At 27.2% G+C, this 57,671-nt stretch carries 59 protein-coding genes and 1 riboswitch (2 of these 60 cut by a window edge); of the genes, 27 read left to right on the top strand and 32 right to left on the bottom strand.

Annotated elements, in window-relative coordinates:
• The 6 genes from KO488_RS01715 to KO488_RS01690 all read left to right on the top strand — a co-directional run.
• Positions 1-759: the 3' end of a dynamin family protein gene (locus KO488_RS01715; protein WP_216057057.1), read on the top strand. Its footprint begins 1,590 nt before the window's first position; the window shows 759 of its 2,349 coding nt (coding positions 1,591-2,349); the start codon falls outside the window, past its left edge; its stop codon occupies positions 757-759.
• A complete protein-coding gene (locus KO488_RS01710) occupies positions 759-2,792 on the top strand; it encodes a dynamin family protein (RefSeq protein ID WP_216057056.1) in 2,034 nt (677 codons plus the stop codon). Before KO488_RS01715 ends, KO488_RS01710 begins: the two co-directional genes overlap by 1 nt.
• A 3-nt stretch (positions 2,793-2,795) precedes the next feature.
• The gene (locus KO488_RS01705; RefSeq protein WP_216057055.1) at positions 2,796-3,977 is read left to right on the top strand and encodes a hypothetical protein; all 1,182 of its coding nucleotides are present in this window, start codon (positions 2,796-2,798) and stop codon (positions 3,975-3,977) included.
• 10 nt (positions 3,978-3,987) lie between these two features.
• Positions 3,988-4,380: a hypothetical protein gene (locus KO488_RS01700; protein WP_216057054.1), complete on the top strand. Its 393-nt coding sequence runs from the start codon at positions 3,988-3,990 to the stop codon at positions 4,378-4,380.
• 136 nt (positions 4,381-4,516) lie between these two features.
• The gene (locus tag KO488_RS01695) at positions 4,517-5,878 is read left to right on the top strand and encodes a sensor histidine kinase (RefSeq protein WP_216057053.1); all 1,362 of its coding nucleotides are present in this window, start codon (positions 4,517-4,519) and stop codon (positions 5,876-5,878) included.
• Positions 5,875-6,372 carry a YgjP-like metallopeptidase domain-containing protein gene (locus tag KO488_RS01690; protein WP_303571958.1) on the top strand — a complete coding sequence of 166 codons (498 nt, stop codon included), beginning with the start codon at positions 5,875-5,877 and terminating at the stop codon, positions 6,370-6,372. The genes KO488_RS01695 and KO488_RS01690 overlap by 4 nt, the downstream gene beginning before the upstream one ends.
• A gap of 27 nt (positions 6,373-6,399) precedes the next feature.
• Here the strand turns inward: KO488_RS01690 and KO488_RS01685 are convergent, their stop codons facing one another.
• From KO488_RS01685 to KO488_RS01675, 3 genes are all read right to left on the bottom strand, one after another.
• Entirely contained in the window at positions 6,400-7,974 is a 1,575-nt protein-coding gene (locus KO488_RS01685; RefSeq protein ID WP_216057052.1) for a nitrite/sulfite reductase, read from the bottom strand.
• 170 nt (positions 7,975-8,144) lie between these two features.
• Positions 8,145-8,570, bottom strand: a complete 426-nt coding sequence (locus tag KO488_RS01680) for a hypothetical protein (protein WP_216057051.1) — start codon at positions 8,568-8,570, stop codon at positions 8,145-8,147.
• Positions 8,571-8,729: 159 nt separating this feature from the next.
• Entirely contained in the window at positions 8,730-9,155 is a 426-nt protein-coding gene (locus tag KO488_RS01675; protein ID WP_216057050.1) for a hypothetical protein, read from the bottom strand.
• Between the two features lie 169 nt (positions 9,156-9,324).
• Between KO488_RS01675 and KO488_RS01670 the strand changes: the two genes are divergently transcribed.
• The 7 genes from KO488_RS01670 to KO488_RS01640 all read left to right on the top strand — a co-directional run bounded on the left by KO488_RS01670 (position 9,325) and on the right by KO488_RS01640 (position 15,242).
• Positions 9,325-10,059 (top strand): phytanoyl-CoA dioxygenase family protein, encoded by a 735-nt coding sequence (locus KO488_RS01670; RefSeq protein WP_216057049.1) that lies wholly within the window; start codon positions 9,325-9,327, stop codon positions 10,057-10,059.
• Positions 10,052-12,175, top strand: a complete 2,124-nt coding sequence (locus KO488_RS01665; protein ID WP_216057048.1) for a Tex-like N-terminal domain-containing protein — start codon at positions 10,052-10,054, stop codon at positions 12,173-12,175. Before KO488_RS01670 ends, KO488_RS01665 begins: the two co-directional genes overlap by 8 nt.
• Before the next feature lie 317 nt (positions 12,176-12,492).
• On the top strand, positions 12,493-12,867 hold the full coding sequence (locus tag KO488_RS01660; RefSeq protein WP_216057047.1) for a CC0125/CC1285 family lipoprotein: 375 nt from the start codon (positions 12,493-12,495) through the stop codon (positions 12,865-12,867).
• Between the two features lie 112 nt (positions 12,868-12,979).
• Complete coding sequence (locus KO488_RS01655; RefSeq protein ID WP_216057046.1) at positions 12,980-13,297, top strand: antibiotic biosynthesis monooxygenase family protein; 318 nt, start codon at positions 12,980-12,982, stop codon at positions 13,295-13,297.
• 104 nt (positions 13,298-13,401) lie between these two features.
• Positions 13,402-13,547, top strand: a riboswitch (FMN riboswitch).
• 93 nt (positions 13,548-13,640) lie between these two features.
• The gene (ribB, locus tag KO488_RS01650; protein ID WP_228318954.1) at positions 13,641-14,282 is read left to right on the top strand and encodes a 3,4-dihydroxy-2-butanone-4-phosphate synthase; all 642 of its coding nucleotides are present in this window, start codon (positions 13,641-13,643) and stop codon (positions 14,280-14,282) included.
• Between the two features lie 65 nt (positions 14,283-14,347).
• Positions 14,348-14,782, top strand: a complete 435-nt coding sequence (locus KO488_RS01645) for a hypothetical protein (RefSeq protein WP_216057045.1) — start codon at positions 14,348-14,350, stop codon at positions 14,780-14,782.
• Positions 14,783-14,807: 25 nt separating this feature from the next.
• Positions 14,808-15,242, top strand: coding sequence for a copper resistance protein CopD (locus tag KO488_RS01640; RefSeq protein WP_216057044.1), 435 nt, complete (start codon positions 14,808-14,810; stop codon positions 15,240-15,242).
• 40 nt (positions 15,243-15,282) lie between these two features.
• Here KO488_RS01640 and KO488_RS01635 read toward each other — a convergent pair whose 3' ends face one another.
• Genes KO488_RS01635 through KO488_RS01605 form a run of 7 tightly spaced genes read right to left on the bottom strand, consistent with a single transcriptional unit; the run spans position 15,283 to position 20,362 of the window.
• A complete protein-coding gene (locus KO488_RS01635; RefSeq protein ID WP_216057043.1) occupies positions 15,283-15,666 on the bottom strand; it encodes a RidA family protein in 384 nt (127 codons plus the stop codon).
• A gap of 53 nt (positions 15,667-15,719) precedes the next feature.
• Positions 15,720-16,496 (bottom strand): NUDIX hydrolase, encoded by a 777-nt coding sequence (locus tag KO488_RS01630; RefSeq protein ID WP_216057042.1) that lies wholly within the window; start codon positions 16,494-16,496, stop codon positions 15,720-15,722.
• A gap of 36 nt (positions 16,497-16,532) precedes the next feature.
• On the bottom strand, positions 16,533-17,150 hold the full coding sequence (locus KO488_RS01625; RefSeq protein WP_216057041.1) for a LysE/ArgO family amino acid transporter: 618 nt from the start codon (positions 17,148-17,150) through the stop codon (positions 16,533-16,535).
• 14 nt (positions 17,151-17,164) lie between these two features.
• Complete coding sequence (locus tag KO488_RS01620) at positions 17,165-17,803, bottom strand: MarC family protein (RefSeq protein WP_216057040.1); 639 nt, start codon at positions 17,801-17,803, stop codon at positions 17,165-17,167.
• Positions 17,804-18,769, bottom strand: a complete 966-nt coding sequence (locus tag KO488_RS01615) for an amino acid ABC transporter permease (protein ID WP_216057039.1) — start codon at positions 18,767-18,769, stop codon at positions 17,804-17,806. It abuts the gene before it with no gap.
• A 3-nt stretch (positions 18,770-18,772) separates the two neighbouring features.
• Positions 18,773-19,609: a transporter substrate-binding domain-containing protein gene (locus KO488_RS01610; protein WP_216057038.1), complete on the bottom strand. Its 837-nt coding sequence runs from the start codon at positions 19,607-19,609 to the stop codon at positions 18,773-18,775.
• A 24-nt stretch (positions 19,610-19,633) separates the two neighbouring features.
• Positions 19,634-20,362 (bottom strand): amino acid ABC transporter ATP-binding protein, encoded by a 729-nt coding sequence (locus tag KO488_RS01605; protein WP_216057085.1) that lies wholly within the window; start codon positions 20,360-20,362, stop codon positions 19,634-19,636.
• A 155-nt stretch (positions 20,363-20,517) separates the two neighbouring features.
• Between KO488_RS01605 and KO488_RS01600 the strand changes: the two genes are divergently transcribed.
• From KO488_RS01600 to KO488_RS01585, 4 genes are all read left to right on the top strand, one after another.
• On the top strand, positions 20,518-21,396 hold the full coding sequence (locus KO488_RS01600) for a DMT family transporter (protein ID WP_216057037.1): 879 nt from the start codon (positions 20,518-20,520) through the stop codon (positions 21,394-21,396).
• Between the two features lie 69 nt (positions 21,397-21,465).
• Positions 21,466-22,575, top strand: coding sequence for a glycosyltransferase (locus KO488_RS01595; protein WP_216057036.1), 1,110 nt, complete (start codon positions 21,466-21,468; stop codon positions 22,573-22,575).
• A 140-nt stretch (positions 22,576-22,715) separates the two neighbouring features.
• Complete coding sequence (locus KO488_RS01590) at positions 22,716-22,943, top strand: hypothetical protein (RefSeq protein ID WP_216057035.1); 228 nt, start codon at positions 22,716-22,718, stop codon at positions 22,941-22,943.
• Positions 22,944-23,063: 120 nt separating this feature from the next.
• Positions 23,064-23,627: an HPP family protein gene (locus KO488_RS01585; protein WP_216057034.1), complete on the top strand. Its 564-nt coding sequence runs from the start codon at positions 23,064-23,066 to the stop codon at positions 23,625-23,627.
• Here KO488_RS01585 and KO488_RS01580 read toward each other — a convergent pair.
• Genes KO488_RS01580 through recQ form a run of 4 tightly spaced genes read right to left on the bottom strand, consistent with a single transcriptional unit; the run spans position 23,624 to position 27,905 of the window.
• Positions 23,624-24,421, bottom strand: coding sequence for a methyltransferase domain-containing protein (locus KO488_RS01580; protein WP_216057033.1), 798 nt, complete (start codon positions 24,419-24,421; stop codon positions 23,624-23,626). The two genes, KO488_RS01585 and KO488_RS01580, sit on opposite strands and share 4 nt — an antisense overlap.
• A gap of 2 nt (positions 24,422-24,423) precedes the next feature.
• A complete protein-coding gene (locus KO488_RS01575; protein ID WP_216057032.1) occupies positions 24,424-24,927 on the bottom strand; it encodes a dihydrofolate reductase in 504 nt (167 codons plus the stop codon).
• 9 nt (positions 24,928-24,936) lie between these two features.
• The gene (locus KO488_RS01570; RefSeq protein ID WP_216057031.1) at positions 24,937-25,800 is read right to left on the bottom strand and encodes a thymidylate synthase; all 864 of its coding nucleotides are present in this window, start codon (positions 25,798-25,800) and stop codon (positions 24,937-24,939) included.
• Positions 25,797-27,905, bottom strand: a complete 2,109-nt coding sequence (gene recQ / locus KO488_RS01565) for a DNA helicase RecQ (protein WP_216057030.1) — start codon at positions 27,903-27,905, stop codon at positions 25,797-25,799. The genes KO488_RS01570 and recQ overlap by 4 nt, the downstream gene beginning before the upstream one ends.
• A 113-nt stretch (positions 27,906-28,018) precedes the next feature.
• Between recQ and KO488_RS01560 the strand changes: the two genes are divergently transcribed.
• The 5 genes from KO488_RS01560 to KO488_RS01540 all read left to right on the top strand — a co-directional run bounded on the left by KO488_RS01560 (position 28,019) and on the right by KO488_RS01540 (position 33,771).
• Positions 28,019-28,816 carry an AbiH family protein gene (locus tag KO488_RS01560; RefSeq protein ID WP_216057029.1) on the top strand — a complete coding sequence of 266 codons (798 nt, stop codon included), beginning with the start codon at positions 28,019-28,021 and terminating at the stop codon, positions 28,814-28,816.
• 207 nt (positions 28,817-29,023) lie between these two features.
• The gene (locus tag KO488_RS01555) at positions 29,024-30,244 is read left to right on the top strand and encodes a MotA/TolQ/ExbB proton channel family protein (RefSeq protein ID WP_216057028.1); all 1,221 of its coding nucleotides are present in this window, start codon (positions 29,024-29,026) and stop codon (positions 30,242-30,244) included.
• Positions 30,245-30,249: 5 nt separating this feature from the next.
• Entirely contained in the window at positions 30,250-31,509 is a 1,260-nt protein-coding gene (locus KO488_RS01550) for an OmpA family protein (RefSeq protein WP_216057027.1), read from the top strand.
• A gap of 109 nt (positions 31,510-31,618) precedes the next feature.
• Positions 31,619-32,113, top strand: a complete 495-nt coding sequence (locus KO488_RS01545; protein WP_216057026.1) for a hypothetical protein — start codon at positions 31,619-31,621, stop codon at positions 32,111-32,113.
• A complete protein-coding gene (locus tag KO488_RS01540) occupies positions 32,110-33,771 on the top strand; it encodes a GMC family oxidoreductase (RefSeq protein ID WP_216057025.1) in 1,662 nt (553 codons plus the stop codon). The genes KO488_RS01545 and KO488_RS01540 overlap by 4 nt, the downstream gene beginning before the upstream one ends.
• A 14-nt stretch (positions 33,772-33,785) precedes the next feature.
• On the opposite strand, the gene KO488_RS01535 is transcribed toward KO488_RS01540, so the two are convergent.
• The 8 genes from KO488_RS01535 to KO488_RS01500 form a co-directional block, all read right to left on the bottom strand.
• On the bottom strand, positions 33,786-35,111 hold the full coding sequence (locus KO488_RS01535) for a diguanylate cyclase (protein WP_216057024.1): 1,326 nt from the start codon (positions 35,109-35,111) through the stop codon (positions 33,786-33,788).
• On the bottom strand, positions 35,104-37,221 hold the full coding sequence (locus KO488_RS01530; RefSeq protein ID WP_216057023.1) for a CHASE domain-containing protein: 2,118 nt from the start codon (positions 37,219-37,221) through the stop codon (positions 35,104-35,106). Before KO488_RS01530 ends, KO488_RS01535 begins: the two co-directional genes overlap by 8 nt.
• 13 nt (positions 37,222-37,234) lie before the next feature.
• Complete coding sequence (locus KO488_RS01525) at positions 37,235-37,993, bottom strand: response regulator transcription factor (RefSeq protein ID WP_216057022.1); 759 nt, start codon at positions 37,991-37,993, stop codon at positions 37,235-37,237.
• 75 nt (positions 37,994-38,068) lie between these two features.
• Positions 38,069-38,995 (bottom strand): D-2-hydroxyacid dehydrogenase, encoded by a 927-nt coding sequence (locus tag KO488_RS01520; protein WP_216057021.1) that lies wholly within the window; start codon positions 38,993-38,995, stop codon positions 38,069-38,071.
• Positions 38,992-39,876, bottom strand: a complete 885-nt coding sequence (locus tag KO488_RS01515; RefSeq protein ID WP_216057020.1) for a DMT family transporter — start codon at positions 39,874-39,876, stop codon at positions 38,992-38,994. The genes KO488_RS01520 and KO488_RS01515 overlap by 4 nt, the downstream gene beginning before the upstream one ends.
• An 82-nt stretch (positions 39,877-39,958) precedes the next feature.
• Positions 39,959-40,534: a TetR/AcrR family transcriptional regulator gene (locus KO488_RS01510; RefSeq protein WP_216057019.1), complete on the bottom strand. Its 576-nt coding sequence runs from the start codon at positions 40,532-40,534 to the stop codon at positions 39,959-39,961.
• Between the two features lie 2 nt (positions 40,535-40,536).
• Complete coding sequence (locus tag KO488_RS01505) at positions 40,537-41,172, bottom strand: LysE family translocator (protein ID WP_216057018.1); 636 nt, start codon at positions 41,170-41,172, stop codon at positions 40,537-40,539.
• 2 nt (positions 41,173-41,174) lie between these two features.
• Complete coding sequence (locus tag KO488_RS01500) at positions 41,175-42,152, bottom strand: hypothetical protein (RefSeq protein ID WP_216057017.1); 978 nt, start codon at positions 42,150-42,152, stop codon at positions 41,175-41,177.
• 174 nt (positions 42,153-42,326) lie between these two features.
• Between KO488_RS01500 and prpB the strand changes: the two genes are divergently transcribed.
• The 4 genes from prpB to prpF all read left to right on the top strand — a co-directional run bounded on the left by prpB (position 42,327) and on the right by prpF (position 48,424).
• Complete coding sequence (prpB, locus tag KO488_RS01495; protein ID WP_216057016.1) at positions 42,327-43,211, top strand: methylisocitrate lyase; 885 nt, start codon at positions 42,327-42,329, stop codon at positions 43,209-43,211.
• Positions 43,212-43,270: 59 nt separating this feature from the next.
• On the top strand, positions 43,271-44,419 hold the full coding sequence (prpC, locus tag KO488_RS01490; protein ID WP_216057015.1) for a 2-methylcitrate synthase: 1,149 nt from the start codon (positions 43,271-43,273) through the stop codon (positions 44,417-44,419).
• A gap of 105 nt (positions 44,420-44,524) precedes the next feature.
• Entirely contained in the window at positions 44,525-47,125 is a 2,601-nt protein-coding gene (gene acnD / locus KO488_RS01485; RefSeq protein ID WP_216057014.1) for a Fe/S-dependent 2-methylisocitrate dehydratase AcnD, read from the top strand.
• 123 nt (positions 47,126-47,248) lie between these two features.
• Complete coding sequence (gene prpF / locus KO488_RS01480; RefSeq protein ID WP_216057013.1) at positions 47,249-48,424, top strand: 2-methylaconitate cis-trans isomerase PrpF; 1,176 nt, start codon at positions 47,249-47,251, stop codon at positions 48,422-48,424.
• A gap of 83 nt (positions 48,425-48,507) precedes the next feature.
• Here prpF and KO488_RS01475 read toward each other — a convergent pair whose 3' ends face one another.
• From KO488_RS01475 to KO488_RS01435, 9 genes are all read right to left on the bottom strand, one after another.
• The gene (locus KO488_RS01475) at positions 48,508-48,891 is read right to left on the bottom strand and encodes a glutaredoxin domain-containing protein (protein ID WP_216057012.1); all 384 of its coding nucleotides are present in this window, start codon (positions 48,889-48,891) and stop codon (positions 48,508-48,510) included.
• A gap of 14 nt (positions 48,892-48,905) precedes the next feature.
• Positions 48,906-49,448 carry a hydrolase gene (locus KO488_RS01470; protein ID WP_216057011.1) on the bottom strand — a complete coding sequence of 181 codons (543 nt, stop codon included), beginning with the start codon at positions 49,446-49,448 and terminating at the stop codon, positions 48,906-48,908.
• A 77-nt stretch (positions 49,449-49,525) separates the two neighbouring features.
• Positions 49,526-50,464, bottom strand: coding sequence for a hydroxymethylbilane synthase (hemC, locus tag KO488_RS01465; RefSeq protein WP_216057010.1), 939 nt, complete (start codon positions 50,462-50,464; stop codon positions 49,526-49,528).
• A 15-nt stretch (positions 50,465-50,479) separates the two neighbouring features.
• Positions 50,480-51,322 carry a thioredoxin domain-containing protein gene (locus KO488_RS01460; protein ID WP_216057009.1) on the bottom strand — a complete coding sequence of 281 codons (843 nt, stop codon included), beginning with the start codon at positions 51,320-51,322 and terminating at the stop codon, positions 50,480-50,482.
• A gap of 67 nt (positions 51,323-51,389) precedes the next feature.
• A complete protein-coding gene (locus KO488_RS01455; RefSeq protein WP_216057008.1) occupies positions 51,390-53,381 on the bottom strand; it encodes a DNA polymerase III subunit gamma/tau in 1,992 nt (663 codons plus the stop codon).
• Entirely contained in the window at positions 53,378-54,163 is a 786-nt protein-coding gene (gene murI / locus KO488_RS01450; RefSeq protein WP_216057007.1) for a glutamate racemase, read from the bottom strand. The genes KO488_RS01455 and murI overlap by 4 nt, the downstream gene beginning before the upstream one ends.
• 130 nt (positions 54,164-54,293) lie before the next feature.
• A complete protein-coding gene (locus KO488_RS01445; RefSeq protein WP_216057006.1) occupies positions 54,294-55,121 on the bottom strand; it encodes a MetQ/NlpA family ABC transporter substrate-binding protein in 828 nt (275 codons plus the stop codon).
• Positions 55,122-55,133: 12 nt separating this feature from the next.
• Positions 55,134-55,772 (bottom strand): methionine ABC transporter permease, encoded by a 639-nt coding sequence (locus KO488_RS01440; RefSeq protein ID WP_216057005.1) that lies wholly within the window; start codon positions 55,770-55,772, stop codon positions 55,134-55,136.
• Entirely contained in the window at positions 55,772-56,728 is a 957-nt protein-coding gene (locus KO488_RS01435) for a methionine ABC transporter ATP-binding protein (RefSeq protein ID WP_216057004.1), read from the bottom strand. Before KO488_RS01435 ends, KO488_RS01440 begins: the two co-directional genes overlap by 1 nt.
• Before the next feature lie 118 nt (positions 56,729-56,846).
• Between KO488_RS01435 and KO488_RS01430 the strand changes: the two genes are divergently transcribed.
• The gene (locus KO488_RS01430; RefSeq protein ID WP_216057003.1) at positions 56,847-57,515 is read left to right on the top strand and encodes a uracil-DNA glycosylase family protein; all 669 of its coding nucleotides are present in this window, start codon (positions 56,847-56,849) and stop codon (positions 57,513-57,515) included.
• Positions 57,516-57,594: 79 nt separating this feature from the next.
• Here the strand turns inward: KO488_RS01430 and KO488_RS01425 are convergent, their stop codons facing one another.
• Positions 57,595-57,671, bottom strand: partial view of a hypothetical protein gene (locus tag KO488_RS01425; protein WP_216057002.1) — the 3' portion only. Its footprint extends 184 nt past the window's final position; the window shows 77 of its 261 coding nt (coding positions 185-261); its start codon lies beyond the right edge, outside the window; it ends in the stop codon at positions 57,595-57,597.

Here is a 57,671-nt window from a genome sequence, read left to right as displayed (position 1 = left end):
AAAAGAATCTTTGATGCTATGAATGAAGATATTGTTTATTATAAAAAAGATGCAAAAAACTATATAGACTCACTAGAAACATTTTTGGAAAGTGAATTGGTTGATCTTCAAACTGTTATAAAACAAAGAGTAATTTCAGATGTAAGATATAGTTTTGAAAAAACAAAGAAAAAACCTGAAAGTTCAAGAATTAAAGTAATTGTTGAAACTGCAATCAAAGATGGAATTATTGATGTTATAAGAGATTATAGATATAAATTTATTGTAAAATCTCAAAGTATTGGTGAGCAATGTGAGCAAAAATATCAAGATTTTGGTTTTGTATTAGGTCATAAAAATGACAATTTTGATGCAAGAGGATTTTTTCAAGATGATTTTAAATCAGGATTTTTAACTTCTAATAATGAAATTCTAATTTCTCAAATTACAGGAGCTGTCTCTAAATCAAAAGCTTCTAAATTAAATGAACTAGATAGAGAAATAGAGAATTTTATAAAAGGTCAATTTGAAGCAATAGAAGAAAATATAAAAACAAAAGCAAATAAAATCTCAAACTATTTAGTTGAAACATTTTTTGAAACATTAAATGCTCCATTAAATAGAGTTAAACAAAAACTTCAAGATGAAGAAAATATTTTACAAAATCAAATAAAATCCTTTGAAGATAATGATAAAAATAGAGCAAATTTATCTATAGAAATACATAAAAAAATAAAGAATTTAGATCAAATTTCTTCTAATATTAAAGGACTAAAATAATGAGTGCAAATTTAAAAATATTAGATAGTTTTATTAATGAGTTTAAAGATACTTATAAAGAAATTGAAATAATTTATGATGAGGGATTAATAGGAGATATAAAGAAAATTCAAGATCAACTTTTATCACAAAAATTCTTTCCATCTAAACAATTAGAAAGTATTTTACAAAAGCAAATTAGACGTGCAAGATTTCCAATGGAAGTTGCAATTACAGGACAATTTTCAGCAGGTAAATCAACATTTTTAAATGCCCTACTTTCAAAAAATATTCTTCCAACTGGAATTACACCAGTTACTTCTAAAGTAAACTTTATTAGCTATGGAGAAGAGTATAAACTTAAAATTACTTACTATTCAGGGGCTCAAGAATATGCTCCAATAGAAGCAATATCAGACTTCACCGATCAAAGACAAGAAGATATGAAAGATATTAAATATCTAACTCTATATGCGCCTATGGATATTTTAAAAGAAATATCTTTTGTAGATACTCCAGGACTTAACTCACAATCACAAAGTGATACAGATACTACTAGAAGTGTTTTAAGAGATGTTGGTGGAATTATTTGGCTAACACTTATTGATAATGCAGGAAAGCAGTCAGAAGCAAAAGTTCTTGAAGAATATATGCAACTTTTTAAAGATAAATCTTTATGTGTTTTAAATCAAAAAGATAAGTTTTCTCAAGAACAAGTAGAAACAACTACAAAATATGTTTCAGATAAATTTGGTAAATATTTTGCACAAGTAACTCCAATATCAGCAAAAATGGCGCTTGATGCAAGAGCTTTACAAAAAAACGTACTTATTGAAGATTCAGTTGATGCAATTTTAAAAGATTTCAAAAAAGATTTAAATACAAATTTAAATGCAAATACTTTAAATTTCTTTGAAGAAAAATATGATAATTTCCAAAATAAATTAAAAGAAATACACAATTCAGATACCTCTTCAAATTTAAAATTATTAGAAGAATCAAATATTCAAGAAGTACTAGATTTTATTGAAAATGAAATGAGACCAAAAGCTGCAGAATCAAAAGAGTATGCAATTAAAAAAGATTTAAAAGGTATCTGTGATATTTTAATAAAAGAATATAAAACAATTATTGGAGTATATGATGCTTTAGCTAATGTTTTAAAATCTTGTGAAGAGAAAGTACTTAAACAATTTGATGAAATCCATAGTAAACACTCTAAAGAGTTATTTACTATTTATAATTCCCTTGAAAGTATTATGGAAAAAGTTGCAAATGAGACTTATAAAAATATACAAAGAAGACCTGCATTTAGATTTGAAGAGTCATCAGGAGGTTTTTTAAAATCTGAAAAAATTCAAAAAATTAAATTTGAAACATACTGGATAAATGCAGATAATATTTATAAAAACTTATTTTATGATGATCAAACTATTGATAAAATGTTTAAAAGATCAATCAAACTACTTAAAAATGTAGAGTTAAACACAGATGAAGCTTTTAGAGAAGTTTACCGACATATAAAAACAGAAGTGAGAAAATGGCAAGAGCCTTATGAACTTATTAAAAAAAATAGAGAAATTGCCTCTGATGCTGAGTTTTCAAACACAAGACACTTCGCAGCAAAAGTATATGAAAATGTACTAAGATCCTATCATAGAGCAATTTTAGAAAATATTTCAGCTTTAAGAAAAAAGTTTGCTTATTTTAATGGAGCATTATCTTATTCATATATTCAAACAACACAAGCAACTATTGCTTACTTTGAAGAACAAATTAAAGAATCTGAAGAGTTATACAAAAAAGAACCAACAAGATTTGCAATTCAACACCCAAGAGAAGATGAAATACTTGCAAAATTAAAAGCAAATTTTGGGTTTGATAAAATTGAGGATTTTTTAACTTCAAGAAGAAATTATTTATTTAAAATTGCAAAATACTCAAAAGATCAATATTTAGATATAAATGAAGATAGAATCAGTTTTGTTAAGTCAAAAGAAGCAGAATATATTCAAAAAATAAAAGACCTAGAAAAAATAAAAGAAGAAGTTTAAAATTTGAGGTATCTTCTTTTTTTATCGATATTTTTAAGCTTAAGCTTAAGCTTAAAGGCTCAAGAATCAAAACTTGATCTAAAGTTTTTTGGAACTTTAGGTGCAGTTTATAATGATAATAATAAGTATAAATTTACAAAAGGTCCTCATAGTAAAGATGGTTCCTCAAAAAAAATAAATGCTTATGTAGATAGTATACTTGGATCTCAACTAAGTTATAAATTTAATGATAATTTATCTTTAATAACTCAAGGGATAATAAGAAAAGATGATTTTGGAGATATTAAACCCTCTATAGATTGGAGTTATTTAAAATATGATTCTAATGAAAATTTTATCTTTAAAATAGGTCGAATTAAACTACCCTATTATAAAAATTCTAATAATAATAATATTGGCTATTCTAAACTAATGATTAGAGAAGCAATTGAAGTATATGGACAAATGCCATTTAATATATATAATGGTGTAGAATTTATTTATTCTAATTTAATTAATAAATATTTCTATACTCTGCAAGGAAGTTATGGTCAAGAAGATTTTAATATTCCAATACAAACTCTAAATCAAGAGTTTAAGAATAAAATAAAAGACTTAAAAGCAATAAACTTCACTTTTGGAAATGATATAATTGAAGCTAGAGCCTCATATTTACATGGAAAGATATCAACAAAAAACAAATTTATTGATAATATCTTTTCCTCATTAAAAGGTAAAAAAAATCTAATTACACTAGCAAATAAATATGAAATGAAAGATAAAAATGCTGAATATTTTGGATTAGGATTATTTATAGATTATCATAATTTCATTTTCTCTAGTGAATATGGAAAAAGAAAAGTTGATTCCTTTTATTTAGGTACTTCAGGCTTTTATACAACATTAGGATATAGATTTGGAGCTTTAATACCATATTTTACATATGCAAAAATCAAAATGGATGAGAATACAACTATAAATACTGAAGATCATAGATTAAATTATTTGATAGAAATTCAAAATGTTGCGCAAGATACAAAAACTTTAGGATTTAAATATCATATAAATCAAAATATTGATTTTAAATTTGAGTATCAAAGAATTAGACCTAAAGGTACAAATGGAGGTTTTAATCTAAATGCTACTGGTGATTATGAAAATTCAAACTCTAATATCTACTCATTTGCAATAGATTTTATTTTTTAAGAATTTAATTATGAAATTAATACTATTTTTATTTATTTTTACATCAATAATACAAGCAAAAATTGTAATAGTAACAAATAAAAATTCAGATATTAGTAGTTTATCTAAAGAATCCATCAAGTATTTATATTTAGCAAAAGTAAATAAAATCAATAACATTAAAATTAAACCTTTACTATCAAAAAATAAAGAGTTACATAAAAGATTTATTAATAATATTATTGATAAAGATATTCTTCAATATAGTAGTTATTGGGCTAGACTAGTTTTTACAGGAAGAGAACCAATACCTAGAAGATTAAGTAGTGAAGAAATAAAACAAAAACTTAATGAAAAAAATACAATAATTTATATTGACAAAAAAAATATTAATAAAAATTGGAAAATAATATATGAAAAATAAAACTATGAGCTTCTTGAAAAAATTTGCTAAGTATTATAATTCTTTATCCATACTTAAAAAATTTCTAATACCTTCAATGACTGGTTTTATGTTTTTTCTACTTTTTTATATATATATTTTATCCAATACAACATATATGAAAAAAACGATTTATCAAATCAACAAAGAATCTATTCCAATTTATGAAACTATTTATAATAATGAGTTTTTATTACAAAAGATTTCTTTTGAACTTCATAGTGCTGTTGTTGCGAAAGAATTAGATTGGGTAAAAAAAACGAATCCATATGCAAAAGAAATTCAAAGAAGTTTGCAAAACCTTAAACATACTACTTTTAAAAATAGAATAATAGAAATAGAAAAAGCATTTAATGAATATTATATTGAAGCTAGTGATTTATCTGATGATTTGATTGAAGATAATAATAATTATGACTATATACATATCAAAACGCTTTTAGTTGTAAGTAAATACAATAAAATTTTAGAACTTTTTCAAAGTACAAGAGAAATAATTAAAAATGATATCAAAAATGATATTTCATCAATCTCATCAACATCAAGTAGAGTTTTATTTGAGAGTAGTTATGCTTTTATTTTATGGCTATTATTATCATCCTTAGGTCTTTATTATATTTACAAAGATATGAGTTCAAGAATAAAACAAATTGTTGAAGAGGCTGAAAGTATTTCGCAAGGAAAAGCAAACTTCCACAAAAGATTATCTTCTATTTCCTCAGATGAACTAGGATTAATTGTAAATTCTATTAACACTTTTATTTCAAAGTTAGAAAAGAATCATGAAGAATTAGATATAGCAAAAAATGATATTAAACGTTTTATTGCAGATACTATACATCAAATAAGAACTCCTTTATCTAGTATTCTTATGAATGCAGAAATGATAAGGCACTTGCAAAAAGATGATTCCTTAACATCTTATATAGACTCAATTGATGCCTCTATAAACATGTTATCAAATTCATATGAAGATTTATCATATATAACTTCTTATGATTCTATCAAATATAATCCTAATCTTTTATCTTTAAGTGAAATGCTAGAAAAAAGAATTGAGTTTTTTCAAACTGTTTGTAAAATGAATTTAAAAGAAGTAGAAGCAAATATTGATACAAATATTTATGCTTATATAAATATTGTAGAATGTGAAAGAATAATTGATAATAATATAGCAAATGCTATTAAATATGCACAAATAGAAAAGCCTATTTATATTAATTTATTTAAATCAAGACATAGTGATAAAATCATTTTAGAATTTAAAAGTTTTGCAAAAGAAATAAAAGACAAAAATAAAATATTTGAAAAAAACTATAGAGAAGAAGAATCAAAAAGAGGTTTAGGCTTAGGTTTAAATATTGTAAAAAATATATGTGATAAATATGATATTTCATATAAAGCAACATATAAAGACAATCAAAATATTTTTACTTACACTTTTAATAAGATACAAAATGATAGGATTAATTTAAAGTGAAATTAAAGTACATACAACACTATCCACAAGAAATACAAAACCAAATACAAGCCTTAATAGACAAAGAAAAGCTAGGTGATTATTTAAGAAATAAATACCCAAAGAAACATGAGATTAAAACTGATAAAGCTTTATACTCATATGTAATGAATCTTAAAAATGAATATTTTAAAAAATCTCAAGTTTCAAAAGTTATGTATGATGGAAAAATAAACGTAATCAGCAACGCTCTTGGAATGCATACAATTATTTCAAGAGTTCAAGGAAATAAACTAAAATCTAAAAATGAAATAAGAGTTGCCTCTATGTTTAAAAATGCACCAGAAAAATTTTTAGAAATGATTATAGTTCATGAATTATCTCATTTTAAAGAAAAAGAGCATAATAAAGCTTTTTATAATTTATGTACATTTATTCAAGAAGATTATCATCAAGTAGAGTTTGATTTAAGAGTTTATTTAATTCACTTAGATTTATATGGAAAGTTATATTAACTTTCCATATTTTTTAGACTTTTAGTTTTACTTTTCTAATTCAACTATGTTTAAATAGTCTCTGAAAGAATCTTGACCTAAATTATCTGCTTTATAAGAAGATATTAAATCTCCTACAAAATCCACAAGTTTAGAAGCTTCAACTTTTACACCAGTTTTATGAGCAATTCTACTTCCCTTTTCACCTTGAAGTTGTCCACCTAATAAAACATCATAACCTTCAACTCTTTTCCCATCTTCATCTCTTACTTTAGTTCCAACAAAACCAATGTCAGAGATTTGTGGGTGTGAACATCCATTTCCACAACCTGAAATTGCAATCATTACCGTTTCAGTAAAATCAGGATTTTTTTCTTCTAATTCTATTACTACTTTTTTAGCATATTCTTTTGTTTCAGTTATACCAAACTTACAAAATTCTCTACCTGTACATGACTGTAATCTAGCTCTAAAAGGAGTTGGAGAATAAGGATATCCTAATGCATCAATTTCATCTGCAAGTGCTTGTGCATCTTCAGTTTTTACACCATAAATAATAAAGTTTTGAGTAGAAGTTAAAGCCATTCCACCTGCGTTATATTTATTACAAATATCACTTATTGTTTTAAAGTCTTCACCATCAACTCTTCCTGAATTTGTAGCAAATCCTATAAATGATTCACCCTCTTGTTTTGCTTTATGAATACCAAAATGATTTCTATTTTCTAAAGGAGTAATTTCTGGTTCTTCTAAACCATCTTGTAATTCATAGCCAATAACTTTTTCAATTTCATCTACAAATTTTTCTAATCCCCACTCATTTACTAAGTGTCTAACTCTTGCTTTATTTCTATTTGCTCTATTTCCATAATCTCTAAAGATTTCAGCACATGCAACTGCTACATCTTTTACTTGCTCAGGCTTAACATATTTATTAGCTCTTAATGCAATTTGCTTTGATTTTGAAAGTCCACCAGCAAGTGTTAAATCAAATAAAACTTCACCTTTTTCATCTTTAAATGCTGTAAATGCTACATCTTGGATTTCATGAGCCGCTGCATGTCTTGAACATCCTGAAATTCCTATTTTGTATTTTCTTGGGAAATTACAAAATCTGTCTTCATTTTCATCAAAATATGTATCAACTTCACGTGCAAGAATACTAGCATCAATAATTTCATCAGCATCAATTCCACCAACAGGTGAAGTCATGATAGGTCTAGGACCATCACCTGATGCCATTCTTGACGTTAAACCAACAGAATCTAAAAGTTTAAAAATTGCTGGAATATCTTTTATTTGAATAAAGTGAAATTGTATATTTTGTCTATCTGTAATATCAACTAAACCTTGAGCATATTCCAGTCCAATTTTTGCCATTACTGCTAATTGTTTTTGATTCATCTTAGTGTCAACTAATTTGATTCTTTTCATAAAATATTTTTTATCTTCAGTTTCATCTGCATTAATATGTGGATACATACCATACCATTTTAATAAGCCAATATATTCATCACTTAGAGGTATTCCCTCTTGCGCTTCTTTGAACATATCTTCAACAACATGTAAAGGATTTCTAGAAGCTTTTAGCTGTTCAACAGCTGATAATTCTTTTTCTGCCATAAAGGACTCCTAATATTTATATCTTTTTAAATTAATTTCTAAAATTATATCATATAAATTTAAATATACTATTAATTTAATCTTGATTATTTTACATAGGTATAAGTATTGAAGTAAAAAAAAGTAAGAGAAATGATTTTCTCTTACTTCTTAAATTAATATATTAGTTTTTAGTAACTTAAGTTTTGATATTCAGTATTTAATAAACTATTTGCAACATCCATAGGTTTCGCAACAGTAATTCCATCTAATAAAACAGATGCATCTTTTCCTGCATTTGGTAAGTATAAAGGACAAACAGTAACTTTTGCACCTTGCTTCATAATAGCTTGTAACATCATTTTTGGACTTTTATCTTGTGGTTTTAAAACAGTACTTTTCATACCCTTTACAGCTAAATCTCCTGCATTTGAACAAAGAGTCATATTAACTTCCTTCTTCTGTTTTAATGTCATCATTGATAAAACCATTGCCATTAGTTGTGTTTGTGCGTCAGCAGATGTAACTACAACATTAAGACCTTTTGCAGAGTTTGCACTTAGTAAATTTGGGATGAATAGCATAGCTGCTAATGAGATTGCGAATATTTTTTTCATATAATTCTTCCTTTTAATATATATTTTAGTCATTAACTAAAGTAAAGGATTATATTATTTGTATACTTACATTATAATTAATTCTAATATTTAATACATAAGTAAAACTTATTATATTAAATATTAAAAGAAAGAAATAAATTCCTTCTATCTATTATATTAGTAAGTTAAATTTTGAAAGTCTAAATCTAAAAGTTCTTTCGCTCCACCAGCTGGAGTTGCAAATGTAATTCCTTCCAATAATACTGATTTATCTTTATTCACATTTGGTAAATAAATAGGACAAATCATAACATTTCCACCTTTTTTTATAATAGCTTGAAGCATCATTTTAGGAGATTTATTCATAGGTTTTAGAACTTCACTTTCCATTCCTTTTACAGCTAAATCACCTGCACTTGAACAAAGAGTCATGTTAACTTTTTTATTTTGTTTTAATGTAGCCATTGATAAAACCATAGCCATCATCTGAGTTTGTGAATCTTTCGATGTTAGAATAACATTTAAACCTTTTGCAGAATCTGCACTTAATAAATTTGGTATAAATAACACTACTGCTAGTGTCATTGCAAAAATCTTTTTCATATAATAATTCCTTTTATAAAATGTCCTACTTTTATTTACGTAAAACTTATATATTATAAAGATTAGAAGCTTAGATAATAATTAATATTATCAGGAAAAATAATCCAGATAATCAAAGAAAAATAGAACTTCTACTATAATGTCACAAACTAATACACTAAGAGAAAATATGACACTATCAAATAAACAATTAGAAGAATTCAACTCAAATGGTTTTCTAATACTAAAAAACTTTGCAGATAAAGACTTATGTGATGCCATTCTAGAAAAAGCTAAAGAACACTTAAAAAGAAAAGAAGCTCCAATAGAGAGTGAACAAGAATATATGAATGTGGATGAAGAAAAGATTACAGTTAGAAGATTAAGACAAGTTTATGATAGAGAACAAGTCTTTCAAGATTGGATGACAAATAAAGAAATCAGACCAATTTTAAAACAAATATTAGATGATACACCCGTACTTACTTTAGCTCATCATAATTCAATTATGACTAAATTACCACATGAAAGTACAAGAACGTATTGGCATCAAGATAGAAGATATTGGCATTTTAAAAATGATGACTTGGTATCTGTGTGGCTTGCTTTAGGGGATGAGTATTTAGATAATGGGCTTTTAGAGTTTATTCCTGCATCTCATAAAATTCAATTCTCAAAAGATAGATTTGATGATAATTCAAACTTCTTAGATGAAAATAAAGAAAACCAAGAATTAATAAAAACTAGAACATCTCAAAATCTTAAAAAAGGTGATGTAGTTTTATTTCATTGTAAAACTTTACATCATGCAAGTAAAAACCAAAGTGACGATGCAAAAATTTCATTTGTTTATACAGTTCGCGCAAAATCAAATACACCAATAGAAAACACAAGAAGTGATTCAAAGGAAATAATACTTGACTAATGATTTACCTAAAGACTTAATTGTCCTATTAAAAGAGAAAACAAAATTATCAAATAAATCAATCGAAAATATAATCACTTTATTAGACGAAGGTTGTACAATTCCTTTTATTGCAAGATATAGAAAAGATCAAACTGGAAATGCTACAGATGAAGACCTTCGAGCTTTTGAGGAAGTTTATAATTATTCTCAAAAACTTTTAAAAAGAAAAGAAGATATTTTAAATTTACTTGAAGAAAAAAACTTTTTAAATGAAAAGATTAAACAAAGTATTCAAGAAGTAAATACATTACAAGCTTTAGAAGATATATATGCACCTTTTAAAGATAAAAAATCATCAAGAACTTCAAGTGCAATTGAAAATGGTCTTGAACCTTTTGCAAATATTATTCAAGCATTAAAATATACAAATGAAGAAATAAATCAAAAAGCAAAACAGTTTTTAAATAAAAATATTAAATCTACAGAGGAAGCAATACAAGGGGCTAAAGACATAATCGCCCAGAGATATGCCGATGATTTTAAATCAAAAGAAATTGTAAGAAACCTAATCGCAAATTGGGGAGAAATACAAATAAAAGAAGGAAAAGAGTTTGATAAAAATGGTGTTTATTCAAACTTTGCCAACAAGACTGAGAAAATAAAATATATAAAATCACATCGAACACTTGCAATTTTACGAGCTGTAAATGAAAAAGAATTATCAATAAAAATAGATATTGATGAAAAACATCTTTTAGAAAATATTAAAAAGTATAAAATCCCATCATGGGCTAGTTCTTCAAAAGATATAGTTTTTGATGCATATAAAGATGGTTTAAAAAGACTTCTTTTGCCAACTTTAAAACGTGAAGCTATTAATACTTTAAAAGAAAAAGCAAGTGCAGAGGCTATTGAACTTTTTGGAAAAAATTTAAAAGAACTACTTCAAACAGCACCTTTAGTAAATCAAGTAATTTTAGGAATGGATCCAGGATTTGTATCAGGATGTAAATTAGCAGTTATTGATGAAAATGGTATCTATTTAGACTCAAATGTAATCTATTGTACAAAACCAAAAGAAGATATAAAAACTTCAAGTAAAGTAGTACTAAACTTAATCAAAAAATACAATATCACTTCAATAGCAATTGGAAATGGAACAGCATCGAGAGAAACAGCCCAATTTATCACAAATCTAATAAATGAAAACAATCTAGATTTAAACTATGCAATTGTTAGTGAAATAGGTGCGAGCGTCTACTCAGCATCAAAAATAGCTGCACAGGAATACCCAAACCTAGATGTAACAATAAGAGGAGCTATCTCAATCGCAGGACGATTAAGAGACCCAATGGCAACACTTGTAAAAATTGACCCAAAATCCTTAGGAATTGGTCAATATCAACACGATGTAAATCAAAAAGAGTTATCTTCAAAACTAGAAAATACAACTGTGGATTTGGTAAATAAAGTAGGAGTTGATTTAAACTCAGCATCGTATAAACTATTGTCTTTTATCTCAGGAATCTCAGAAAAATTAGCAATAAATATTATAGAACATAGAGATAATATAAAAAAATTCAATAGTAAAAATGAGTTGCTTAAAGTAAAAGGCTTAGGAGCAAAAGCATACGAACAAGCAGTAGGTTTTTTAAGAATCAAAGATGGAAAATCTATCTTAGATAATACAGCAATTCATCCAGAAGATTATGAAGTAACAAAAAGCTTACAAAAAAAATATAAGATAGAAGATATTCAAAATAATCAAATAGAACAAATAGCAAAAGAGCTAAACACAACACCTCTAAAACTAACAGATATTATAGAAGAGCTAAAAAAACCAGGATATGATGTAAGAAATGAGTTTAATCAAGTAAAATTTTCTTCAGATATCACAAAACTAGAAGACCTAAAAGAGGGCTATATTTTAAGCGGAATTGTAAGAAATATTACAGATTTTGGAGCCTTTGTAGATATTGGTCTTAAAAATGACGCCCTACTTCATATATCACAAATATCAGCAAAAAGAATATCTCATCCTAGTGAAGTACTAAGTATCAATCAAAATTTAGAAAATATAAAAGTCGTAAGCGTTGATTTAGAAAAACAAAGAGTTGGATTGAGTTTAAAGTAAGATTTGATAAAAGTAGGGAAACGACCGATTCTGCCTAAAAACTGATCTTAGTAGGACATATTTAATAATATTTAAGATATTTATGAAGTTTTAAAATACATCAATTTCTAATATTTATATTCTAAAAAGTCTATAGTATAGGTTTTTCTATATTCTTTTATTGAATAGAATTGAAATGTTATTAAATAATTTTTTTAAGTCATATTGGACTATAATTGGTTACTAATAAGTAGTTATATCTAAGATTGACCATAAAATACAATTTTAAATATGCCTATTTATGAAAATAAATTGCAAATTTAGTTTTGGAGATTATAATGAAAAAGATTTTACTTGGAAGTAGTATTTTGTTAGTAGCTATTGGGTTTAATGGTTGTGCTATGGCATACAAAAAGTATGGAGAAGGTGTAGCTCATAAAGTTGGTTATAGTGATTTTGAAATAGGAAAAAATAAATACAAAGTTAGTTATACTGGTAGCGTATCAGATGAACCACAAAAAGTTATGGAATTTGCTTATAAAAGAGCTAAAGATTTATGTAAGGAAAAAGGTTTTGATAAATATAATATAACAAATACAGATATGAATAATAAGATAACAAGTTCAACAACAACTTCATATGGAAAATATCAACCAACTTTTACTGATACAAATAGTAAAAATATTTATAGTTTAGATGTGGAATGTAATTAAATATTAAATATAACAAAACACCGAAAGAGAACAAGTTACTCAGCAGATTTTTTAACCTTTACTAGCTATTCATTGGCAATCTTCAATCGATATATACAAAAGGAAACTAAATATGTCACAAATAATTGATACACCAAAACCACCATATTATGCAGTAATATTTACATCAAAAAAAATTGATGAAGATAAAGGTTATAGTAAAATGGCAGATAGAATGGTCGAATTAGCATCTCAACAAGATGGATTTTTGGGAGTTGAATCAGCAAGAGAAGACTTAGGTATTACAGTATCATATTGGAAAGATGAAAAATCAATTATAAATTGGAAAGCTAATTTAGAACATCAATCAGCACAAAAGACAGGAAAAGAACTTTGGTACAAACAATATAAAGTTAGAATAGCAAAAGTTGAAAGAGACTACGAATTTTAAATTATATATATAATAAATCCTAGAAAAGGATTACTATCCCTTCTTAAGTCAATCGTTACCTTTCTAATCTTCAAATAATAATAATTTAGATAAAATCACTCAAATTTATTTCTCAGGGCAAGGTGTAATTCCTTACTGGTGGTAACTATAGTGATATAGAAGTCCACGAGCGCTTTATTTTTTATAAAGGTCAGCAGATTTGGTGTAAATCCAAAACCAACAGTTAAAGTCTGGATGGAAGAGAAAATAATATGTCTTATAAATGTTAAATATTAGGATAATATTGCTTTAAGCATTAGCCCTGATTCAATAAGTTTTACTTAAAAATAAAGGTATTACTAAAATGAATCAAAAAATGAAAAATGACGATTTTCAATTGAAAATTGATCGTGCAATTAAAACTTTACAAGAAGGTAAAGGTGTAATTGTTGTAGATGATTACGATAGAGAAAATGAAGCAGATATGATTTTTTCTGCACAAAACTTAACAACAGAACAAATGGCACTTTTGATAAGAGAAGGTAGCGGTATAGTTTGTTTATGTTTAACTAAACAAAAAGTCGATGAACTTAAACTTCCAATGATGGTACAAAACAATAACTCAAAGTTTCAAACACCATTTACTATTTCAATAGAATCAAAAGATAATGTTACTACAGGTGTATCAGCACAAGATAGAGTTACTACAATAAAATCTGCAATTTCAAAAGATGGTATATCAAAGATTGTTTCGCCTGGACATATATTCCCACTAAGAGCAAATGAAAATGGTGTATTAGGACGAGCAGGACATACTGAATCAAGTATTGATTTAATGAAATTATCAAAACTAGAACCTTATGCTGTTTTATGTGAAATAACAAACGAAGATGGAACAATGGCAAAAGGTGAAGATATAGAAGTTTTTGCTAAAAAACACTCCATGCCTATTTTAAGTGTTCAAGATATTATTAGCTACAAAAAAGATAATATTGTATTCAATTGATTTTAATCAATTAAATATTCTATAATATTGATTATAATTATCATAAATAAATCAAAGGTCAATACATGGAATATACATTAATTCTAATCATCCACTTACTTTCAGCAATAATCTTTATAGGTTTCATCTTCGCAGATGTTATAGTTTTTCCAGCAGTGAAAAATAAGCTTGGAGTTGAGTTTCATAAAAATATGATTGAAGCTATTGTTGGTCGTGGTCTAAAAATCTATCCAACGATAGTTGTATTATTAATGGCTACGGGTGGATATATGTTTACAAAGTATTCAAATAGTGAGTTAGGATACTTTTCAAGTAATATGCAAATATTACTTATGATTAAAGTGTTTTTCGTACTTCTTATTGTTCTTGGAGTAGTTTATACTATGTATTGTAAGCTTACTAAAAAAGAACCCGTTGCTTTTATGAATTATTTTCATACTTATGCTTTAGTTTTAGGAATAGCTATTGTTGTTATTGCAAAATTAATGTTTGTAGTTTAAATTTAAAATATTAGAAGGATATAAAATGTCATATACTTTAGTAGTAATTTTACACTTATTCAGTGCAATAATTTTTTTAGGTTTTGTTTTTGCAGATGTTATAGTTTTACCAGCAATGAAAAAAGTTTTAACAGACAAAGAACATCAGAATGTTATGACTGTAATTTCAAATAGAGCAAGAAAGATATTTCCAATAACTGTTTTGATTTTAATTCTGACAGGTGGATATATGTTTTCAAAATACATAAATTCTGAACTTGGTATATTTAATAGCTCACTTCAAATTCTTTTGTTAATCAAACTTATTCTTGCAATGATTATTGCCTCTGGAATTGTTTATTCTTTATCTTGTAAGTTTTTAAAGAAAACTCCAAATCCTATAATGAAACATTTTCATAAGTTTGTATTGCTTGTTGGTATTATTATAATTATTCTAGCAAAAGTGATGTTTGTAGTTTAAAGAAGTAATTAAATTATAGTAAAACTAGAGAAAATATTCTCTAGTTTTTAAAAGCGATTGCATCTACTTCAACTAAAACATTTTTAGGTAAAGTTTTTACTGCAACTGTTGCACGAGATGGTGCTGTTTCAGCTTCGAAATATTGGGCATATACTTCATTGAAGCTTGCAAAGTTATCCATATCTGATAAATAACAAGTTGTTTTTAAAACATTCTCATAAGAACTTCCAGCTTCTTCTAATACTGCTTTTAAATTATCCATAACAACTTTTGATTGTTCTTTAATTCCGCCTTCTACTATTTCCATAGTTTCAGGAATTAGAGGTATTTGTCCTGATGTAAATATTAAATTTGCTAGTGCTGTAGCTTGATTATAAGGTCCAATTGCACCTGGAGCTTTATTAGTTGATATAATTTCTTTCATTTTATTCCTTTATTTTTTAAAATGTATTATATTTAATTTTTATAAAATTTAAACTATTTATTCTCTACAGGAAAAAATAATTCAAAATCTTTTTTTATATGACAAAGTGTTTCTTGATTTGCAAGTTTAAAGCCTTTGTATTCTATAGCAGAAATAACAACAGCTTTTGAATAAGCAAGAACGTCTTCATCTTCTATGTATTCATTTATATCCATCCACTTTGCTTCTAAAATTTCTTTTGTATCTTCAATATTTATTTCACTTGACTTTGCATTTGCAATACATAATATATATAAATTTGATTTATGAAATTGATGTGGATAAAAATGTCCCAAGCTAATAACTGAATCAAACTCTACATCTATTCCAGTTTCTTCTTTTACTTCTCGTACAACTGCAGTAGAAATCATTTCACCATTATCTATGTGTCCACCTGGAAGTTTAAAACCTATGTTTGATATTCGCTCTTTTATTACTAATAATTCATTTTTTTCATTTATTACAACTGCACCTACACCTAAAGTATGATTTGCTGCTGTTGGAATTATTGCATTTTCTATTAATCTTTTTACAATTAAGATATATTCTTCATCACAAGAATGAAAGAAAAAGCCTTTTTTTGTAGCAATAGGAATAAAATCTGAGCGTTTTATATCAATATATATCCAAATAACATTTCTTCTATCTTTTGTATTTTCAATAAGATAGTCCAAGTTTAGCTCAAACTCTTCTTTAGAATTTGGAAGAGAAGATTGTTCTATTGTAATTCCATTATAGGGGTCTAAAATAGTTTTAAAACACCCTATTTCTTCGATACTTGTATTATTCATTTATCTACCTTTACGCTTAATAATTGTAAATACTATCTAATATACAATTAAATCTATCAAAGAATATGCAATTATAAGCATAATAATACCTATAGAAATATCTAGAATTTTCCAAGTTATTGGTTTTTTAAATAAAGGTATTAAAAGTCTAGCTCCAAAACCTAAAAGAACAAACCATACAGTAGAAGCACTAATAGCACCTAATAAAAAGAATATTTTTAAATCATCTTGAATATTTGCACCAATTCCACCTATTAATAAAATTGTATCTAAATAAGTATGTGGATTTAAAAATGTGAAAACTAAAAGCATTCCAACAACTTGCTTTAAAGGATTTGTTTTATTTTTTCCATCAATTTCTAAACTTTCATTTTTAAATGCAGATTTAAAAGACATAAAAGCATAAAAACTTAAGAATAAAATTCCAATTACAGCAATAATATTAATTAATAACTGATTTCCTTGAATAAAAAATCCAAGACCAAAAACACCTGCAGAGATTAGTAAAGTATCAAATAAAATACACAAAATAACTGAGGTAAAGACGTATTGTTTTAAAAGTCCAAGTTTTAATATATAAGCATTTTGAGCTCCAATTGCAACAATCAAAGAAAAAGTTACAATGAAACCTTTTAGTAATATTTCACTTACCATTTGTAATATATCACTTATAAATACAATTTACTTAAGTTAATTATTCCTGAAACAATAAATTGAATAGATATTGCTCCAACAATTAGTCCCATTAACTTTGTAATTATATTTTGTCCAGTAATCCCTAAAAACTTTTTTATATAAATTGAGTTTTTTAAAACAAAATAGAAAATTGCCGCATTAACTAAAAAAGCTAAAGTAATTGATAAGATATCAGTATATACTTCTACTTGGTGTTTAAAAATTACAATAGTAGTAAAAAGCCCAGTTCCAAATGCAATTGGAATACCAATAGGAATTACAGATAAATCTTCATTATTTTGTAAATCTTCATCTTCTTCTTTTGTAGGTTTCTTATCACTTGAACTTCCATTAACCATTGATATAGCCATTAAAAGTAAAATGATTCCACCCATAACTTTAAGAGAATGTTCTCCAATTCCAAAAAGTTTTAGAATAAAATCACCAGTAATAAGTACAACAAAAAAGGCAATTATAATAGTAAGTGTTGATTTTTTTGCAACCTTATTTATTTGGTCCTTTGTGATATTTGTACTAAGTAAAGATAGTGCAATTGCACTAACTCCAATTGGATCCATAATTGCAAAGAAGGTAATCCCTTGTTGCAAGAAGGCAGAAAAGAAATTTTCCACTTAGGACATTCCACCTTTGGCTGCCATTCTTTTCTCTATTCTATGTCCAATATAACTTAATATTGACGTGATACATAAATACAATAATGCAATTACAATCCATGTTTCAAAAGGAGAGAATGTATTTGCAACAATCTCTTTACCAACTTTTGTTAAATCCGTAATTGAAATAACAGATACTAAAGATGAATCTTTTACAAGTGCAATAGTTTCACCTACAAGTGTTGGTAAAGCTCTTTTAAAAGCTTGAGGTAAGATAATATATCGCATAGCTTGGAAGTTAGAAATACCAAGTGATTTGGCAGCTTCTAACTGACCTTTATCAATTGACTGAATTGCACCTCTTAAAATCTCTGCCATATAAGCACCAAAGAAAATACCAAGTGATAAAATACCAGCAACAAATCTTTCAAGTTCAAATATATTTGCAACTATAAAATAAAATAAAAATATTTGTACAAGAAGAGGAGTTCCTCTTACAATTGTAATATAAACAGTTGCAATATCACGTAAAAAAATCATAGAAGATAACTTCATAAGTGCGACAATAATCCCAATGATTAAAGTTAAAATCATTGCAAAAAATGAGATTTTCAGAGTAACCCAAAGGCCAGATAAAACAGGACCTGCTTTCATCTCATCTTTAGAAGCGATTACATCACCTTCATAAACATCTTCACCAATTGTATAATCAAATAGAAAACTACTATCTAAATTCTTAACTTCTACTTTCTCATCACCTTCAATAAAGTACTTGTTATCTTCGAATACTAGTTTTCCATCTATTGGAGATTCTAAAGAAGTTGTTTCTTCATATGCAAAATACTTTGGAACACTATTCCATTTCCAAACATAATTCATATTTGCAGCTGCTGCATAAAAGAAGTAACCTACGGCTACGAAAAACATTACGGCAATAAAATGCCCTAATGTTTTATTTTCTGCTAATGATTGTCTCTTCGCCATATGTTACTGAACTCTTTTTAACCAAGAAGTATCTCTTAACCATTTTTCATTTAATTTTTCATGGAAGTCAACAACTTTATCACCCTTGATTTGTCTTAAGAAGTTATTTAACCAGTTAATAAAATCAGGATCACCTTTTCTAACAGCCCAACCTAAAGGTTCATAAGTTAAAGGTGCATCTAAGTGAACTAATTTATCTTTACCTTTATCACTCATAAATAAGATATTATAAGGTTGGTCATAAACCATACCATCAGCTTTACCATTTAATACTTCAGATGCTGCATCAGCTTCTGTTTCAAAAGTAATAATTTTTGCTTTTTTGAAGAATTTTTTAGTTGCAATTTCACCTGTTACACCAAGTTTTGTAACAACTGTATATTCTGGTTTATCTAAATCAGCAGCAGATTTAATTTTTCCAGCTAATTCTTTTCTAATCATAATTGTTTGACCAACAACTACATATGGATCTGCAAAGTTAATTTTTAAGTTTCTTTGTTGAGTAATAGTCATACCTGACATAATAATATCGTACTTATTTGTAAGTAAACCAGCAATAATTCCATCCCATGAAGTAGGAATAAGTTTTAATTTAACACCCATTTCTTTTGCCATTTTCTTAGCCATATCTACATCATAACCTATGATTCGACCTTTTTTATCTTTCATTTCAAAAGGCATATAACCTGGTTCCATACCAACTCTTAATTCACCTCTTTGTAAGATTTGATTTAATGTAGATTTCTTCCACAACTCAATATCATCTGCAAATGAGTTTGCAGTAAATAATGTACTAATAGCAAAAACTGCTACTAAAAACTTTTTAACTAAATTTTTCATGTGTTTCCTTTTTTTTAAGATTGATTAGTGTGTTAAAATTTCTTTTAAGAACTTTTGAGCTCTTTCGCTTTTTGGGTTATTGAAAAACTCTTCGGGAGTATTTTCTTCAACAATTACACCATGATCCATAAATACTATTCTATCACCTACTTCTTTTGCAAAACCCATCTCATGAGTAACACAAACAATAGTAAAGTTCTCTTGAGCTAAATCTTTCATTACAGATAATACATCACCAATAGTTTCAGGATCAAGAGCAGATGTTGGCTCATCAAAAAGAATAACCTTTGGTTTCATAGCTAAAGATCTTGCTATTGCAACTCTTTGTTTTTGCCCCCCTGATAAATCTGCAGGATAAGAATCTGCTTTATCTGAAAGTTTAACTTTTTCAAGTAATTCTCTTCCAATTTCAATAGCTTCAGCTTTTGATCTTTTCTTCACTAGATTTTGAGCAAGAGTAATATTTTCTAGAATTGTTAAATGAGGGAAAAGATTGAAGTGTTGAAAAACCATTCCAACTTCACTTCTAATTTCTTTTAAATTCTTTTTGCTAGCATGAATATCCATATTGTCAACTAATATAGTTCCACTATCAATATCTTCAAGTCCATTAATACATCTAATCAATGTAGATTTACCTGAACCTGATGGCCCACAGACAACAACAATCTCACCTTTTTTTACACTAAAGTCAATATTTTTAAGTACATGAAAGTCATCATAATACTTATCAATCTTACTCATAGAAATTATATTTTCACTCATTAAGTCTCTTTATTTAGTTTTTAAATTATCATCTTATTATAGATTTATTTAATATACCATTAATATGTTATTTCTCTATAATAAATATACAATTAATAGTTTATCAAATTTTTGGTACAATTCCAAGCTAAAATGGAGATAAAATGAACAAATACAAAATTTTTGAATATAGAGCAGATATTTTACTATTGACTGTAGCAATTGCATGGGGTGTTACTTTTTTAATGGTACAAGAAGCTATTGATTCAACACCTGTTTACTCATTTTTATTTTTTAGATTTGGTCTTGCTAGTATTTTAATGTTTTTTATAGCTTATAAATATCTAAAAGAAATTAATAAAAAAACTATTCTAGTGGGAATATTATTAGGTACTTTTTTGTTTTCAGCTTTTGCTACACAAACCTTTGGCTTAAGTTATACAAAAAGTTCTATTGTTGCTTTTATCACTGGACTTAATGTAATCTGTGTACCTTTTTTAGCCTATTTTATATTTAAAGATCATGTACGAAGAAATGTATTTATTGCTTCGCTTGTCGCTGTAGTTGGTTTATATTTACTTACTATGTCTGGCGAGCTTACTTTAGGTTATGGGGAGTTTTTAACACTTATTTGTGCTTTTCTTTTTGCATTACATATAATATTTACGGGTAAATATTCAAAAGAGGTTAATGTATATTTATTAGTTTTGTTTCAATTAACTACAGTAACAATTTTATCTCTTGTTTTTTCATTAAGTCTTGATAGCACAACTTTTGATTTAAATTATGATTATACTTTTTTTAAAGCAGTAATCGTAACAGCAGTATTTGCGACTGTCTATGCTTTTTTAATACAAACATATATGCAACAATTCACAACAGCAACTAAAACTGCCGTTATATTTACAATGGAACCTGTTAGTGCTGCAATATATGGATATGCAGCTGGAGGAGAGGTACTTACAAGTATTCAAATTATAGGAGCTCTTTTAATTATTTTTGCTACTTTAATAGCAGAGTTACAATTTAAGAAAAAAACATAGTTAAAACTTGCTTTTTTAATGCTACTTTTTATAGATAACATTACTATATATTTTATTTAGGAGCATTAAATGAGTAAATTTCTATATATTACAGACCAGATTGAGCATAAAGAACATAGTTTTATTGGCCCACTTTTTGAAAAATATCTAACTGCACATTATGAAATAAATATTATCTATTTTTCTAAAACTAAAACCAATTTTGAGAGTTATGACAATAAGTTTATTATTCCTCATGACAAAAAAACAAATACTCTAGCAATATTAGAAGAAAATAATGTAAATCTTGGAGATTATGATTTTGTAGCAGTAAGAAATGATACTGATATTCTAAAAGAAGTTATACAAAAAAGAGCAATATTTAACTATAAAGTTGCATTTAGATTGTCTTATCCAAAAAGAATTGCAAAACTTCAAAAAGATGAAGCAAATAACAAAAAAAGTTTCTTAGATGTTATTAACAACAAAATAAAATTATATGGGGAAACAAGCCTTATAAATGATTGTGATATCTTCTTGCCAACATCTAGAAAAATGAGAGATGATTATCTAAAAAAAGTTAAAACAAGAACTTTTGTTATTCCATCGGGAATTGATCCTGAAGTTATAACAAAAAACATTCAACATGAAGGTGTTGAAAAAAGATTTTTCTATGCAGGAACATTAGATAAACTAAGAGAATTTGAAACTATATTAGATGCCTTTAGTGAATTATCAGATGGGACATATAAAATTATGATTTCATCAAAAGACCCTGAATATACTAAAAGTTTAGTTGAAAAGTATTCAAATATTGAAGAACATATAGAAATATATAATGCTAAAACAAAAGATGAACTTTTAGATTTGATTGCAAAAGCGGATATTGGTCTTGCTTTATTGCCAGATATTGAGTTATTTAATTCTTCAACACCTATGAAAGTTCTAGATTATTATTCTTCAGCTGTTCCTTGTATCATGACAAAAAATGAAAATAATGAATCAATTTTCCAAAAAGATACAAGTGCATGGATGTGTAATTTCTCAAAAGAGGCTATTAAAGAAAAACTTGATTATATCTTAGGATTAACAAAAGATGAAGTTGCACAAGTTGGTCTTGAAGGACAAGCTAGACTTCTTGCAGTTAGAAACTATAAACGAATAGCTGATGATTTAGCACATCAATTAAATATTTTATAAGAGGATTTTTCCTCTTATAACTATCCTATTTTAGTGTTTTTCTTTAAATAGGACAATTTCTATCTTGTATTGATTTAAATCAAGACACTTTTTATCCTATTTAATTATACTTCCAATACAAATTAAAAAAAGGATGAAAAATGAAAAGAACTTTCAAATCTATTTTGTTTATGTTATTAATATTAACTTCAGCACAAGCTGGAGACAAGTTTGCCAATTTAACAGAAGACTATCTAACTAATAATGCTTCATTAAATGTAAGAACGGTTATTGCTAAAGATTCTAAAACTTCATTAAAAGTTTTAAAAATCTTATCACACGACAGTAATAAACAAGTAAGACAACACGCAAAAAATAATTTAAAATAATTAATATATTACAGTAGGTTAAGTTCTCCCTTCCTACTGTATTTACTATGACTTGACCTAAATCATAATTTCAATTTAAATTTTTCGATACTATTTTCTAATCCCAAAAGAAAGTAATTTATGAAAACATTCTTTAAACAATTTAAAAAAATAAATTCAGAACCTATAGAAAAAGCCAATATCACGTGGACATGGATTGCCTCTTTTTTAGGAATATTAGCTGTTTCTTACTTCCATCAAGACGTATTAAATGATAAAGATTTAACTTTAGTAATTGCATCGTTTGGTGCTAGTGCTGTTTTAATTTATGGAGCAGTTAACTCACCACTTGCACAACCCAGAAACTTAGTAGGAGGACATATTTTATCTGCAATTATTGGCGTGGCTTCGTTTAGAATATTTGATGGTAATATATTATTTTGCTCAGCTTTTGCAGTTGCAACTGCTATTTTAGTTATGCAATTAACTCTTACTTTACATCCTCCAGGAGGTGCAACTGCATTAATAGCTGTAATTGGAAGTGACCAAATTCATGATTTAGGTTTTTTATATGTATTAGTTCCCGTTGCTTCTGGATCCTTGATATTATTATTAATTGCACTACTTGTAAATAATATACCTAAACATAGATCATATCCATTATCCTTAAAAGAATTTAGAGAAAAATATTTAAGTGATGATTAAAAAGTTTTCTTATCCCAAGAAATCACAGCCCAATAAGCAAAATCTTTTTCTTCTTTCTTCGTTTTATCTAAAGACTCATAATATTTTTCTAATCGATTAATCTCATCAGGACTTAAACCATCTATACTCCAAGAAACACTTTGAATAAATTTTTCTTTTGATGTATAAATAGTGCTTCTACCTTCACTTTGTATAAAATTAACACTTGCATTTATTCCAAGAGAATATAAAATATTTACAAGATAAATATAATCAGGTTTTCTAATAATCTCTCTTTGTAAGACTTCTAAAATTTCTTCACTTACAAAAGAGCCACCTTTTTTATATGTTATAGCTACTTTTTTATTAGCTTTATTATTTAGTTTTAATAAGGCTTCTTTCATATCTTTTACTTCCATAGAACGAGATGCTATTACTAAATCACAATTAGCTACCTCATCCCATGAATCGTACCAAGATTTATTTATAATATTGATATTTGTTATATTTTTTTGTTTTGCATTTTCTTGAAGTATTTCTAACATTACGGACGAGTAATCTAAACTATTTACTTCCTTTACACTTTTTGCAAGTCTAAGTGATAAATTTCCAACTCCACAACCAACATCTAAAACGCTATTTATATTACTTAAGTCTAAAAGACTCAAAAACTGCTCATTATAAATTGACTTATGAACTTTTTTATTCATAAAAGGTGCTTTTTCATCCCACGCATCTTTTCCTTTTGCTTTAAAAGAAGTAAGTTTTTTTTGTTCTACATAAAGTTTATTGAAATCTATATCTTCATATTTCATAACTAATCTTTTTTAACCCAAACTTTAAATTTCCAAGCTGGAGATTTTACTTTTCCATGTTCAATTATCTCATCATATGATTTCTCTTTTTCTAAATCCCAAGTTGAAAAATCAATAGGTTTTAAAAAGGCATCAGCAACACCTTCAAAATCCACTTCTGATAAATACATTTTATCAACAAATGGAAATAGTGTTTCATATATATTAGCACCACCTATTATAAATAACTCTTCTTCAGCGGACTCTCTTGCAAAATTAAATGCCTCGTGAACATCAGAAAAAGTATGTACACCTTCATGTTCAAATCCAGAGTTTGACAATACTAAAGATGTTCTATTTGGAAGTGGTTTTCCTATACTTTCAAATGTTTTTCTTCCCATTAAAATATGATGACCACTTGTAATATTTTTAAAGTTTTTAAAATCTTCACTTATATGCCATAACATTTCATTGTTTAAACCAATTTCCCAATTATTACCATATGCTACTATCATTGAAATTTTCATATCTTATCCTTATACTGCCATTACAGCTTTAATAGATTCATGTGATTCATATCCAACTAATTCAAAATCACTCATTTTAAAATCTTCAATGTTTTTAACATCTGGATTTATTTTCATAGTAGGTTTAGAAAAAGGTTCTCTAGAAAGTTGTAGGTTTACTTGCTCATAATGGTTTGAGTATATATGTGCATCACCAAATGTATGTACAAAATCTCCCACTTCTAAATCACAAACTTGTGCAATCATCATAGTAAGTAACGCATATGAAGCAATATTAAATGGCACTCCTAAAAATGTATCTGCACTTCTTTGGTATAACTGACAAGAAAGTTTTCCCTCAGCCACATAAAATTGAAAGAATGTATGACAAGGTGGTAATGCCATTTTTTCTAATTCACCTACATTCCAAGCTGATAATATTAAACGTCTTGAATCTGGGTTTGTTTTGATTTGATTAATTAGTTCTGCTAATTGGTCAACTGATTTACCATCAGTACCTTTCCATGATCTCCATTGAGCTCCATAAACAGGTCCAAGTTCTTTTATAGTATCAGTATTAACATAACCTAAGTCTTTTCCTTGAGCATCAGCATTTGCAGTCCATACTGTTTTTTTACCTATTAGGTTTTCTCTTTTATCACCAAAGTTAATTTCAGCAAGTCTTCTCTCATCTGTACTACCTTCAATAAACCATAACAGTTCAGAAATAATAGCTTTTAAATGAGTTTTCTTTGTAGTTACTAAAGGAAAGCCCTCATTTAAATCAAACCTCATTTGATATCCAAATACTGAAGTTGTACCAGTACCTGTTCTATCCTCTTTTTTAACACCTTTTGTTAAGATGTGGTTTAATAAATCTAAATATTGTTTCAATTGCTTTCCTTCTTCATGTAATCATATAAATACAAGTATTGTCTTAATTCTTTTAAACTCTCTAACTTTAAACCTGATTCAATCCATTGTTTTATTTCTTCTGGAACTTGAAGTGATTTTAGGAGCTCTTCTTTTTTTTCTTTTGATATTTTACCATGTTCAAATAAAAGTGAGATATGACTTAAAACTGAGCTTATTCCTAAGTCTCTTTTTTGTGCGATATCTTCTAAAGGAAGTCCTTCTAGAACTAGTTCATATGTATCAGTATATGTTTTAGTTAGTTTCTTTAAAGGAGCCCTAGTTTCTATTTTTTCTTTAAACTCTTCTTTTATGTCTTTACATAAATTAATAAACTCTTCACCATACTTTTCAAACTTTACAAGTCCTACACCATTTACTTCTAACATTTCTTCTTTTGTAGTTGGTAGTTTTGAGCTAAACTCTTTTAAACTTTTATCTCCAAAAATTACATATGCTGGTACTTCATGTGTAGATGCCATTTCTCTTCGTAAGGTTCTAAACTTCTCATATAATTCTTCATCAAAAGAAAGTACTTCTTCTGATGCCTCTTGTTTTACAGCTATTCCTAATTTATCTGAATCTATTAAAAGTTTTTCATCACCTTTTAATATCCTCATTCCAAGATTGTTTATTTTAAGAACTCTAAATTCACCTAAGTTAAGTGCTTGTATATCTATTAGTTTATCTGCTATTGCTACCCATTCATTCTTACTCTTATCATGTCCTAATCCATATACTTTTAGCTTATCATGACCAAACTCTAAAAGCTTTTGATTTTTTGAACCTCTTAAAATATCTATAATATGATTAGTTCCAAATCTCTGTTCACTTCTGTATACAGCGGATAAGAACTTTTGAGCATCAATACTTACATCAACTTGGTTCACCTCACCTTTAGTACAGTTATCACATAAAGTATTACATTCATCTATCTCATCTTCAAAATACGAAGCTATGATTTGATGTCTACAGTTATTTGAAACGCAATACCTATACATAAATTCTAATTTATCAAGTCCAGTTTGTTTATATGAATCATCTATAGAGTCTTCTATTTGTATCTTTCTTTTTACCTCATCACCTTTTGAATAAAGTAAATATACATAAGACATAAGACCATCTCTTCCCGCTCGACCTATTTCTTGATAATAATTCTCTAGTGTTTTTGGTAAACTTGTATGTATAACAAATCTAATATTTGATTTATCAATCCCCATACCAAAAGCAATAGTTGCAACCACAATATCTACATTTTCATATACAAAGTCATTAAATACCTCATCTTTAGTACTAGCATTTAATCCTGCATGATAGGCTTTTGATTTATAGCCATTATCACATAAAAACTTAGCTGTTGATTCTGCTTCTTTTCTTGTAAAGGTATATATAATTCCACATAACCCCTTATGTGATTTTAAAAAGTTTAATATTTGTGATTTTCCATTTGAAATACGTGGTTCTACTTTTATTTCAAGATTATCTCTTTGTGTTTTTGCTCTGTAATGTTTTGCATTTACAAGATTAAGTGAAGATGCAATATCTGCTTCAACTCTTTTTGTAGCAGTTGCAGTAAATGCAGCAATGCTAACTTCAGAGAAAAACTGTTTTAACCTATTTAGATTTCTATACTCAGCTCTAAATTCATGTCCCCATCCAGATACACAATGCGCTTCATCTATTACAAAATAGTTGATATTTATTCTTTGAAGTACTCCAACAAACTCATTTGATGTAAATCTTTCAGGTGCAACATATACAAATTTTAACTCACCTTTTAACAAAGCTTTCATTGTAAATGTATTCTCATCATTAGTCTGAGATGAACTAATCATAGATGCCTTTATATCTAAGTCTTTTAAAGCTTTTACTTGATCTTGCATAAGCGCAATAAGAGGAGAAATCACAACAGTAACTCCATCCATAAGTAATGCAGGTAATTGGTAACAAAGTGATTTTCCACCACCTGTTGGAAGAATTGTAAGCACATCTTGGCCATTTAATATACTATCTACTACTTCTTCTTGGAAAGAACGAAAGTTGTCATGTCCAAATATGTCTTTTAGGATTTGTTGTTTTTTATTCATTTTTGATTTTAGCATATCGTGGGTTAGGTGTGTATTTATTAATTTAGTATTTTATTAACTATTTTATTTTAAATTTGTATATAATATTCTATCACTTAAATATTAGGATGAAAATGAAAATATTAATTATAGGTAATGGATTTGATTTGAATTTAGGTCTTAAGACAAGTTACAAAGATTTTATTCAAAGTGAACATTTTAAAGATTTAGTTGCAAAGAGAAATAATATGGCTGAATATTTTAATGAAAAAAATGAATTAAATAATTGGGTTGATATTGAAAATGAATTAAATAACTATTCAATAAAAGTTAAAAATAAAAACTTAGATATAGAAGATAATTTTAATGAAATAAGATTATCTTTAATGAATTATTTAAAAGAAGCACAAGAAAAAGATATAAATCAAGATTCAAAAGCATTTGAAATATTAAAAGAAGAAATTGATAAGGTAGATACTATTTTTAACTTTAACTATACAAATTCAGTATTTAAAGTTGCAGAGATTTTAAATATTCAAAATATAGAAAATAAACATTACTATGTTCATGGGTCAATAGAAGATAAAGATATTATTTTTGGTGTAGAAGATAAGGCGAGATTAGGTGATGAAGAACATATTTTTTTAAAAAAAGCTTATAATAAGAACTATGGAAAACATAATATAAAAAAAGAATTTAATAAAAAAAATGAGATTATAATTTTTGGTCACTCAATTGGAATAACAGACAGTTCATATTTTGAAGACTATATTAATCAAAGATCAAATGATATCATTCAATCAAAATTTAAATTCTATTATTATGGCAAATCTGGATGGAAAGAAATGATGAAAATAGTTGATAAATATACATTTCGTAGCTTAACTGAATTTAGAGCAAATAATTTTATACATATTGATTCATCAATATAATTATGGGAGTCACAATTTGTGATTTCCAATATTCAAATTTATCTTTAGAAAGTTAAAACATAAAATCATCTAGAAATCTTTTTATATTTCTTTATACGGCTTTGTTTTACAAAATATATCATCATTTATCATTATATTTCATTTACCATTTACATAACTATGCTAAAATATTATCTAAAAAAGCTAACTACCATAAGGGACACTTTTATGTTAACAAACGAAGACTTTATTGACTTAAATACAAAAGTCAACACATCATGCAAAGCAATAGCTAGAATTTTCACTCTACTTACAGTACCAACTATATTATTCGCTATTATAATATTAGGATATTTGGGACATTTTCCATTAAAAGTTGAAATACATAGTGTAATTTTAATAGGCTTTATTTACTTTATTTATTTATTTTTTATTAGACATAACGCTTATTATGTTTCTTGTAAATTTAGAACTTCTTATGAAGAATTAGTTTTCTATTTAAAAGAATATATAAATAACAACCTTTTAACAATTGGAGATACTACAAAAGCGAATGGTAGTGCAGATGATTTTTTAAAAGATTTTACAAGCAATATTAGAAATACAAACTTTTCATCAATTGCATCAGGGATATTTCCAACTCTTGGTATTTTAGGAACTTTTATATCTATTGCTTTTTCTATGCCTGATTTTTCATCTGGAACTTCTAGTGCTTTAGAAGAAGAGATTACTTTACTTTTAGGTGGAGTTGGAACTGCCTTTTATGTATCAATTTATGGAATATTTTTATCAATTTGGTGGACTTTTTTTGAAAAGTTTGGAATGAGTAGATTTGAGCATGACTGCTTTGTAATTACTGAAAATACTAAATCTTTCTTTTGGACAAAAATAGATATTGAATCAATTAATATAAAAAGTAATATAGAAAACTTCGCAAAAATGACTCATATTTTTGAGCAACTTACATCAAAAGATATCTTAGATAATATTAATACTTCAATAGAAAAAAGAGTAGATTTACTTGAAAATATTTTAGAAAAAGAGTTAACTTTATCTTCAAAAGTTAGTGATAATATTGCAAACAGTGAAAAACTAGCTTCTATGATTGACACACTAAATACAAACATACATACAAAAATAGAAAACTTTCGAGAAGAAAAAGAAATTCATACTGAATACACAAAACTTTTAAATAATAATGTAAAAGAATTAAATCAAGCCTTAGAAAATATAAGTACAAAAAATCTAGAACTTATTTACACAAATATCGTAAAAAGTATTGAAACTATGAAAAATGAAATGGATAGAATTGGTTGGCGATTTAATAAAGAATTAGATGAATATGATACTAAATTCTCCCAAAAACTTGAAAATTCTTTAGAATCAATAGATGAAGAAACAGCTAAAATAATAGAAGATTTAAAAGAATTTAAAGAGATGCAAAAGTAGTCACTATGTATGATAAAAAACAAAGCAATGAAGAAAATTTTTGGATATCTTATGCTGATTTAATGGCGGGATTACTTTTTGTATTTATTTTAGTAATTGGTGCAATTATTATAAAATATCTTTATGCTCAAACAGATTTAAAAGTAATTAAAACTAATTTACAAGAACAAAAAGATGCTTTAAATTTAAGTGAAGAAGAACTTTTAAATAAAAAGAAAAAACTTAATATTGTAAATACACAACTTCAAAAAATTCAAGAAGAGAAGATTCATTTATCATTTGAATTAGCTAAATCTAAAAATATGTTTAATGAAACAAAACTACAATTAGAAGAAGAAAAGATATTAGCTAATAAGTTAAATCAAGAGTTAGAAACAAAAAATAAGAACTTAGCAATATCAACTGAACAAATTGAAAAGATAACTGCCATTTTAGAAGATAAAGAAAACAATATAAAACTTCTAAATAAAAATCTTGAAGATGAAAGAAATATACTTTTAGAAAAAACATCACAAATACATTTAAATAATGAAGAAATAGATAAATTAAAAGCTTTATTATTTGATTATGAACTTCAAGTTAAAGAACAAAAAGATACAAATACAGAACTTTCAACAAAATTTGAAAATCAAAAAAATATGATTTCATTAAAAGATGAAGAACTTTTAATGCTTGAAAATAAAATACTAATTCAAAGTAAACTTCATCAAAAACTTGTAGAAGAGTTTGATATAACAAAAGTAAAAATCAAACATCTAACAGGTATTAAAATTACAGTAATATCAAAACTAAAAGATAAGCTAGGGAAATCAATAAATATAGATGAAAAAAGTGGTGCTATTACATTTTCTTCAAATATTCTTTTTGATCAGGGTGAATATACATTAAAAGAAGAATCAAAAAAAGAACTTAGTTTAGTTTTAAAAAAATACTTACAAGCCTTACTTGATGATGAAAGTATAAGAAAATATATTCATAGTATTACAATTGAAGGACATACAAACTCTGATGGATCTTACTTAGATAACCTTGCTCTTTCTCAACAAAGAGCCTTAGAAGTTATGCAGTTTTTATATACTTCACAAATTGTAGATAAGGCACTTTTAGAGAAGTATGTAAATGCAAGTGGTAGGTCTTACTCTGATATTATTTATAAAAATGGTGTAGAAGATAAAGATAATTCAAGAAGAATTGAAATAAAATTTAGAATTAAAAATGAAACTGCAATAAAAGAACTTCAAAACTTTTTAGGCAACAAAAAATGAAAGAGCAGTTATTTGAACCTAAAAGATTAAAAGAATTATCAAATAAAATAAGGGCTAAAAAGAAAGAGAAGAAAACATTTTTTCAAAAAATATTAAATAAGATAGGTTTATGAAAAGAAGAAACTTTATAAAGTTTTCTATTCTTGGACTTGTATTATTTCAAAAAGAGACACTTATTGCTAAAACTATATCAAAAAACAATGCCTTAGTTTTAGAAGAAGTTTATGAAATACTATTTCCAAAGACTTTAAATATGCCAAGTTCAAAAGAGTTTAATGCATTAGGATTTTTATTTTCTACAATAAACCATAAAACTTTTTTAGATTATGATAAAGATTTAATCATTAATGGCACAACTAGTTTTATAAGAAGCTTTCCAAAGTTTTTGAATTTAACTAATGAAGAAAAAAAAGAATTAATTTACTCAATTGTAAATGACAATGATTATGCTAATACTTGGCTTTCAAAACTAGTATATTTTGGAATTGAAGCAATGCTATCAGACCCTATTTACAATGGAAATACAAATCAAATTGGATGGAAAAGCATAAATCATAAAATAGGCTACCCAAAACCTAAAAGAAGATATGGAAAAAAATTATGATGTATGATATTTGTGTAATAGGAAGTGGAGCAGGAGCTGGTCCTATTATTTATGAGTTATCAAAACAAGGACATAAGGTTTGTGTTTTAGAAAAAGGTGACTTCTATAAAAGAGATGATTTTTCAAAAGATGAATTAGCTGTTAATAGAAGAAGTGTTTATAATCCAAAATTAAAAGATGAATACCATACTATTGAAGAGTTTGTTGATAATAAATGGACTAAATTTCCTACATATGATACGGGTTGGGATTTTAATAATGGAAACTTAGTAGGTGGTTCTTCAAATTTTATGAGTGGATTTTTCTATAGATTAAAACCTGATGATTTCAAATTAGCTTCTAAATATGGAAAAATAAAAGATTCAAATATCACTGATTGGCCAATAACGTATGATGATATGGAAATATATTATGATAAAGTTGAAAAACTTATTGGAGTATCTGGTGAAGTTTCAACTTATGTACATCAAGAGCCTAGAAGCTCAAAAGCTTTTCCTTTTAAAGCTTTAGATGAACATCCAATTACAAAACTAATAGATAAAGCATCAAAAGAATTAAACTTTAGTATTGTAAAAACACCACGAGCAATTATAAGTGAAGATTTCAAGCATAGAAGTGCTTGTTATTATTCAAATTATTGTGGTTCTTACGGATGTTCTAGTGGAGCAAAAGGAAGTTCAAGAGAAGCTTTAATACTTCCTGCTATAAAAACGAATAATCTTACAATTATTACAAATGCAAATGTGATTAAACTACATACAAATACAGATAAAAAAATTACCCAAGCTACATACTTAACAAAAGATGGAAATAAAAAAGAGTTAAAAGCAAAGCTTTTTATTCTAGCAGCTCAAGCTGTTGAGTCTTCAAGATTATTGTTAAATTCAAAAGATGAAAACTTCCCAAATGGAGTTGCTAACAATTCTTTAAATGTAGGAAAAAATCTACTCTCTTCAAGTGGAGGAATAGTTACAGGAACATTTGATCAAAGCGCTATACCTTTAAAAGAGTTAATGACTCCGGGACTTTTTGTAAATAGAGCAATAAAAGATTTTTATTTTACAAAGGATTTTAAAGGTGGAATGGTTGAAATGGTTTTTGAACATGCAAATCCAATAAGACGAGCAAACTTTTTTAAATGGGATGAAAAGGATTTAAATAAACTTTTAATTGGCAAAGAGTTACAAGACAAACTTTATACTTCTTTTACAAAAACAAAAACTTTAAACATGGAAATATTTGCAGATTGGACTCCAAATGATAATTCTTTTGTAAGTGTAGATGAAAAGTACAAAGATAAATACGGAACACCAGTTGCAAATATAAGAATAGGAACTTTAAAACATGATTTAGAAGTATCAAACTTTTTAGCAAAAAAAGCAGTTAGTATTTTAAAACAAATGGGTGCAAAAAATATCCAAAGTAATATAAATGCACTTCCTTCTTCAAACTTACAAGCAGGTGGTTGTAGATTTGGAGATGACCCTAAAACTTCAGTTTTAAATAAATATTGCCAAGCACATGAAGTTAAAAATCTTTTTGTAACAGATGGAAGTTTTATGCCAAGTGGAGGTTCTGTTCCTTTTACCTTTACAATTTATGCCAACTCTTTTAGAGTGGCATCTTATATCAAAGAAAATTATGAAAATTTAGTGTAGAATTTTAAGTTTAATTAAGAAAATTCTACTCTATTTCTACCTTTTTCTTTTGCACTATATAGAGCTTTATCACATCTTGCAAACAAACTTTCAAGAGTATCATTATCTTTATATTCAGAGACACCAAAACTAACAGTTACTTTAGTATCTAAATCATTTTCTAAATTTTCTATATTTTTTCTAATATTATTTGAACACTGTATAGCATTTTCTAATTTTGTTTCTATAAATAAGATAACAAACTCTTCTCCACCCCATCTTGCAAAAATATCTGTTATTCTTAACTGTGGATTTAAACTATTTCCTATCTTAATTAAAATTTCATCACCTTTTAAATGGCCATATGTATCATTGAATATCTTAAAATTGTCAATATCTAATACTGCCATTGATAAAGGATGTTTATATCTTTTTACTCTTGCTAATTCTATTTCAAATAATTCATTAAATTTATGTCTGTTATATAGATTTGTTAATCCATCATGATACGCTTTTTGTTCAATTGAATATCGTTCATTTTTTATACTTGTAATATCCGTTAGGTTTATTAAATACAACTCTTTATCATTATCAATTATTGATATTGTCAAATAAAATGACTTTTTATCATTATTTTTATCAAAAAGTAAAACAACTCTTTTTTCAGCATTTAGATTATTTATAACTTCAAAAAAGTCTTTTCCAAAAGATTGATTGTCTATTTCTGAATAGTTATTAATTAGCTTTTTATGAACATAATCAATATTTTCAATAAATATATCTTCAATATTTTCAAACTTTTCTCCAAACTTTTCCTTACTTTCAATATCAAAAAAGTTTAAGAATGCATTATTTACAAAGGATAAGCTTTTAAAATCAGTTACAAAAGATATATTTTGTTCAACATTTATAATATTTTGAAGAATACTTTGTTGTTCTTCAATCTTTTTTTGCTGCAAAATATTTATTTTATCTAAGTAAACATTTTTTGCATTTACTTCTAATAAATCTAAAAGTTTATTTTTATTTATTGGTTTAAGTAAATAGCTTGTTATTCCACAATCAATTGCATCTATTAAAAAGTTAGAATCAGAATGGGCTGAGATGATAATAATAGGTATAGTTTTATTATCTTCTCTAATTTTTTTTGACATTTCTATACCATTTAATTTTGGCATAGTAATATCAGTTAAAATAATATCAGGTTTAAGTTCTAAATATTTTGAATATCCATCTTCTCCATCTTTTGCAACATATAATTCTTTAACAAATCTTTCTAACTTTTTAGACAATATTTCTCTAACAGACTCTTCATCCTCAACATATAAAAGATTTATTTTCTTTATATATTTACTATCCATTTTTAATTCTGAATTTAATCATAAATTCTGCCCCGTCTTTATTATTCTTAGCACTAAGCTCACCTTGCATATTGTCTTCAATAATCATTTTAGACATATATAAACCAAGTCCTGTCCCTTTACCTTGTTCTTTAGTTGTAAAATATGGTTCAAAAATACGCTCATAAACAGATGATTCAATTCCACCTGCATTATCAGAGATAATAATATATCCATACTCTTTATCTGATTTTATATCAACTTTAATAACTCCATTTACAATTTCTTCTTCAACTAATGCATCTTTTGCATTATTTACAATATTCAATATCACTTGTTGGAATTCACTTGCATGACCATAAAAATCAAAAGTATTTCCTAAAACTTCAACTTTTATATCATATTTTGATAGCTGTGAAGATAAAATATTTGTTGTTTCTAAAACCTTTGTTTTAATATCAAATGTAGTTTTAGCTTTCTCAATATTGAAAAAATTTCTAAAGTCATCAATAGTTTTTGACATAAAATTAACTAGATTCATACCCTCCCTAGAATGATTATCTAAATATTTTTTATCTACTAGTCCATCTTCATAATCATCAACAACAAATTGTAATTTAATAGCTAAAGTATTTAAAGGCTGTCTCCATTGATGAGCTATTGCTCCGATCATTTCACCCATTGCTGCTAATTTTGATTGTTGTAATAAAAGCTTATCTTTTTTTAAATTTTTTTCTACTTCTTGTTCTACTTTTAAAGAAAGAGTGTCATTAAATAATTCTACTTCTTTTTTAGCACTTATATCTTCTCTTATTGCAAAATAACCAGTTATTTCTGATTCATCATTTTTTTCTGGGAAAATAGTACTATTAACATAATAAAAAGTTCCATCTTTTCTTTTATTTTTAATCTCGCCTGTATATATTTCACCTTTTGAAATAGTTTCTAATACTTTTTCATATGTACCATCAAACATATCTTCATGTATCACAATTCTTTGATCTTGTCCTAATAGTTCTTCTTTTGAATATCCACTTATCTCACAAAATGCTTTAGTAGCATAAGTAATAATACCTTCTTTATCAGTATGTGAAGCTATAACCTTTTTATCAAACATAAAAAGCAATTCTTCAAGCTTTTTTCTTGAAAGTTGACTATCTTTATTTTTTATAATTAAAATATAAGTAACTAAAAATGTAATAAATAAACAAAGTGCCAATAAGATATTTGATAAATAAAAATTATTTGTGCTTAGAAGTTTTTCGCTTGGTTGCGAGTATAAAGTCCATGTTCTACCTAATATATTAAGATCAATAGCTTTTTTAGAAACAAAATCCTTATCACTATTTGTATATAAAAGCTTTGAAATACCATTTGTTGTATCAACTAATCGTATATTTAACATTAAAGAATCATTTTTCCTAAATTTTATAGCATTTTCTACCAAAGGTTTGATTCTAAATACTCCTGTATAAAAGCCTTCTAAAGATGAAGTGTTTTTTTCAAAAACTGGTAAAAGAACTAAAAAAGCAAATTTATTTTCTATATCTTGCACTAGTTGTATTCTTCCTGTTGCTAACATTGTATTTGTTTCTCTAGCTAAAGTTAATGCATCAAGTCTTGTTTTATTAGAAGATATATCAAAGCCATATGCAATTTTATTTCCAGCTAAAGGTTCTACGAAATCAACAGGAAAATACTCTTTCTTTCTTTTTACTCTTACTATCTTTCCATCATCAGTTTTTTCTTTTATAAAAATATCTAAGCCTAATTCTTTAGTTCTATTTGATTCAAACTCTTTTCTATCCTTATCTACTACACGTGGAATCCAAGATACACCTTGAATACTCCTTTTCTCTTTTATTAACCTTGATGTAAAAAGATTGTATTCTTCTCTTGTTAACTTACCTACTGTTTTATGATAACTTTTTAATGCATACAATACATTTACATTTAATTCGAGTTCTTTTTCAATTGATAGAAGTTCTCGTTCAACTAAATTATCAAACTTTATTTTACTTGATTTAGTTTCCATATCTACAATATACATATAAACAAAAATAGAAAATATTAAACCTAAAAGGAATGTAGTTAATATTAAAGGAGATAAGATTGCTTTTTTATTATTCATTTTAGTACCTTTTTTAAATTTTTAACTCTACTAATGTAATAACAAATATATTTTTTCCATCATCTTGAACTATTTTTTTTGTTTTAACTATGAAGTTTATATCAATATTGTCTTTATTAATTTTAATACGAAAATCTTGTTCTGGGTGTAAAAACATATAATCAAGCCAAGATATCTCTTCATTAACATCAGTTAAAGTAACATTTTTATTATTTCTTAATTCTTCGTATAATAATTTACCATCAAGTATGTTATCTTTATTAAAGAAATCTAAAAAAAGCTTATTTGCAAATAAAGTTTTCTTTGATTCATCATATGAGAATATTATACTAGCCTGTAGGTCTATAACCGTTTGTAGTAACTTTTGATGCCTCTCTTTTTCTTTATTAAATAAAATTATTTTCATATTTGATGAGAACATCTCTAAAAGTTTATCTCTTTGAATAGGTTTTAACAAGTAATCATCTATTCCAATATCTATACATTCTAATAAAAGTGCAGATTCACTATGTGCAGATGCCATGATTATAGGGATATTAGGATTAATCTCTTTAATTTTTCTCGACATTTCAATACCATCCATTATTGGCATTTTTATATCTGTAAGTATTATATCAGGAGAAAATTCTAAGAACTTTTCATATCCTTCTTGCCCATTCTCTCCTACATATAAGTTTTTAACTTTTCGTTCTAGTACTCTTTGTAAAGCAAAACGTATCTCATCATCATCTTCAACGTATAATAAATTAATCTGAGATAATAATTCTTTCATTTCTACTCCCTAAACAAAGATACTAATAATTAGTTATTTTAACTAAACTTAGTTTAATTAACTATTTTTATTAAATTATTTAATAAACTCTTTTATATTATCTGCTACCATTTTTATAAGTCTAGTTCTAGCTTCTATAGTTGCCCATCCAATATGAGGAGTTAAAAGTAATCTATCTTTATTTTTTATTTTAAGCAAAGGATTTGATTTTTCAATTGGTTCTTTATTTACTACATCTATTCCACAATAAATTTCTTTTTCATCTATTAATACACTCAAATCTTCTTCATTTATAATTCCACCACGACCAAGGTTTAATAAAATTGCGCCGTCTTTCATTGTTTTCATATTTTCATAATTTAACAAATTTTCTGTTTGTTTATTTAAAGGACAATGAATTGAAATAATATCGCTTGTTTTAAGTAACTCATCAAGTTCAACTCTTTTAAATTCACTGTTATTATTTCTTCCACTTGTAGAATAATATACAATATCACAATCAAATGCTTTTACTCTTTTTGCAAATGATGAACCAATATCACCAAGACCAATAACACCTACTCTTTTCCCATCAAGTTCAAAGAATGGTTTATCTATATGAGTAAATATTTTTGATTTCTGCCAATTACCCTCATCAACATAAGCTTTATAATAATTTAACTTTTGTACAAAATGGAATATCATTCCAAAAGCAACTTGAGAAACAGAAGAGCTTGAATATCCAGCTACATTTTTCACTTCTATATTATTTTGTTTAGCATATTCTAAATCTACATTATTAGTTCCTGTTGCTGTTATTGCAACTAATTTTATTGAAGAGTTATCCATATCCTCTTTAGAAATTACAACTTTATTTGTAATTACAATATCTGCATCTTTTACTCTCTGTTTAGTTTCATCTTTACTTGTTATATCATAAGATGTAACTTCACCTAAACTATTAAAAATTGATACATCCATATCAAAACCTAATGTTGCTCTATCTAAAATTACTATTTTCATATTTTTCCTTTTTTTGTTTTTTTATGTATAAATAACATTCCAATTAATACAGTGATTATACCAATTAAAATACTTAATTTAAATGCCTCATCAAATAATACATATGAAACAATTGAGGCACTAACAGGTACCAAATAAAATATTGATGATACCTTAGAAACATCCCCTTTTTCAATCATTATATATAAAAGAGATAAGGCTCCAATACTAACTGCTACTACCATATAAAATAAAGCTACAATAAACTCTAAATTCCAAGAAACTCTAATATCTTCATATAATAAAAAAGGTAATACCAAAATTGTTGAACTAAGAGTTTGAATTGCACCTCCTGAAAATAAATTCATCTTTTTACAGTATTTTTTTTGATATAAATTACCAAAACTCAACCCAAAAAGTGCAATAAAGGACCATGTAACTCCAGTAATTGCTCCTATATTTGTATCAATATTTGAGATTACTACAATATTAACACCAATAAAACCTATAAACAAACCAAGCCAAATTTTTCCATCTGATGTTTCATTCAAAAATTTAAAAGCTAAAAAAGAAACAAGTATTGGTTGTAAAGCGATAATCAAAGAATTCAAGGAACCAGATATACCATATGATATGGACATATATACTCCTACTGAAAATGTTCCAACAGTTAACATCCCGGCAATACTTATATGAATAAACTCTTTTATAGTCTTTGGCCATTTAGCTTTTACTAAGCTTGTAATTATTAATAAAATACAAAACGCAATAAAAAATCTAATCGCTAGGAATGCCATAGGACTTGTATTTACCAATCCGTATTGAGTAAATATAAATCCACTGCCATATAAAAAAACAAAACTTATTGGTAATAAAAAATCTTTAATATTAATGTTAAACATTTAATTTTCCTTCACTTGACTAATTAGTCAAGTGAAGAAGTATATCAAAATATTAACTAATTAGTTAATATTCGTAAGATATTTATTTTGAAGTTTTTAAACTGTTAAGAAAAAATTCTAGTTGAGAGATACAAGTTTCAAATATTTTTTCATCTTGTGATTTTTTAGCTGTGCCTAAACAGCCTTCAATTGAAGCAACTATATAGATAGATAAAGCTTTAAGATCATCATGTTTTATTTCATTCTTACTTACAGCTTTTATTAAAACTTCTTCGATAATCTCTTCAAATCTAAAATAAACTTTTTCAAGAGATAACTTAAAATCATTATCACTTGAGGATAATTCTTGAACAAAGTTATTAAGTTTACAACCAGAAATAAAATTAAAATTATCTCTTTTTTTAATAAGTTTTATTAACTCATCAATAATGTTTTCTTCATATTTAAATAAAACGGTATATTTATCTTCTATATATATACTTATTCTTTCATTTATAATTGCAAGAGTAAGCTCTTTTTTTGACTTGAAAAAATGATAAATAGAACCTTTATTCATTGATGCTTTTTTAAGAATTTTATCTATTGATGTACCATGATAACCATTTTGATAAATCTCTTCAAGTGCTATATCTAATAATTTATCTCGTGAACTACTCATAATTATCCTTTACTCAATGCAACTTTTATACCTAAAGCAATAAGTACAACACCAACTGATCTATCAAACCATATGCCAAAAGAATTAAAGAATTTTCTAACACTTTTTTTACTTAAAATTAAAGATATACCAATAAACCACAACATCGTTGCAAAAATACAAAATATTCCATAAATTGCTTGAATATACATAGGAGTATCAATATTTACAACAACTGTAAAAATTGATACAAAGAATAAAGTTGCCTTTGGATTTAAAGCATTACATAAAAAACCAATAGAAAAAGATTTTAAATCACTTATATCATTTGTAAAAGACCCCTCCTCAACATTAAGTTTCATTCCCTTTGATTTTAAACTGTTATATCCAAGATAAATCAAATAAGCTGCACCTAAATATTTGATTATATTAAATAAAATGATTGATTTTGAAATAATTAAACCAATCCCCAAGACAGTATATATAACATGCACAGAAATTCCTAAACCTATACCAATACTAGAGATAATTGATGCACGCTTTCCATATGTAATACTTTGCTTTAAAATCATTGCAAAATCTGGTCCAGGAGATAATAGGGCTAAGAGTAAAGCAGCAACAATAATTGAAAATTCATTTATATAACTTGAATAATCCATAATTAATTTCTTCGCTGACCTGGTTTTGGAGCACTTACTTCTTTTTGTAAATCAATAGATAAGTTATGATAGAAAAGTTCACCATAATCTGTAGTTCTATTAATGATCTCATAAGCTTGAACTAAAGTATTATTATATTTTAAAGCATCTTGTAATATTTTTATAATCTTTACAGATTCTAAAAAGTTAACATGAGAAGGTGCTTCTATTGGTGAACTATAATACTTATGCATTCTTTCAACTAAATTTTTATTTCTTATTTCAATAAATACAGATTCAATTGGGGATTTAAAGAAAAGTATTTTTTGCTTTACATTTATTGAAATATATGTAGTTTCCATTCCATATATTTTTCTTGAGAAGGAATCAAAAAGAAAAAGTTTTTTATTATAGTTATTGTTGAATAACTCATATATAAGTTCTAATATTTTAATCTTCTCTTCTTTAGAATAAAAGTTACCAATACTTGCAAAACAAAAAGATAAAACTGATTTAATAGAGTACCACTCTGTAGTATCATAGTCATATCTAAGCATTTGGTCAATTCTTGCTAATTTCAGTTCTTCTATGTCTTTACTGCTCTTAGTTCTGTACACTTCTTGTACAGCCGTATCTCTATACATAGGTCCAGGGAACTGTGCTTGAATAACAAATCTTCTGTTTTGTTCTAGCTCCATTATGTATTTTAAACGCCCATAATAGTCTTCATCAATAATTCTAACTTCTTTTTGAGGGATTTGTGTTATTGATTTTAAGAACTCATCACTATTACAACCCTCTTCCCATATATAATCTGGGTATCTAAAAATCGTACAGATTTTATCTTTTATTTCATTACTAGGCTCAATATCTGTAACATTGTCAATCCACGAGGTAACCGTTCTTCTATCCTTATTTATTAATGATGCAAATTTAGAAATACTTAGGTTTGATCTTTTAAATATTTCTATGAATTTATCAATTGAACTTTTGTAATTCATTCTTATACCTTTATAAACTTTATTGATGATTGTACCATTTTAAAGCATAAAAACAAATATTGTACATATTAGCTCAATAGTAGAAAAAGTTGTATTTTGCAATACAGAAATAATACATTACTACTATGTAGAAATGATGTATAATAAATCACAAATAAATATTGAAGGATATATATGAGCGCAGGAAAAAAATTTAGAAAAGCTTTAAGTGAAGAGACTCCTTTACAAATCGTAGGGACAATTAATGCATACCAAGCATTACAAGCTACAAAAGTTGGTTATAAAGCAATTTACCTTTCAGGTGGAGGAATTGCAAATGCATCATATGGTTTACCAGATTTAGGTATGACAATGATTGAAGATGTTTGTATTGATATTAGAAGAATTACTTCTATATGTGATACACCAGTAATTGTTGATGCTGATACAGGTTGGGGACATGCATTCAATGTTGCAAGAACTGTTAAAGAATTTATCAGATCTGGTGCTGCTGGACTTCATATTGAAGATCAAGTTGCTGCTAAAAGATGTGGACACAGACCTAATAAAGAGTTAGTAACTACTGAAGAAATGTGTGACAGAATTAGAGCTGCGGTTGATGCAAAAATGCAATTAGACCCAGATTTCTATATTATTGCAAGAACTGATGCACACGCATCTGAAGGTCAAGCTTCAGCAGTTGCTCGTGCAAAAGCTTATGTTGAAGCTGGTGCAGATGCAATTTTTGCAGAAGCTGTTCATACATTAAAAGAATATAAAGAATTTTGTGATCAAATGACAGTTCCAGTATTAGCAAATATTACTGAATTCGGTGCAACTCCAATGTTTACTACTGAAGAATTAGGTTCAGTTGGTATTGAAATGGTACTTTACCCATTATCAGCATTTAGAGCAATGAATAAAGCTGCTTTAACTGTATACCAAGACTTAAGAGAAAAAGGTACACAAGAAGGTACTTTAGACTTAATGCAAACAAGAATGGAGCTTTACGATATGTTAGGTTACCACGAATATGAGCAAAAAATGGATGCATTATTTGCACAAAGTAAAGCGAAGTAATTCGCTTTATTAAATTAAAGAAAACATATTAATTAATAACTATAAAAAGGAAAAAGATTATGAGTACACCTACAGGATTTAAACCAAAGAAATCAGTTGCACTTTCTGGAACTTCAGCAGGAAATACAGCTCTTTGTTCAGTTGGAAAAAGTGGAAATGATTTACATTATAGAGGATATGATATTTTAGAATTTGCTGATAAAGCAGAATTCGAAGAAATTGCATATTTAATTGTACATGAAAAATTACCTAATCAAGCAGAATTAGATGCTTATAAACAAAAGCTTAGATCTTATAGAGATATTCCAAATGGTGTTAAAGTTGCATTAGAACAATTACCAAAAACTTGTCATCCAATGGATGTTATGAGAACTGGTTGTTCAGTACTTGGTGCTCTTGATCAAGAAAAAGAAGATCATCCTAAAAATGAAGCTCAAGATATCATTGATAGATTAATGGGATCATTTTCTTCTATTCTTTTATACTGGTACCACTATGCTTATAATGGTAAAAGAATTGATGTAGTTACAGATGATGATACTGTTGGTGGTCACTTCTTACATTTATTACATGGTGAAAAACCAAGAGAATCTTGGGTTAAAGCTATGCACGTATCTTTAATTCTTTATGCTGAACACGAATTTAATGCTTCAACATTTACTTCAAGAGTAATTGCTGGAACAAATTCTGATATGTTCTCATGTATTACTGGTTCAATTGGAGCTTTAAGAGGTCCTAAACACGGTGGAGCTAATGAAGTTGCATTTAGAATTCAAGAAAGATACTCTTCAGCAGATGAAGCTGAAAAAGATATCTTAGAAAGAATGGCTAAAAAAGAAATTATTATCGGATTTGGACACCCAGTTTATACTACTTGTGATCCAAGAAACGTTGTAATTAAAAAAGTTGCTGAAGATTTATCTAAAGAAAACAACGACATGTTAATGTATGACGTTGCTGAAAGAATTGAATCTATTATGTGGGATAAAAAGAAAATGTTCCCTAACTTAGATTGGTTCTCAGCAGTTTCTTATAACCAAATGGGAATTCCAACAGATATGTTTACTCCAATTTTCATTATCTCAAGAGTTACTGGATGGGGTGCACACGTAATTGAGCAAAGAGAAGATGGAAAAATCATTAGACCTTCTGCTACATATACAGGACCTGAAGGTTTAAAATTCGTTCCTTTAGCGGATAGAGCATAATACTTAAATATTCTAGTGTCACATAGTAAAAACTAAATGACAAACACTAAAAGGATGAGTTTATATGCTCATCCTTTTTTTTAATTATATAAAGGGATATAAAATATGACAAATGATAAATATCTAAAAAAATTAGAAGGTTTTGACACAAGCTTTTATGATGTAAAAGCTGCTGTTGAAGACATTACTCCTGGTTCTTTTGAAAAACTAAACTACATTTCAAGAGTATTGGCAGAGAACTTACTTAGAAAATGTCCTAGTGAAGATTTAAAAGATTCATTAATTCAATTAATTGAAAAAAGAACTGATAAAGATTTCCCTTGGTACCCATCAAGAGTTGTAACTCATGATATTTTAGGACTTACTGCATTAGTTGATTTAGCTGGTTTAAGAGAAGCAGTTGAAGCTGGTGGAGGAGATCCTAGACAAGTTAATCCTGTTGTTCCTACTCAATTAATCGTTGATCACTCACTTGCAGTTGAATGTGGTGGATTTGATGCAGAAGCATTCCAAAAAAATAGAGATATTGAAGATAGAAGAAATGCAGATAGATTCCACTTTATTAACTGGACAAAAGAAGCATTTAATAATGTAGATGTTATTCCTCCAGGGAATGGTATTATGCATCAAATTAACTTAGAAAAAATGTCTCCTGTAATTCATAATATTGATGGTATTGCATCTCCTGATACATTAGTTGGTACTGATTCACATACTCCACATGTTGATGCTCTTGGTGTTTATGCACTTGGTGTTGGTGGATTAGAAGCAGAAAATGTTATGCTTGGAAACCCTTCATTTATGAGAGTTCCTGAAGTTATTGGTGTAAAAGTTATTGGTGTTCGAGCTGAAGGAATTACTGCAACTGATATTGCATTAACATTAACATCATTCTTAAGAGAAAACAATGTAATCTCTGCATTCTTAGAATTCTTTGGTCCAGGTTTAAAATACTTAAACTTAGGTGATAGAGCTACTATTTCAAATATGACTCCTGAATATGGTGCAAGTGCTGCTATGTTTGGTATTGATGAGCAAACTTTAGATTACTTAACTTTAACAGGTAGAGAATCAGAACAAGTTAAATTAGTTGAAGCATATGCTAAAGCAAATGGTTTATGGGCTACTTCTTTAAGTAAAGCAACATATGCAAGAGAAATTACATTTGATTTATCAGAAGTTTCAAGATCATTAGCAGGTCCATCAAAACCTCACCATTTAGTACCTACAAATACTTTAGTTAAAGAAGGTTTAATTAAAGACTTTAAAGAAGAAGATGAAAATAAAATCCCAGATGGTGGAATTTTAATTGCAGCTATTACTTCATGTACTAATACTTCTAATCCTAGAAATGTTATTGCAGCAGGTTTACTTGCTAAAAAAGCAAATGAATTAGGTCTTAAAAGAAAACCATGGGTTAAATCTTCATTAGCACCAGGATCAAAAGTAGTTGAAACATATTTAAATGATGCGAAACTTCTTCCTGAATTAGAAAAATTAGGATTTGGTATTGTTGGATTTGCATGTACTACTTGTAATGGTATGTCAGGTGCACTTGATCCAAAAATTCAAAAAGAAGTTGTTGATAATGATATTTATTCAACTGCTGTATTATCTGGAAACAGAAACTTTGATGGTAGAATTCACCCTTACGTAAAAGAAGCTTTCTTAGCATCTCCTGCACTTGTTGTTGCTTATGCATTAGCAGGTTCAATTAGATTTGATATTGAAAAAGATTCATTAGGTACAGATAAAAACGGTAATCCTATTACATTAAAAGATTTATGGCCAACTGATGCAGAAATCAACGCAGTTGAAAAAGCATCTGTAAGACCTGAAATGTTTGATGCAATTTATGATCCAATGTTTGCTAAAAGTGAATTAAGTGGAACTGAAATTTCACCATTTTATAAATGGAATACTCAATCTACATATATTAATAAGCCACCTTACTGGGAAGCTGAGTATATGGAAATGCCTGAACTTAAAGGTATGAGACCATTAGGTGTATTCCCTGATAATATTACAACAGATCACTTATCTCCTTCAAATGCAATTTTACCAACATCTGCATCTGGTGAGTATTGTTTATCAAAAGGTCTTCCTGTTGAAGATTTAAACTCTTATGCAACACATAGAGGTGATCACCATACAGCTTCAAGAGCTACATTAGCAAATCCAAAATTATTTAACGAAATGGTTAAAGATGAAAATGGTGAAACTAAACAAGGTTCTTTAACTAAAATTATGCCTGAAGGTACTGAATCTAGAATGTGGGAAGCTATTGAAACTTACACAAATAGAAAACAACCTTTAATTATCATTGCTGGTACTAACTATGGTCAAGGGTCTTCAAGAGACTGGGCTGCAAAAGGTGTTAGACTTGCAGGTGTTGAAGTTTTAATTGCTGAATCAATTGAAAGAATTCATAGAACTAACTTAGTTGGAATGGGTGTTTTACCATTACAATTCCAAGCTGGTGATACTAGACATACTTATGCAATTGATGGTTCTGAAACTTTTGATATCGAAGGTGAAATTACTCCAAGAACTGATTTAACAGTTGTAATGACAAGAGCAAATGGTGAAGTTGTTAAATTTACTGTTCTTTGTAGATTAGATACTTCAGCTGAAGTTGATGTTTATAAAAATGGTGGTATTTTACAAAAATTCGCTAAAGATGTTATTGCTTCTTCTAAAAAATAATTAGAAATAATATCAAGAATACTAAACACTTTTAGGGCATTGCCCTAAAAGTATTTAGAAGAAATTTAAAAATTTCTTCTAAATACTTTTAAACACTTAAAAAATAAACTCAAGGAAAATAAAATGTCATACCAACCACAATTTAAAGTAAAAGCTACATATATGAGAGGTGGTACTTCAAAAGGTACTTTTTTTAATATTGCCGACTTACCAAAAGAAGCACAAGAAGATTCTAAAAAAAGAGATAAACTTTTACAAAGAATCGTAGGTTCTCCTGATGTTTATAAAAAACAAATGGATGGAATGGGTGGAGCTAGTTCTTCTACTTCTAAAGCTATTTTAGTTGGAAAATCTGATGTTGCTAACCATGATGTAGATTACTACTTCTGTCAAGTTGCAATTGATAAAGATTTTGTAGATATGAGTGGAAACTGTGGGAATTTAAGTTCTGCTGTTGGACCATTTGCTATTCATGAAGGTTTAGTTGATAATGTTCCTGATAATGGTGTTTGTTGTGTAAGAATTTGGCAAGCAAATATCAAAAAAACTATTCTTTGTTACGTAACAATGGAAAATGGAATGGTTAAAGAAATGGGTGATTATGAAATCGATGGTGTTGCTTTCCCTGCTGAAGAAATTCAATTAGAATTCGTAGAACCTGTTGATCCAAGTGAAGAATTATTTCCTACTGGAAATTTAGTAGATGATTTAGAAGTTGAGGGAGTTGGTACATTTAAAGCTACTATGATTACTGCTGGTATTCCAACTGTATTTGTAAATGCTGATGAAATTGGATACAAAGGTACTGAATTACAAGGTGATATCAATTCTGACACCCAAGCCTTAGAAAGATTTGAAAAAATTAGAATTGCAGGTGCACTTAAAATGGGTGTTATGAAAGATGCTTCTGATGCACTTACTCAACAACATACTCCTAAAATTGCATTCGTAAGTCCTGCACAAGACTTTACAACATCATCAGGAAAAGAAGTTAAGGCTCACGAAATGGATTTACACGTTAGAGCTTTATCTATGCAACAATTACATCATGCAATGATGGGTACAGCTTCAGTTGCTATTGGTGTTGCTGCTTGTATTCCTGGTACACTTGTAAATATTGCTGCAGGTGGTGGAGATAAAGATACAGTTACTTTTGGTCATCCAAGTGGAGCTATTAAAGTAGGAGCCGCTTTATCACAAAAAGATGGTAAATATATAGTTGAAAAAGCTTCTATGAGTAGAAGTGCTAGAATTATTATGGATGGAAATGTTCATGTACCTGCTGGAACTATGGATTAGTATTTAATTTAGTAAATACTTCCATAAAAAAAGGCTTATGATTTATAATCATAAGCCTTTTTTATTTATATATTCTTTATTTTTTAAAACTCATCATCACTATCTAAAATTTTTAAAATACTACTTTTCTTTTGATAACCCTGAAATTCATATTTAATATATAATTCACCCTCTTCTTTATTTACAATAAAAGAAGTAGGATAAACCTCAACAGGAAATGCATAGTTTTCCATTAATTCATCATATATAATATTGTCATCTTGAACTTTCATAAATTCAAAATTATCTCTTGTTTCTTTTATATCTTCTAAAACTTTTAACTGTCTTGCACACCAAGGACAAGAAGGAATACTAAACATAATAACTATATCTTTATTCGAAGGCATCTCTTTAATACTATTAAATTCTTTTGCTTGACCTGTTATTAACAAACTGATAAAAAAAATCAAAAAAAATATTCTTTTCATTTAACTCTTCTTTTTTATTTCACCAATGATGAAATTTCTTTAAATACAGGATTTTTTGCATTAACAGTTAATTCAAAAAGAAGTGATTCATATGTTGTAGGAATTACCCCTGCTTGAATTAATCTTTTAATTGCCATATCTGTATCTCTTTGTTTTCTAGAAGTTACACAATCTGTTACAAGTACAGGTTGTAATCCAGCTTCAAGTAAATCAATGCAAGTTTGTAAAACACATACATGTGTTTCAATACCTGCAACAATTACTACTTTTTTATTAGCAGTTTTAATAGCATCCATTGTTGTTTCATTTTGACAACAAGAAAAAGTAGTTTTTTCAAAATGAGGATCTGCATCTACAAATTCTCTTAAACTTGGAATCGTTTCACCAATTCCTTTTTTATACTGTTCATTTACAATAAATGGAACAGAATGAATTTTTAAACCTTTTATTAAAGTTATTAAGTTCTTTTCTATTTCCTCTTTATTAGTCATATGAGGATATAATCTCTCTTGAACATCAACTAAACAAAAAACTGTATCTTCTACATTAATTCTCATCTTTACTCCTTTATATATATTTTATATAATACTATTTATATATCTAAATATCTTGGAAAATATTGACAATTTTGAATTTATTTAAAAGCTACTTTTTCAGCACGTTCAAGTAAATCTTTTGCACCTTGGTCTATAAATGTCTGTGCTAATATTTGTCCTACATTCTCATAATTTTTAATATTTGCTGTAATATCTTCAGAAATTGATTCACTTCCATCTGGCATTCCAACTATTGCTTGAACTCTAACAGATTTATCATCAATAATCGTAGCTTTTACACCTATAGGAACTTGACATCCACCTTCTAATGTATGAACAAAACTTCGCTCTATTGTAGATTCAATATGTGCATTTTTATCATTTAAAACAGATATTAATTCAATCACTTTAGGATCAGTTGTAGTTTCAATTCCTAGTGTTGCTTGACCCATTGAAGGAATCATTTCATCTGTTGAAATTGGAATAAAATATTTAACTTCATTCTCAATTCCTAGTTTTTGAACACCTGTTGATGCAAGAATAATAGCGTCATATTCTCCTGCATTAAGCTTTGCAATTCTAGTATTAATATTACCTCTTAAATCTTTTAATTCAATATCAGGTCGTAATAGTTTTAACGCCATTCTTCTTCTTAAACTAGTAGTTCCAACAACTGCTCCTGCTGGTAATTCTTTTATAGATGAATATTTATTACTTAACAAGGCATCTCTTGGATCATATCTTTTAGTAACTGCAGCTAATTGTAAACCTTCTTCAAATTCAGTTGGAACATCTTTTAATGAATGTACAGCTAAGTGAGCATTTCCTTCTAACATAGCTATTTCAAGTTCTTTTGTAAATAAACCTTTTCCACCTATTTTTGCTAAAGGAACATCAAGAATTTTATCACCTTTTGTCATAAACTCTTGTAGTACAATTTCCATATCTGGATAATGCTTTTGTAGTTCATTTTTAACAAATTCTGACTGCCATAAAGCTAACTGACTTCTTCTTGTTGCAATTACTAATTTTTCCATCTTTTACTTACCTTATTACTTATTTTTACCTAATTTTCCATATTCAGTTCGCATTGTATCTTTTTCTCCATTAACAAATATTGTTGGAGTTCCTTGAACCATTACATCTTCACCCATCTTAATATCATTTTCAATTGATTCTAAACTCTCAATTGTTGAAATATCATCTTCTGTAAATGATGTTTTAAATACTTTATTAAAACCTGCAATTATCTTTTTATTATCAGTCTCTTTTGAACCAAAGTACTCATCCCAATCAGCTTGATAAACTTTTAATTCAATATCTTTTATACCTTTTTCTTTTCCTAATTCCATTAGTTTTGATAATGCATCAGCTGCTGGATGTAATCTTAATAATGGGAAATGATAATAATATAAAGCGATTGAGTCTTTATTTTTATTTACATGATTAATTACTTCTGGAACATAATCCATACAGAAAGGACATAAAGGGTCTGAGAAAACTACAATTTTATCTTTTGCCTTATGATTACCTGCAATTAATTTTGCTTTATTATAATATTTTGCTGTTAAAGATGGTGTAACTAAATCTTTTAAAGATCTACCATTTTCTGAATCAATTAATTCTAATGAAATATATCTTCCATCAGAGAACACTATATCTTTTGCATTAACAGTTTTATTTTCTACTGTAGCTTCAACATCTATTATATAACCATACCAACCTTTTACAGGTAATTCTTTTTTCGTATTTATACTTATATTTTCAACTTTCACATTTGGATTTTGTGAAATTCTTTCTTTTTCAAATTTTAATACATTATTATCACTTACACTTGCAAATAAGCTAGTAGTTAATAAAACAGCAAGTGTTAATACTTTTGAAGCAGTTTTCATTATAATTATTCCTTTGATTAAATATTAATTAATAGTTTAACTATTTAGCATTAATACATGGTTAATGCTAAGATCTTGATTTTACAGTTATTTTTTTAATATCAAAAAGCTCTTTTGCCTTATTTAGCATTGGAGAATTAATAATATCATTTAGTTGTAACTCTTGCTGTGAAGGTGTAGGTGTTGAACTTTTATGCATATCAGCAACACATCCTGAACTCATTTCAACTTCTTCAATCATTGAACCTGTATCTTCTATATTTGAGTCTTCAATTTCTTCTACTTTTCCAACTTCTGTAGTAGTTTTTTCTATACTCTTATTTACAGTTTTGGAGGCCTCTTCCTTTTTAAAGTCTAATTCTACATCATTCCCATAAACATCTTGAGCAAATGTTCTAATTAATGCAAAGTGTTTATATAAAAATTTCCGATCATCACCTTGGGCATAAGATAGAATTGAAAGTTTATTGTCTTCATATCCATTAAAAATAAAGTTATTTTCAAAACATTCACCTAAAGTATAATCTCTATCATAAACTTTTGATGTTAGTTGTTCATACAATTCATTTTTTTCTTCAAGTTCTGGTTCTTCAATTGGTACAACCTCAACTTCTTGATGTAAATTTATTTCTTTATGTTCTTCTATTATTTCTTCAACTTTTATTTCTGAACTTTCAACTGCTTTCTCAACATTAACTACTTCATTTCTAGTTGTTGGTAAATCATCAAAAGGAGTAGGATATGAAACCTCAGGAATTGAATCAATTACAGATAAATCTACCATTGAAGTAGTTTCAATCAGAATTTTATCAGCTTGGGTAACTTCTTCAATTTTTGTTTCAGGAATACTTTCCATTATTTCTTCAGTTATATTTGATTCAAAAGAAGGAGTTTCTTCTACAATAGGCTTTATTTCATCAGGTTTATTTTCTATAACACTTGTATCAACTACTTTAGTTACACGAGGTTTTATACTTTCTTCTTTTACTTTAATATCTTCAACTTGAGCTATAATATCTTCTATTGTTTTTATATTTGTAGCTTCAATCATTTTCATTAATGTTAAAATTAATACAAATCCACCATCAGAGTTTATAGCTAAAAGATGTTTTGCATCACTTATTATTCTAAAAAATCTATCAAATAAAAGTAAATCAAATTTAGCATCTTTATTAATCATCTTATCTTTTAAATAAATTGTCATTTCATCACATATTTGTGATACATCATAATTTTCTAATTCTTTTATAATTGTTGTTATTTCACCTTTATTTAAAATCACATGAAATATATCATCCATAAGTTTAGGATCTATTAATCCTAACATATCCACAACTGTCGAAGTTGTTATTCTTCCACGTGAGAAAATAATTGCTTGGTCTAATAAAGTTAAAGTATCTCTTAAACTTCCTTGACCACTTCTTGCTACAATTTCTAGGGCATCTGTATCAAAGTCAATACTTTCTTCATTTAAAATATGTGATAAATGATGTACTACATCTGTATCTGAGATTTTATTAAATCTAAAATGTTGAGTTCTACTTAAAATCGTAGCAGGTAACTTTAAAGGATCCGTAGTTGCAAGTATAAACTTTACAAAACCAGGAGGTTCTTCTAATGTTTTTAAAAGTGCATTAAAAGCTTGAGTAGTCAGCATATGAACTTCATCGATTATAAATACTTTAAATCTTGCAGAACTTGGTTTATATTTAGTATGCTCTATTAAATCTTTTATATCATCAATTCCACGATTTGATGCAGCATCCATTTCAATAACATCTAAATGTCTATTTGCATTTGAACTAACACAGTTATCACAAACTTCACAAGGTCTAGAAGTAGGTCCTTCTGAGCATAATAATGCTTTTGCCATTATTCTAGCAGTTGAAGTTTTACCACTTCCTCTTAATCCACTAAAAAGGTAGGCATGAGATAATCTATTTGAATCTAATGCTAATGATAAAGTTTGAGATACAGTACTTTGACCTACTAAATCTTCAAATCTATGAGGTCTATATTTTAAAGCTAATACTTTTCTTTCTTGTCCTAATTCACTCATATATCACATTTCCTAATTATAATTTTTTTATTATCTAAAATTCTTTCTATCATATTTTTGTTAATTTCACCAGTATGACAAATAGAAATACTTAAATCACCTTGATTTTTATGCTCTTTTTCTAAACTCAAGGATATAAGTCTATTTGCTATTGCATCACCTGTTTGTATTAAGTTTGTATTTTCGCCCATGATCTTTTTTATTACATTATGAACTAAAGGATAATGAGTACATCCTAAAACAATAGTATCTACACTATTCTCTTTCATAGGATTTAACCATTTTTCTAGCATTTTAAATGTTTTTTCTGAATCAATTTCACCTTTTTCAATTTGCTCAACCAATCCAATACAAGCTTGCTCATAAAGCTTTACTTTTTTAATACTTGATAATTCATTTACCAACTCTTGATATTTATTACCTTTTAAAGTTGAAGGTGTTGCTAAAACTCCAATTTTTGAAGTCTTAGAAATTAAAAGAGCAGGTTTTATTCCAGGTTCTGTTCCTATTACTATTAAGAAAGGGAATTTTTTTCTTAAATGCTCAATAGCAGCAGAAGTTGCAGTATTACAAGCAACTACTAAAGCTTCAATATCATGCTTTTGCAATAAGTAGTTAGTAATATTATCACAACGTTCTAAAATCTGTTGGGTTGTTTTTTCTCCATAAGGAGCATATGCAGTGTCAGCTATATAAAAGATATCTGCACCTTTGAAAACTTTTTGAATTGCACTAATAACAGTTAATCCACCAAGTCCAGAATCAAACACACCTACTTTCAAATAAAACCTTTAATTAAATTTATAGATTATAACTAAAAGTGTATAACTAATATGTTAAAGCGAAGAATAATGTTTTGATTTAGATTTTAAGAGTTATTGTTAAAGGGGATAAGAATAAATCCCCTTTAAATTAGAAAGCTTCTACGATAGAACCTTGATATTTTTCATTTATAAATTTTTTAATTTCATCAGAGTTTATTACTTCATTTAAAGCTTTAATATACTCTTTATTTTCATTTCCTTTTTTAACTACAACAATATTTGCATAAGGAGAATCTTTTGATTCAATAACAAGAGCATCTTTTAATGGATTTAAGTTTGCAGCTAATGCATAATTTGTATTAATAATAGCAGCATCAACTTCATCTAAAACTCTTGGTAATTGTGGAGCATCTAACTCTTTAATTTTAAGGTTTTTAGGATTTTCAATAATATCTACTACTGTTTTAAAATCAACATCTTTAAATTTTAATAGACCTTCTTTAACTAAAATATCTAAAGCTCTACTTTCATTTGTTGGGTCATTTGGAACTGCAATTGATGCACCATCTTTTAATTCACTTAACGCTTTGATTTTATTCGAATATAATCCCATTGGCTCTAAGTGAACATTAACAGTTTTTACTAAATTAGTATTTTTATTTTTATTAAACTCTTCTAAATATGGTAAATGTTGAAAAAAGTTTGCATCTAACTCACCTTCATCAACTGCAATATTTGGAGTTACATAATCAGTAAATTCAACTATTTCTAAATCATAACCTTTAGCTTTTAAAAGTGGTTTAACAGCTTCTAAAATCTCAACATGTGGAACTGGTGTTGCTCCAATTTTGATTGTTGTTTGTTTAGCTTCAACTTTTGATTCTGTACTTTTTTTAGATTCTTTTGTATCTGTACAAGCAGTAATTCCAAGTGCTAATGCACCTACCATCGTAAATTTTAAAATATTTTTTAACATTAATTTTTTCCTTTATTTTTTTGTAATTTTATATATGTAATCGCCTAAACTTTGGCATATCTGTACTAAGGCGATTAAAATTAGTACAGTGTAAATCATAGTATCTGTTTGGAATCTGTAATAACCATATTTAATTGCTACATCTCCCAAACCTCCACCACCAACAGCACCAGCCATTGCAGAAAAACCAATTACAGTAATTAAAGTAAGAGTAATTGCTGAAATAATAGCAGGTAAGGCTTCAACTAACATGACTTTAAAGATAATTTGAAAATCACTCGCACCAAAAGATTTAGCAGCTTCAATAACACCAATATCAACCTCTTTTAAAGCACTTTCAATTAATCTAGCTACAAAGGGTGCCGCTCCAATTGTCAAAGGAATAATAGCAGCCGTTGTTCCAATACTTTTTCCTATTAAAAGCTTTGTAAGTGGAAATAAAACAATCATTAAAATAATAAAAGGAAATGATCTTAAAGTATTTATAACAACATCAAGTATTGAATAAACTTTTAAATTCTCTCTTAATCCACCTTTTGATGTAAGTGTTAAAATAATTGCTAAAAAGAAGCCAATTATTAAAGCTAGGAAAGTTGAAACAAATGACATATAAACAGTTTCTCCAAGAGCTGGAACTAAAATATCAAACATTATAATACCTCCCAAATAATTTTGTGTTCTTTAATATAGCTTGTTACTTTTTCTTTATCTTTTTCTTCAATATTTATAACCATATTACCTACTATATGAGTGTTTATTTCTTCAAGTTTTCCCCATACAATATTAAAATCCATATCTAACTGTCGTGCCATTTTTGTAATAAAAGATTGAAAAGCATTATCTTTTGGAAAATAAATCTTAATATTAACACCACTATTAGGTACAACTTCAGTTTCTCCTAAAAACTCTTTCATTTTATTATCAGGTTTTAGAAATAACTCTTCAGTATCATCAAAACCAATAATATTTCCATGCTCTAGCAATAATGCTTTTTGTGCAATTTGCTTTACAACTTCCATTTCATGAGTTACTAAAATAATAGTAATATTTAATTTTTCATTTATCTCTTTTAATAAATTTAAAATAGATGTAGTTGTATTTGGATCAAGTGCGGAGGTAGCCTCATCACTTAACAAAATATCTGGGTCTAATGTCAAAGCTCTTGCAATTGCCACACGTTGTTTTTGACCACCACTTAATTGATTTGGATATGCATCAATTTTCTTATCTAATCCAACTAATTCTAATAAATCTTTTACTTTTTTAGAAATTACTTCTTTTTTAAATCCCCATAATTGCATTGGAAGAGCTACATTTTCAAAAACTGTTTTTCTTTGAATTAATGAAAAGTGTTGAAATATCATTCCAATATTTTTTCTAAACTCTCTTAATTCATCTTTTCCTAGTGTTTTTATTTCTTTATTGTTTACAATCAAAGAACCATCTGAATAATTTTCAAGACCATTTATACATCTAAGAAGTGTAGATTTTCCAGCACCACTATGTCCAACAATCGCAAAAATTTCACCTTTTTTTATATCAATAGAAATATTATTTAAAACTTTTGTATCACTATAATACTTATCTAGATTCTTTATATTTATCATAATTTTCCCTTATCAAGCTGGAATAGTATATAAAAATGTATAAAATATGAATTAAATAAGTAATTAATAAAAATATTTAGATATATTAAATAATATATCTATAAAAAAGGTATTCTTTATGTTTCATCACTTTCACCCTTATGAACCTTTTCTTAATACAAATACAAAAAAAATCATTGTAGGAACACTTCCACCACCTAGGTTTTGTACTAAAGAGTATAAACCAAATGATGTAGATTTTTGTTATGGTTCTCAAGATGGATTATTATGGAAAAGCTTAGATGTCATTTTTGATTTAAATTTAGAGTATAAAAATACAAAAGAAGAAATAGCAAAAAGAAAAGAGTTTTTAATTTCTCAAAAGATTGGCGTTTGCGATATTGTAAACACTTGTAAAAGAGAAAAAGTAGATGCAAGTGATATAGGTATGAGAGATATTGAACTGCGAAATATTTTAGGATATTTAAAAAAGTTTAAAACTATTGAAACTATAATTTTTACAGGAGGAAATTCTAAAAATGGTCCTGAGTATTTTTTAAGACAAATTCTAAAAAAAGAAAAAATAGAGTTTATCCAAGTTTCAAATGAAATTCCAAAAGTTCATTCATTTTTTTTTGATGATAGAAAAATCCAAACAATAAGTTTAACATCACCATCAAATGCTGCAAATAGATTTATAGGATCAAGCTCTTATTATAAAGAACAAAAAATCAGAAACCCAAACTATACAACCTTTGATTTTAGAGTAGAACAATATAGAAAAGTGTTTATGAATTGTGCCTTTTAAATTATTTATTTTATCCTAGAATTCTTCATCTCTACAAAGTTTTCTTATTTTTGAAGGAGTAGAAATATCTTCCCTTTAGTTAATTAGTATACTGTCCCCGGATTTTTTGATCACTAGCAAAATCTATTATTTCATATTTTTGTAGAAGTGCAATCA

It is taken from the genome of Poseidonibacter lekithochrous (genome assembly GCF_018861145.1).
Classification (GTDB): Bacteria; Campylobacterota; Campylobacteria; order Campylobacterales; family Arcobacteraceae; genus Poseidonibacter; species Poseidonibacter lekithochrous_A.
This window is presented reverse-complemented; position numbering and strand designations above follow the sequence as displayed.

Bases quoted from the DNA above. Each gene is read 5' to 3' on its own strand.
- KO488_RS01580 (WP_216057033.1), bottom strand. From the start codon at position 24,421: ATGAAATATGAAGATATAGATTTCAATAAACTTTATGTAGAACAAAAA.
- acnD (WP_216057014.1), top strand. From the start codon at position 44,525: ATGACAAATGATAAATATCTAAAAAAATTAGAAGGTTTTGACACAAGC.
- KO488_RS01630 (WP_216057042.1), bottom strand. From the start codon at position 16,496: ATGAATAATACAAGTATCGAAGAAATAGGGTGTTTTAAAACTATTTTA.
- KO488_RS01500 (WP_216057017.1), bottom strand. From the start codon at position 42,152: ATGAATTACAAAAGTTCAATTGATAAATTCATAGAAATATTTAAAAGA.
- KO488_RS01610 (WP_216057038.1), bottom strand. From the start codon at position 19,609: ATGAAAAATTTAGTTAAAAAGTTTTTAGTAGCAGTTTTTGCTATTAGT.
- KO488_RS01540 (WP_216057025.1), top strand. From the start codon at position 32,110: ATGATGTATGATATTTGTGTAATAGGAAGTGGAGCAGGAGCTGGTCCT.
- KO488_RS01545 (WP_216057026.1), top strand. From the start codon at position 31,619: ATGAAAAGAAGAAACTTTATAAAGTTTTCTATTCTTGGACTTGTATTA.
- KO488_RS01555 (WP_216057028.1), top strand. From the start codon at position 29,024: ATGTTAACAAACGAAGACTTTATTGACTTAAATACAAAAGTCAACACA.
- prpC (WP_216057015.1), top strand. From the start codon at position 43,271: ATGAGTACACCTACAGGATTTAAACCAAAGAAATCAGTTGCACTTTCT.
- KO488_RS01515 (WP_216057020.1), bottom strand. From the start codon at position 39,876: ATGTTTAACATTAATATTAAAGATTTTTTATTACCAATAAGTTTTGTT.
- prpF (WP_216057013.1), top strand. From the start codon at position 47,249: ATGTCATACCAACCACAATTTAAAGTAAAAGCTACATATATGAGAGGT.
- KO488_RS01585 (WP_216057034.1), top strand. From the start codon at position 23,064: ATGAAAACATTCTTTAAACAATTTAAAAAAATAAATTCAGAACCTATA.
- KO488_RS01700 (WP_216057054.1), top strand. From the start codon at position 3,988: ATGAAATTAATACTATTTTTATTTATTTTTACATCAATAATACAAGCA.
- KO488_RS01445 (WP_216057006.1), bottom strand. From the start codon at position 55,121: ATGTTAAAAAATATTTTAAAATTTACGATGGTAGGTGCATTAGCACTT.
- KO488_RS01635 (WP_216057043.1), bottom strand. From the start codon at position 15,666: ATGAAAGAAATTATATCAACTAATAAAGCTCCAGGTGCAATTGGACCT.
- KO488_RS01550 (WP_216057027.1), top strand. From the start codon at position 30,250: ATGTATGATAAAAAACAAAGCAATGAAGAAAATTTTTGGATATCTTAT.
- KO488_RS01680 (WP_216057051.1), bottom strand. From the start codon at position 8,570: ATGAAAAAAATATTCGCAATCTCATTAGCAGCTATGCTATTCATCCCA.
- KO488_RS01430 (WP_216057003.1), top strand. From the start codon at position 56,847: ATGTTTCATCACTTTCACCCTTATGAACCTTTTCTTAATACAAATACA.
- KO488_RS01655 (WP_216057046.1), top strand. From the start codon at position 12,980: ATGTCACAAATAATTGATACACCAAAACCACCATATTATGCAGTAATA.
- KO488_RS01505 (WP_216057018.1), bottom strand. From the start codon at position 41,172: ATGGATTATTCAAGTTATATAAATGAATTTTCAATTATTGTTGCTGCT.
- KO488_RS01440 (WP_216057005.1), bottom strand. From the start codon at position 55,772: ATGTTTGATATTTTAGTTCCAGCTCTTGGAGAAACTGTTTATATGTCA.
- KO488_RS01455 (WP_216057008.1), bottom strand. From the start codon at position 53,381: ATGAGTGAATTAGGACAAGAAAGAAAAGTATTAGCTTTAAAATATAGA.
- KO488_RS01645 (WP_216057045.1), top strand. From the start codon at position 14,348: ATGGAATATACATTAATTCTAATCATCCACTTACTTTCAGCAATAATC.
- KO488_RS01615 (WP_216057039.1), bottom strand. From the start codon at position 18,769: ATGGCGAAGAGACAATCATTAGCAGAAAATAAAACATTAGGGCATTTT.
- recQ (WP_216057030.1), bottom strand. From the start codon at position 27,905: ATGAATAAAAAACAACAAATCCTAAAAGACATATTTGGACATGACAAC.
- KO488_RS01600 (WP_216057037.1), top strand. From the start codon at position 20,518: ATGAACAAATACAAAATTTTTGAATATAGAGCAGATATTTTACTATTG.
- KO488_RS01510 (WP_216057019.1), bottom strand. From the start codon at position 40,534: ATGAGTAGTTCACGAGATAAATTATTAGATATAGCACTTGAAGAGATT.
- KO488_RS01475 (WP_216057012.1), bottom strand. From the start codon at position 48,891: ATGAAAAGAATATTTTTTTTGATTTTTTTTATCAGTTTGTTAATAACA.
- ribB (WP_228318954.1), top strand. From the start codon at position 13,641: ATGAATCAAAAAATGAAAAATGACGATTTTCAATTGAAAATTGATCGT.
- KO488_RS01520 (WP_216057021.1), bottom strand. From the start codon at position 38,995: ATGAAAATAGTAATTTTAGATAGAGCAACATTAGGTTTTGATATGGAT.
- KO488_RS01530 (WP_216057023.1), bottom strand. From the start codon at position 37,221: ATGAATAATAAAAAAGCAATCTTATCTCCTTTAATATTAACTACATTC.
- KO488_RS01525 (WP_216057022.1), bottom strand. From the start codon at position 37,993: ATGAAAGAATTATTATCTCAGATTAATTTATTATACGTTGAAGATGAT.
- KO488_RS01470 (WP_216057011.1), bottom strand. From the start codon at position 49,448: ATGAGAATTAATGTAGAAGATACAGTTTTTTGTTTAGTTGATGTTCAA.
- KO488_RS01575 (WP_216057032.1), bottom strand. From the start codon at position 24,927: ATGAAAATTTCAATGATAGTAGCATATGGTAATAATTGGGAAATTGGT.
- KO488_RS01660 (WP_216057047.1), top strand. From the start codon at position 12,493: ATGAAAAAGATTTTACTTGGAAGTAGTATTTTGTTAGTAGCTATTGGG.
- hemC (WP_216057010.1), bottom strand. From the start codon at position 50,464: ATGGAAAAATTAGTAATTGCAACAAGAAGAAGTCAGTTAGCTTTATGG.
- KO488_RS01670 (WP_216057049.1), top strand. From the start codon at position 9,325: ATGACACTATCAAATAAACAATTAGAAGAATTCAACTCAAATGGTTTT.
- KO488_RS01675 (WP_216057050.1), bottom strand. From the start codon at position 9,155: ATGAAAAAGATTTTTGCAATGACACTAGCAGTAGTGTTATTTATACCA.
- KO488_RS01435 (WP_216057004.1), bottom strand. From the start codon at position 56,728: ATGATAAATATAAAGAATCTAGATAAGTATTATAGTGATACAAAAGTT.
- KO488_RS01590 (WP_216057035.1), top strand. From the start codon at position 22,716: ATGAAAAGAACTTTCAAATCTATTTTGTTTATGTTATTAATATTAACT.
- KO488_RS01560 (WP_216057029.1), top strand. From the start codon at position 28,019: ATGAAAATATTAATTATAGGTAATGGATTTGATTTGAATTTAGGTCTT.
- KO488_RS01640 (WP_216057044.1), top strand. From the start codon at position 14,808: ATGTCATATACTTTAGTAGTAATTTTACACTTATTCAGTGCAATAATT.
- KO488_RS01595 (WP_216057036.1), top strand. From the start codon at position 21,466: ATGAGTAAATTTCTATATATTACAGACCAGATTGAGCATAAAGAACAT.
- KO488_RS01460 (WP_216057009.1), bottom strand. From the start codon at position 51,322: ATGAAAACTGCTTCAAAAGTATTAACACTTGCTGTTTTATTAACTACT.
- prpB (WP_216057016.1), top strand. From the start codon at position 42,327: ATGAGCGCAGGAAAAAAATTTAGAAAAGCTTTAAGTGAAGAGACTCCT.
- KO488_RS01535 (WP_216057024.1), bottom strand. From the start codon at position 35,111: ATGGATAGTAAATATATAAAGAAAATAAATCTTTTATATGTTGAGGAT.
- KO488_RS01625 (WP_216057041.1), bottom strand. From the start codon at position 17,150: ATGGTAAGTGAAATATTACTAAAAGGTTTCATTGTAACTTTTTCTTTG.
- KO488_RS01695 (WP_216057053.1), top strand. From the start codon at position 4,517: ATGAAAAAAACGATTTATCAAATCAACAAAGAATCTATTCCAATTTAT.
- KO488_RS01710 (WP_216057056.1), top strand. From the start codon at position 759: ATGAGTGCAAATTTAAAAATATTAGATAGTTTTATTAATGAGTTTAAA.
- KO488_RS01685 (WP_216057052.1), bottom strand. From the start codon at position 7,974: ATGGCAGAAAAAGAATTATCAGCTGTTGAACAGCTAAAAGCTTCTAGA.